A 40,426-nucleotide genomic window follows, 5' to 3' on the forward strand; every position below is an offset into this window, starting at 1 on the left:
TCAAGAGGACATGATCAAAGAGCTGAAAAAGGCGGCATACATGCCTTCTTCATTAGAAGAAACAGGCGAAGGCATTCAGACAGAACTAGACATTACCTCAGAAGAATACTCGTTTCAATTTTCATGGGATCGGCATGCGACGTTTTTGAATGCACAATCCCGTGCAATGGGTGAACTCAGACGTCTAATAAAACAGTTTGAAGAGCTCGCACATGCGAAGGATGAACGAAGATTAAGGCTGAAGCAAATTGAACTGACGATTGAAAAAACGAAAAAAGCAGTGCGTGAAGAAAAAGAGGAAGATCTTCAAATCATGATCAAGCGAAAAGAGGACGACTCATGACGCCATTGATTGAAAAAGAAGTCAATCCTCATTTTGAACACTTTCTATTCGATTGGAATCAAAAGTTTCAATTTTTAGTAGGGGGCTATGGCTCCTCTAAAAGCTATCACATTGCTTTAAAGCTTGTCTTAAAACTGCTGGAAGAAAAGCGGACAGCACTTGTCATTCGAGAGGTGTATGATACGCACCGCGAATCAACCTTTTCTTTATTACAAGAAATCGTCAGCGACCTCGGCATCGACCATGTGGTAAAGTGCCGAAGTTCGCCGCTTGCACTAACGTTTCGAAACGGCAGCAGCATCTTATTTAAAGGACTGGACAAGCCTGAAAAATTGAAATCGATCAACAACATCTCGATCATTTGGATTGAGGAATGTTCAGAGGTTTCTTATGAAGGTTTTAAAGAGCTGCTTGGAAGGCTGAGGCATCCATCTTTACCGCTTTATATGATGTTATCGACGAATCCTGTTGGTCAGGATAATTGGACGTACAGACATTTTTTTCGAGATGAACAGCTGAAGCGATTTGTTTTAGATGACGAAACATTATACAAAAAGCGAACCGTTGTCATCAAGGATACGTATTACCATCACTCCACGGCGGAAGATAACCTATTCCTTCCTAAAAGCTACGTGAAGCAGCTGGATGAGCTGAAAGAGTATGATCCAGATCTCTATCGCATTGCGAGGAAGGGGTATTTCGGCATTAATGGCACAAAGGTTTTTCCTCAATTTGAGGTGAGAAGCCATTCTGATGTATTAGAAGCCATTCAGCAGATTGACAGACCGCTGAAACGAGCAGGCATGGATTTTGGATTTGTTGAATCATACAATGCGCTCATTCGGTTAGCTGTCGATCATGAAAAAAAGTACTTATATATTTATTGGGAATATTACGACCGCGGGAAAACAGATGATGAAACAGCCCTTGACTTGAAAGAGTTCATTGAATCAAAGGAACTGATTAAAGCTGACGCAGCCGAACCTAAAACCATTCACTATTTTCGGCAGCGCGGCTTTCAAATGGTAGCGGCACATAAGTTCCAAGGCTCACGTTTGCAGTATACAAAAAAAATCAAACGGTTTAAGAAAATTATTTGTTCTGATGCTTGTCCATATACCATCTATGAACTTCAATCACTAACCTATAAGGCAGATAAGGATGGACGTCTAGAGGAAGATGAATTTCAAATCGATCCGCACACTTTATCAGCCATCTGGTATGCGCTGGATGATTATGAAGTGACAGATTTGAAACAGACCGCCTCGGAGCGTGTCCGTCCAAACAGAGAGAGGAGGTCCATACAATGAAACAATTGAAAGCTACCATTATGAAGGCAAACATGTCTGATCATACAAAACAAATGTATGCAGATGAATTTTCCTACGAAAAGGATGACATTGTTCCCCCGCCTTACAATATCAATGAATTAAAAAGCATGGCAGAATATTCAACCATTCTTCAGCAATGTATTGATGCGTATAAGACCAATATTTTAGGCTTTGGTTTTGGTGTTGAATACGCCTTTGACTTTAATGCAGAAGGTGTGAAACCGGCAAAAAAGAAGGCAGCAGAGAAGGAATGGACAAGACTTGAAGAGTTTACGAAATACATGAACTATGATGAGTCTGCTGATGTGGTTCTTGGCTATGTCATCGAAGACCGGGAGAAAACGGGGAATGGTTTTTTAGAGGTTCTCCGAGATGGTCAGGGAAAGCCGGCAGGAATCGAGTATTTAGATGCGCTCCATATCCGTATTTGCAAGCTTAGTGAGCCAGTTGACGTTGAATTCCGGTATACAGAAAACGGCGAAGTGAAAACAATGAATCGAAAGAAACGATTCCGTAAATATGTGCAGGTGATCAATGAAAAGAAAGTCTTCTTCAAGGAGTATGGTGATCCGCGCATTTTACATTGTGAAACAGGCAAATACGATGACACCACCCCAGAGCCGCTGCGCGCAACAGAAGTGATTCATTTTAAAATCGGCAGTGGAACGTATGGAATTCCCCGCTGGATTGGCAACATCGTCAATATGTATGGAGCACGCAAGGCAGAAGAGCTGAACTACCTTTATTTTAAACAAGGGCGGCATGTACCTGGAGCCATCATTGTCGAAAATGGAATGCTGTCTGAGTCTTCCTATCAGCAGCTTCAGGATTATATGGACGATATTGAAGGCTCTGATCATGCACATAAGTTTCTCTTGCTTGAAGTCGAAGGTCTCCCGACGGAAAAAGGGTTAACTGGAGAAGAAGATGTCTCAAATGTCAAAGTGAACTTCAAATCTCTGGCAGAGATCTTGCAAGAAGATGCACTCTTTTTAGAATACGATGAAAAAACAAGAAACAAGATCCGCTCTGCTTTTCGCCTGCCGCCTATTTACACAGGTGAGTCTCAAGACTATAACAAAGCGACAGCCGATACGGCGCGGAAAACAACAGAAGAACAGGTATTTCAGCCTGAACGGCATCTCATCACAGGAAAACTCAATACCCTTTTCCTGCCGGATCTTGATATTTGGCACGTTCGTTTCCTATTAAATGGACCTGACTTTAGAGATCCATTAGAGATTGCCAAGGTTCTGACACCGTTTATTCAGGCTGGGGCAGTGTCACCAAACGATTTGCGAGATCTAGCGGGACGTATCCTTGGGAAAACGTTAGAGGAATGGCCGGAGGATCTCTATCACAGACCTTTAGAAAGCCGCATGACATCAGCCGAGCAACAGCCTCAACGAGAGACGAATCAGCTGAAGAAATAAACCGAAGCGCATGCGCTTTTTTGAAAGGGGGTGAACATATGCCAAGAGAATTAAAAAACGCAAAAATTACGCATGTTTCCTATGTGGACAGAGCCGCAAACAAAAAGAAATTCTTTTTGATGAAGGCAAAGAAAAGCCAGCCTGACTTTCAAAAGGAGGTTAGTGTGCTGACAAAGGCAGAAGATGCTCATCGCCTTGTGTATGGTGTCGTGTATGAACCGAATACACCTGATGCACACCAAGACTTTATGTCTGCAACAGAAATTGAAAGAGCGGCACATGGTTTTATGAAGGATGCTCGTCACATTGACAAGCAGCATGATTTTCAACATGGTGTGGGCGAGGTTGTTGAATCATACATTGCCCCCGCTGATTTTGAGGTAGGCGGTGAGCTGATTCGAAAAGGATCTTGGGTACTTGTAACAAAGGCTTCCCAAGAGATTTGGGATCAAATTCAGAAAGGCCACATTACAGGGTATTCAATGGCTGGAACGGCGGACATCGTAGCAATAGAAGAACAAGATCAGCTCCTATCTCAAAGCACAAATGAGAGAGGGCTTTTTTCTTTGCTGAAAAATTTCTTTTTGAAAGAGGAAGGTGCAAACATGTCACAACAATTTTGGAGCGTTTTAGACCATCTGCTGGAAGCCTTACAGTCAAGTGATGGTGATGAGACGGTCGTAAGAGCAGCGCTTGAGCAATTGCTGCCAATCGTGCAGGACATTTTGAAGACAGAGGATGTGCTTCAAACGATTGGTGAAAGGCCAGCCTCCGTACAAAAACAAGATGCCGCTTTGACGACGGAGCAAGTACAAGAGCTTGAAAAAGCAAAAATGGCCATTGAAAACGTCTTACAGCAGGCAGAACAGCAGGAAACAGATCAAACAGAGGAAGAACCTGTCCAAAAGGTGCTTGAGCAAGTCGTTGCACCGATTCGTCATCAGCTTTCTTCCTTAGAGAAATCAGCCAGCAGAGAAAAAGCAGCGCTTGAGCAAGTGCTTCAGCAGCAGCTTTTGCCTATTTCAGAGCGGATTCACATGCTTGAAAAAGCGCGCGGTTTGTCAAAACAAACAATCCACGATACACAAAACGACAGTACAAAGCCCATATGGGATGGCTTACTATAAGCCTAAATAAGGAGGAAACAGTGTGAGAAATCAAGAGTTGATTCGCAAGGCCGAAATGACACTTGCCAGCTTAAAAACCGGCGGTCTCATGAACGCAACCCAATCCAACACATTCATTAGAATGATGCAAAATACACCAACCGTTTTAAATGATGCACGTATCATTCCAATGGAAAGTGATTCACAAAAAATCGAAAAAATCGGCTTTGGCCAGCGTATTTTGCGCCCAGCAGAAGAAGGCAAAGCACTTGATGCGAAAGACCGTGTTGTCCCAGCGACAAGCACTGTCCAGCTAAATGCGAAAGAGGTCATCGCAGAGATTCATATGACCTATGACAGCATTGAAAACAATATTGAGAAAGACGGAATTCAGCAGACAATTATGCAAATGCTCGCTGAACGAGCAGCCGTTGACATTGAAGAGCTCATCGTCAATGGCGATACGACTTCTGCAGATCCATTTTTAGCTCAAATGGATGGCGTGAGAAAACAAGCAGTCTCTCATATCGTAGATGCAAACGGAGCGGAAATCAGCCGCCAGATGTTTAAGCAAGCTTATAAAGCGATGCCATCAAAATATTTACGTGTACCTCAGGATTTCCGTTTCTACACATCCCCAAGCTTAGAAGTTGAATGGAAGGATCAAGTAGCAAACCGTCAGACAGGCCTTGGAGATGCGGCCATTCAAGGCGGACTTTCTTCTGCATTTGGTGTGCCGGTCAAAGGTCTTGCCAATATGCAGCCATATGACGAAGCGGGAACAGACGTATCAGATATTTTGCTGACACACCCTAAAAATATTATCGTAGGTTTCTCTCGTAATATTCGAATTGAAGTAGAAAAAGATATTCGCAGCCGTAAATTTATTATTGTCCTCACAGCGAAGCTAGACAGTAAATTTGAGGAAGAGGATGCTGTAGCAAAAGTGATGAAAGTGAAAGAGTAGGTGACGGCAGGCCATGATCATTTCTGCTGAAGAACTGCAAGCCTATTCTGTATTTGATCGTGTGAAAAATCGATCTGTGGAAAGACTGACAGCAGATATTATCGAAGCAGAAGCTGCGGTATTTCAGATCGTAGGTCACGATTTCTCAAACGAAAAATATCAGCCCCTCCCTGAAAAAGCAAGAATCGCATTATTAAAAATGGCCCAATATTTTGCCATGCTGAATGATGATGAATCTATGATGAAAGGCTTTACGTCAGAGAAAATGGGCGATTATTCATATGCGAAGGCAGCTGATCAAGTCAAAGTCAGACCCTATGTATATGCCCTGCTTGTAGATTACATTGAACCAACATTGACCGGCGGCAGTGCCAAGTTAAAGGTGAGGTCATTATGAGCTATCAATCTCTATTAACAGATCGCTGTGATCTTTTTCATCTTGAACAGCAGGATTCCGCCCGCGGAAAATTTGGAATTCCAGCTGATGATTTACAAATAACACTTTCCTATCCTGATACTCCCAGCTTGACCGATCTTGCTTGTTATGTCATAGAAAAGAACCAGTCACTTGTGCAAGAAGAGCCGAATACAGTCATTTATCAATCCTATCTTGTCCATTTTCCTTTAGCAAGTGATATTCGCTTGCATGACAAAATAGTGTGGAATGGCGTGTCACTCAAATTACAGCAGCCTAAAAAAGTGAAAAATCATCACATCGAAGTGATAGCAGTCAGGAAGGAAAATCTATGAAAATTGATGGACTTGACCGGTTGATTTCGCAGCTGCGGACAGCGTGTGATGGCGGCTTAAAGGCAGAATATCAAGATTGGCTGGAGGACATGGGCCTGCAGTTTTTAGACATCATTCAGGATGAATTAATCAAGGAGAATGCTGTTGATACAGGCCGGCTTCTTAGATCCTTTACACAAGGCGATAAGGAGAATCATTTTCTCATTTCAAAAGGCGGCCTCACACTTGAGGTGGGAACGCAGCTTGAATATGCCTCCTATGTCAATGACGGACATGCCACTTCTTCAAGTGGAGAGCGAAGATGGGTGCCTGGCAGATGGACTGGCAGCCGCTTTGAATATGATCCGAATGCAAGTACAGGAATGATGCTTGCCTCTCAATGGATTGATGGCAATGGCTACTGGGATCATGCTGTCATGCTCTATGAGCAAATGTTTGAACAGTCGCTGGATCGAAAGCTGCAAAGCTGGTTCGATCGACATTTTGGGAGGTGATGGAATGAATCAAGAAGTCGGGGCAATCATGCATTATATCTACACACACTTTCCTGTGACAATGTATGATCGTCTTTTGCCAGAACGCTTTCAAGTGCCATCCGTTTATGTGCCGCCTGTGACAGTGATCAGTGGTCCAGATACGGTCTCTACCTTTATGAAATCTTATTCGCTGCAAGTGAAAGTCTTTCATATTGATACAGAAAAAGCACATGATGCGGCAGAAACAATCGTTGATGCATTGCTTGCTGATCGTCAAATCATTCAGATGATGAGTGAAGACGGAGAGGTGCTTGATGATTATGTCCGCATAAAAAGAGTGGAAACAAGAATGATAGATCAAGGCGTAGCAGCGATTGTCCTGACATGGGATAGCAGCTATTGGTACAACCGTGACAAACAGGCAAGCCTTGAAGATATCAACTTTTCAGATGGGGTGATCAAACGTGAGCAAGACTAAACATGCACAGCCCGCTCAAACAGCCGGCGAAGAAAAAGAATTTGGCTTTTCATTTGAAGCCTTGAAGGAGCACAGTAAGGATCTTTTTGGGGTCAAACCAGAAATCCTTGAAGGGGCTCTTTTTTATATCAAACATCAACCAATTACAAAAACAGAAGCGAAAAAGCACATTGATGCTTTTTTGTCCAAGGAGGTTTAAAGGATGAACGGAGGCACTTTTACACCAGGTACAGAGAAAAAGCGTCCTGGCATTTACTTTAATTTTAAAACAACAGCAGAGCAGCGAATTACTTTAGGCGATCGAGGTACGGTGGCACTTCCCCTTGTGATGAGCTGGGGAGAACCAAAAACCTTTATTTCCGTTTCAAATAAGGAAGATTTAAATAAAAAGGTTGGACTCAACATTGATGATAAGTCACTTCTTCTTTTCCGTGAAGCAAAGAAAAAAGCGCAAACGGTCTTGCTTTACCGTCTCAATGAAGGAGAGCCGGCCAAAGCCGAAATTGCTGAAAATTTTGTAGTCACAGCAAATTATGGCGGCCAAAAAGGAAATGAGATCACAGTACAAGTCGCCGAAAATGTACTTGATAGCACAAAACGCGATGTGATCACTTATCTTGGAACAGACATTGTGGATAAACAGGTTGTCACTGATGTGAAAGATCTTGTGAAAAACAAATACGTTCAATTTTCTGGTGAAGGTGAAGCTGTCATCACAGCTGGTGTGGCACTAAGCGGCGGGAAAAATGGCGTGGCAAGTGTCGCAGATTATACAGCTTTCCTAGAAGCAGCAGAAACAGAATACTTTGATGTCATTGCCCTTCCAGTCGATAATAGTGAGCAATTAAAAGCAACCTTCGCTTCATTTATCGAACGTTTACGTGATAAGCAAGGACGTAAGGTGCAAGGAGTTGTGGCGAATTATGCAGCGGACCAAGAAGGAATCATCAATGTGACAAGCGGCGTTGTCCTCGAAGATGGAACAGAACTAACACCTGCTCAAACAACAGCATGGGTCGCAGGTGCAAGTGCCGGAGCAAATTTCAATCAGTCATTGACCTTTGTTGAATACGAAGGAGCGGTCGATACATTAGAACGCCTTGACAATGATCAAGTCGAATACCGATTATCTCAAGGGGAGTTCCTTTTCACCTTTGATGCGCGAGATCGCACGGTGAGTGTTGAAAAAGATATTAACTCCTTGACAAGCTTCACAGCTGAAAAGAACCAGCAAATGGCGAAAAACAAAATCATTCGTGTGCTTGATGCGATCAACAATGATTTAACATTCGAATTAAAAAATCTGATTAAATTACGTAAAGCCAATGGCAATGACATTCCAGCATCAGATGATGGTGTGCAGCTTGTGAAAACACTGATTACCCAGTATCTCACACAGCTTCAAGATGGCAGCGGTATTACAGGCTTTAATTCAGAAACAGATATCGTGATCGGTCTCAATGAAGATCGTGATGGATTTATCATCGATTTAGCGGTTCAGCCAGTAGATGCAGCAGAAAAATTCTATTTCAATGTGGAGGTGAAGTAAGATGGCTTTTAAAGCGCAAAATACAATTTCAGGTAAAGAAGGTCGTCTTTTCTTAGAAGGTGAGGAACTTGCATTTATCAAAACCTTCGAAGCAAACGTGGAGAAAAACAAATCAGAAGTCAACGTCATGGGCCGCCGAATGACTGGCCATAAAACAACGGGAGCAAATGGAACAGGAACGGCAACATTCTATAAAGTTACGTCCCGTTTCGTTCAATTAATGCTCAATTATGTGAAAAAAGGAGAAGATCCATATTTCACTCTTCAAGCGGTAATTGACGATAAATCATCAGGCCGTGGCACTGAGCGTGTGACATTATTTGATGTCAACTTTGATTCTGCTAAAATCGCTGGATTGGATGTTGATTCAGAGGCACTTGAAGAAGAAGTTCCTTTCACATTCGAGGACTTTGACCTGCCTGAAAAACTGAAGAATACATTCTAAGAAAAGTGGAGGAAATTAGCTAATTAATTAGCTAAATAACAGCTGAATATGCTATAATGCAGTTGTAATACAACCGTCTTGATGCCGTCTTCATTTCGTCTTGTAACGTCTTGTATTCGATTCATTAAAATATGTTTACTTGCAAAGCAATTTGCATAAAATAAAAAGAAGCCAGGATGCTCTAACATCCCGGCAATGTACAATGAGGCCCTTCAAGGGGCTGGCTTATCGAATAGGTTCTTTAGGTAGACTTCCCTTTAACCTTCCACAGCTCAAGGGGAGTCTATTTTTTGTCTATATACGTCAACAAAGTAAAGATAAACATCCCGAATAAAAGCATAAGGGAAATCGCTTCAAATGTTGACATTTGCATCACCCCCTTCCTATCGGGGATGAGTCAGACGCCCTTGAGCAAGCCGTTCAATTGTACAATTTAAATTATACATGAAAAGATTGGAAAGCACATTCAAAAATGGATGTGCTTTTTTGCATTCAAAAAAACATAACAAAGGGAGTTTTTAAACATGAGTGAAAAACAAACATTTGATCTTTCATTTTTTATGCCAGGACAAACAGTAGAAGCGGAAGAAGTCAAAGTACCGATTTCTAAGCGTTTTGTTGATAAAAAAGGAAATGTCATTCCTTTTGTCTTTAAAGCTATTACAACTGAACGTATTGATGAATTGGAAAAAGAAAACACAACCTTCAAAAATGTCAAAGGCAGAGGACGTGTGAAAGACTTAGACAGCCAGCGCTTCTACGCACGTATTGCGATTGAATCGACGATTTATCCAGATTTCCGCTCAAAGGAATTAAGAGAAGCCTACAGCACACAAGATCCAGTTGAAGTAGCAAAACGGGTCCTGTCAGTCGGCGGTGAATATGCGAACTGGTTAAACAAAGCGATCGAAATCAACGGATTCGAAGATGAAATTGAAGATTTAGAAGAAGCAGCAAAAAACTAATAAAAGATGGGGATAAAGAAGCAGTGTTTTTATATTACGCAATGCACGAGCTTCACTACTCCCCATCTGAACTCCTGGAATTATACGAATCACCAAGACCGTTCAAAGCATTCCTTTTCGGACTCATCAGCTACAAGCTAGACATGCTAGAAAAAGAAGCAAAGAAAGGAGGTAAATAATTGGCGAAACTTACAGCACGATTTGAATTAGAAGACCGGGTGTCGAAGAAGTTATTACGCATTCAAAAACGATTTCAAACGTTTGAGAAACAGCTCAAACCATTTAGAAAACCAGTGAAAATAAGTCTGGAAATGGATGAAAAGAAATTAAGAAACCTCACTTTATCATTGCGGAAAGTTTCAGTATTTTCAATGAGACTGGATCAGGGAATCTATCGGGATCTAAAAGCATTGAACAATCAGTTAAATATGATTGCAAATCATCTGGTCATATCCTTTCAAGCGAAGGGGCTGGATGTCATTAAATCCAACATAGATCGTTTGAAACAAATGGGGACAAGTCCCATTATGCTGACGTTTAAACTAAACGATCAATTGTCAGCGAAAATGTCATCGATCAAAAAATCAATCCTTCAGCTCATCAACAGAACGTACTATATGAGATTAAACATGGTTGACCAAGCCACCGCTGCAATTCAACGAATCAAAAAGACACTCAAAAGCTTGACGATGTCCAAACACGAAATCAGAGTGTCTGTTCAAGACAATGCAAAAAGTAAATTGAAAAAACGAGATCAGGCAGAGTCTGTTGTGAAAGAAAAAACCATAAAAAAAGAGCCTGAGGCTGCTAGTCCGTCAGCTAAAACGGATGAACCTAAACAGAGTTTGCTACAGAACTTTGCCAATAAAGGATTAAATGAAATTCAAAAATATGCAGGTGACGTTGCAGACAAAGTGAAGGAAAAATTGAGTCCTAGAAAGTTTTGGGATGAAAAAGCACTTCCTTGGGTTGAAAATAAAATAGAAGAGTACAAACAAGATGTGATCGGAAGAATTAAAGAGAAGATTAAATTTAATCCTGAAGAAAAACTAGATCAATGGGTGAAGACTGGATTAGATCGCCTCTTTGGTACAAGTGATCAATCAAGTGAAAACAACAGTACGACTCCGGCGCCAACAACAGCACCAACGACGGCACCAACAACAGTTCCAACGACGGCACCAACAACGGCACCATCTAATTCAGCTCCTAAAACGCAGCCTAAGCCGCGAGGTGGAAAAGGTTTGTTTCGCAGTAGTTGTTGCCCTTGTTGTGCAAGAGGTATAAGCAGCCGAGGATCTACTAAAGCGAAAAATGGCCGTTCACCGAGAGGATCAACAAATCCAAATGCCACATCAAGAACCGAAATGAATAGAAGGCCTCCAAGTAAATTAGGGAAACTGAAAACAAATGCAGGTAAATTATTTGGAAAAATCCCTAGTGGACTAAAGAAAGGTGCGGGTATCGCAGCTTCAGTTGGCGGGTTTACGGGTCTAATGAAAGGTGGCAAGGGGTTAAGTGGACTAGGGGATGCGATGAAAAATATCGGTAAAGGGAGCGGTAAATTATTAAAGAAAGTACCTATTCTAGGTGGTTTACTTAGTGCAACAAATTTAATCGGTATGAAAAAAGAGAATGCTGGTGAAAAGATCGGTACAACTGGAGGCGGTATCGCCGGCGGGATGGCAGGTGCAGCAGCAGGTGCAGCTATTGGAAGCGTAGTGCCAGGAGTAGGTACAGCCATCGGTGGTCTAGTAGGCGGCATCGCTGGAAGTATGGGCGGCGAATCTATCGGTGAAACGATCGGAAAATGGTTTGATGGCGGCGGATTTGAAAAGATTGGCCAAAAAGCCATTGAAATCAAAGACCAAATTGTTGAAGTTTGGTCAACAGTTGCGACTTGGTTCACAGAAAATGTCTGGACACCATTAAGCAGTACGGTTGTCACAGTAGCATCATCCATCTGGTCAAATCTAGTCAATGCCTGGACATGGATCCAAGAAACATTCAGTACAGTTGCAGGCTGGTTTATCGAAAACGTCTGGACACCGTTAAGCGGTACAGTCGTTACGGTAGCCACGACCATCTGGTCAAGCCTAGTCAACGCCTGGACATGGATCCAAGAAACATTCAGTACAGTCGCAGGCTGGTTTATCGAGAACGTCTGGACGCCGTTAAGCGGTACAGTCGTTACAGTAGCCACGACCATTTGGTCAAGTCTAGTCAATGCATGGACATGGATTCAAGAAACGTTCAGCGCAGTCGCAGGCTGGTTTATCGAGAACGTCTGGACGCCGCTAAGCAGCACAGTTGTTACAGTCGCTACAGGAATTTGGACAGCATTATCAAATGCATGGAAAAAGATACAATCAATCTTTGGAGTTGTATCGACATGGTTTATGGAAAATGTGTGGAATCCACTTGTAGATACGGTAGGAACCATTAAAGACAGTTTCGGTAAAAAGTTTGAAGAAGCGTATAAAGTTGTGACAGATATATGGGATGGATTATCCAAATGGTTTGAGGAAAACATTCAAAAGCCAATTGTAAAAGTAGCAGAAGCTATTGGTGATGGGTTTTCTAAAGCGTTTGGCTGGGTCAAAAAGATTTTTGATAAGGCTGGCGGTGGGGTTGATTTTGTATTGAAACATGTCTTTGGAGGTGCTGATAATAACGCCACAGGCGGTTATATCACCCAGCCAACCTTATCATGGGTCGGTGAAGCTGGTAACGAATTTGTTATTCCAACTCAAAATAACCGAGGACGCGGAAAAATGCTGCTGGCACAGGCAGCTTCTCAACTTGGAATGTCTGTTGTACCAAGCGGAGCGGCAGGAAATCCAGTGTCAAGCTCCCCAGCACCTACAACTCCATCATTTTCTGTAGGTTCAATGAGCGGAGGCGGATCAGTCTCATTGAATGCGAACATTCAAGCCTCTAGCATTGGCGAGCAATTTAATAACGATTTTGAACAAGGATTAAATCGTAAAGTCATCTCTCTTGATCAATGGAAACAAAAGAATATTCAGCAGCCTTTTGGTCAATTGACATCAGACTCAGGAAAGTATGGTCAGCAAACGGTTTCTGCCTTTGCAAACGGTCAGCAGATGACACCAACTGGAACAGATAGCTTTTTACAAAGTCGTGTAAAAGCACCCTACCAACAAGTGATGACAGCATCACCCACTTGGGGTTCTGGAACGGTTAGTGGTTTTGCAGCAGGCCAAAATGCCACATCAATTGGCACGAGCCAATACGTAGATCAAAACATCAAACAACCATTCCTGCAAGCAAAACAAGAATCACCAGGCTGGGGTTCTGGAATGATTGACGCCTTTAACAGCGGCATGCGTTCCAAAGGAAGCGAAGTCACGCAAGCGGCCAAAGAAATGGCGAAGAAAGTAGAACAGGCGTTTAGAGAGGAATTAGACATTCATTCCCCTTCACGCGTCATGATGAGTCTTGGGAAATTTGCATCAATCGGTGTTGTCAAAGGGCTCGACTCAGTTGATGTGAAAAAATTTGCTGAAAATCAGGCCGGTTCATTAATCGGTGCCTTCAGCGGTATGGGAGCTTCAGGTCTTAGTGTTCAGCAATGGCTGATGGCAGCTCTCATGGCAACTGGCACATCAATGAGCTGGCTTCCAGGTCTGATGACCATCGCGCAGCATGAGTCACGTGGAAATCCGAGAGCGATCAACTTATGGGATTCCAACGCCAAAAAGGGAACACCTTCTAAAGGCTTAATGCAAACCATAGGAACGACGTTTAATGCTAATAAAGGCAAGGGCATGAATGACATTTGGAATCCAATTCATAATGCCGTAGCAGCCATTAACTACATTAAGGGCAGATATGGAACAGTCTTCAACACGCCGGGATTACGAAGTATGAGAAGAGGCGGACCTTATAAAGGCTACGCAAATGGCGGATTGATTACTCAAGAGCAGGTTGCAAGAGTCGGTGAAGGAAATAAACGCGAATGGATTATTCCTGAAGAAAGAGGCATTCGCGGAAGGTATTTATTGACGCAGGCAGCCAAGGCACTTGGGATGCAAGTATATGATCCATCAAATGCATCTGCTCCTTTACCAGAAGCACAGATGCAGCAAGTCACCTCAGCTCAGACTACTGGCAGTACAACTTCGTCAGGTAATAAACAGATTACGATTCAGTTCAATGGAGATCAGCATTTCCATAATGGACAAGATCAGCAATCGCTAGTCGAAAAAATTAAACAAATGCTTGTAGATGAACTAGAAGTAGAGATTCATACAGGAACGAAGGGGGTCGTAATTGATGGGTAAATCAGTGTATCAATTGTGGATTTCCCAAGGAAAGGACAAGTTGCGATTCCCTGTCCTTCCATCCGAACTCGAAATCACAAATAACGTACAAAATGAAACGGTAAAGGTCGCCTCTTTTGGAGAACTGACCTTTATTGACGTACCATCGGCGAAACAAGTATCATTCACCTCATTATTTCCTAAGAAATATTCGCCGATTGCTGAATATAAAAGCATTCCATCACCAGAGAATGCGATCGCGAAAATTGAACGAATGATGCGTTCAAAGAAATCTGTTCGGTTGATTGTAACTGGGACAAAAATCAATATGACGTGCAGCATTGAAAGCTTTACCCACAAGGAAGGGTCATATGATATTGGAGATCGTGAATTTACGATCGAGTTAAAGGAATATAAAACCGCATCGCCTAGGAAAATCAAACGAAAGAAAAAAGCAAAACAAACGAAAAAGAAGCGGCCTTCAAAAACACCACCAAAAATGTACACCGTCAAAAAAGGGGATACGCTGTGGGCCATTTCAGGCCGATTTTATGGTGACAGTACAAAATGGCGGCGTATTTGGAATGCCAATAAAGCAGCGATGATTAAACGAAGTAAACGCAATATTAAGCAGCCAGGGCATTGGATTTTTCCTGGACAAAAATTAAAAATACCACAATAAGGGGGGCTGGCATTGATTGAGCTTTTTGCCATCAGAAGCGGCACCATGTATGAGCTTGTCACAGAGAGTGTGACACTTCAGGGGCAAAGGTATCAAGCCCCTCGCTCAATTCAGGCAAATATTATCACAAAGCAAGGCAGTCAAACATATTACCGTGTCTCAGAAGGGGACACGGTTCTTTTTAAATGGAAAGGGAAAGAGCTGTTCAGGGGTATCGTTTTTTCCCGGACGCCGGTTGAAGGAAAGCTGACCTTTACCGCATACGATATGCTTCAATATTTGGTGAAAAACCAAGATGTCTATGTTTTTTCAAATCAAAGAGCAGATCAAATCTTAAGGCGGATTGGAGCTGACTTTCAAATTCCAATGACCTCCATCTCCAATACAGGACATGTCATAAAATCACTAGTGTTTAAAAATGATACAAGCTTGTATGACATGATATTGAAAGCATTGAAAGAAACGAAGCGGCAAACAGGAAGAAACTATCAAATCTATTCTGCTAAAGGCAAGATGGGGCTGAGAGCCTGGCCTGATCCAGAGGACGTCTGGGTCATTGAATCAGGCGTCAATCTCATCAGCTATCAATACAGCACCTCGATTGAAGAAACAGCCACTCGTGTCAAAATGCGTACGTCTGCTGATGAACAGGGGAAGAATAAGAAAAAAGGCAGTAAATCCGAGATTGTGGTGATTGAACAGGATAAAGCCAGTCAGAATAAATACGGTATTTTACAGCATGTTGAGACAGTCACTGGGCAAATCAACCAGCCGCAATTGCAAAAAAGAGCCAAAGTACGGCTGGCAGAGAAAAAAGGCGTCAAACAAGAAGTCAAAAGTATACAAGCCCTAGGAATTCCTGAGCTGCAAAGCGGTCTCCCGATCTATTTGAAAATTCCTGAAATCAACGTAAAAAAAACTTACTGGATCGATCAAGACAAACATGAATTCAGTGGGGTGAAACACACCATGACCATTGATGTTGTTGAGAAAAATTCCATGCCAAAGGGTGATCAAGCGTGAGATTAAGTGAAGCGATTAAACGATTAGCAGTGAATGCAGTAGACGCAGAATCGCCAATTGATCTTGTTATCGGAGAAGTCACGGCAGTTTCCCCTCTGAGCATCCGATTAAATGAAAATCATAAGCTGATCATTCCAGAAGAATTACTGATTTGGCCGAAGCGCTTAAATAAGGGTGAGGATGATGAGCTGAAAAGGGGAGACAGTATTATGGTGCTTGCAATGGCAGGAGGCCAGTCCTTTTACATCATCGACAAATTGTAAGGGAGGTGATGAACATGGCACTTTCACCAGAGGAAGAAATCGAGGAAATAGAAGAAGATGAAGAGGTCGAAACCTCAACGACGTATCGAATAGATTTTGAAACTGGCAGACTGACAGGCGAAACCATTTCAGGTATTGAGGCAATCCGGCAATTTATTTATATGACACTTAGGACAGAGAGGTATGCACATCCTATCTACAGCCACGACATTGGCACTGAAATTCAGGAGCTGTTGACGGATACAGAAGCTACAGATGAATACAAAGAAATGGAGATTCCAAGGCTGCTAGAGGAAGCACTGCTCGTTGACGAACGGATTGATCATATTGAAGAGTTAGAGGTCACAAAACAAAATGACTCGTTTCATGTCAAACTAGCGATTGTTACAGATGAGGGCACATTAGAAATAGAGGAGGTGATGGAGGGCGATGTTTGAGGAACAGACGTACGAAGCATTAATGGAAAGAATGCTGGATAGACTGCCAGATGATATAGATAAAAGAGAAAACAGCGTCATTTGGAATGCCTTGGCACCTGCTGCCGCTGAACTGGCCCAGTCCTATATTTGGCTTGACCAAGTGTTTGAGCTGGTCTTTGCAGACACAGCACAAGGAGAGTTTCTAGATCGGCGGGCTGCTGAAGTAGGGATCGAAAGAAAACCAGCCACTAAAGCGGTTTGGTCTGCGGCCATTCAGCCAGAAAATATCAACATTCCAGCTGGCTCACGTTTTTTTATTGAAGACGTTTATTTCCAATATTCGAAGGATGGCACGCTAGAATGCGAGACACCTGGTAAAGCTGGCAATGTTCAATTAACAGATCAGCCGCTGCTGTCACTTGATACAATTCCAGGACTTGAATCGATTAAGATGAAAGAACTGGTGATACCAGGTCAAGAGGAGGAAGATGACGCTTCTTTATATGATCGATATTTAATACGTGCGAGGCGGGAGGCTGTCAGTGCCAACAGGGCGCATTATAAAAAATGGGCTGAGGAAGTGCCCGGTGTTGGCAGAGCGAAAGTGTTCCCGCTTTGGAACGGAGAAGGGACAGTCAAAATTGTCATCACAGATGGCAATCTAGATGTTGCATCAGACCTTCTTGTCAAAAGAGTACAGGAATATATCGACCCAGTGCCAGGTGAAGGAGAAGGACAAGCGCCTATAGGCTCGAAAGCAACCGTTGAAAGCGCCAAATGGCTGGATATCGACATAGAAGTGGCTGTCGAACTTCAAATGGACTGGACCCTTGAAGGCGCTCAGAAAGAAATAGAAGAAAAGGTCAAGACACTGTTGAAATCAATCGCATTTGAAAAGAGTACCATTCGAATGTCCGCCTTAAATGATATTCTGTACCATTCAGAAAGTGTGTCAGATTATGCAGATGTGTTATTGAATGGGGAGTCGAAAAACTTAGTATTACAGGACATTGAGATTCCGCGTCTTAGGCAGGTGAAGGTTATTGAGCAAACAGGATGAAATGAAAAACTACCTGCCGCCATATTTTACAGAGATTTATGAAGTTGATCACCTGCTCAAGACAGAGGCACCGGAATTTGAGGGATTGGACGAATCTATTTTTGACTTAACGGATCAGTTCTTTCCTTTAACAGCGACATGGGGATTGAATAGATGGGAAAGAATGCTGAAGGTGCAGCGGGAATCAGATGATTCAATTGAACTGCGCAGGGCACGCTTACTCAATATGATGTCAAATATTCCCCCAATCACGTACCTTTCATTAGAGAAATCAGTCAATCGCTTTCTCAAGAATCCAAGTGCTGTCATCCGTCTCACAACCAATCGCTATCACTTCGCTTTACGTGTGAACCTAGATGATTTGCAAAACACGAGATATATTGTCGAAATACTTGAAACGTTAAAACCCGCACACTTGGCTTATATGTTCACGGCTTTTCATCATACTGATGTACATGAAAAAAATGATCATCACGGGAGGCTCACACTGCGCAGCAGAGTGGGTTTTTTCGATCATATCCCCATTTTACTCAATGGTGAATTTGTCTTAAATGGTACGTTTTATCTCAGCGGAACGAGAGGGACAACGGATGTGCCTGCTCGTTTTCGGCACTCATTAAACATGAGAATGCCGCTTCAACATCAGTCAGAAACAGCATATCGCATGAACTATGTCATGACTGGAGCGGTACATGAAACGAAGCAAGGAGCGGCATTGACTTTACGCACAAAAAATCATCTCCAGCATCAAACCAAGAAGAAGATGACGTTCCGTCTGCCAGTACATGTCCAAACTGAGCAGGGTGGAAGCTTACTGATCAAGGATCATTACTGGATTCTCGATGGATCTGTTCCGCTGGACGGATCAAAAATGCTAGCAGCAACTTCTAAAAAAATAGATTTATAAGGAGGATCACAATGGCTGATCAATTAACTGTAACAACACTGTATGCACGTCAACAAATGGCAAAGGCAAGAGCTGAAGGAACAAAACTCACAAAAGTCGTCAAAATGGCCTTTGGAAATGGGGGAACGAAGGATGGAAAACCGATCTCACTAGACGGCACTGAACAAAAACTCAAAAAAGAACTAGTTCAAAAAAATATTGATTCGTTTACTTTCATGGAACCAGCAAAAATCCGCTACACCTGCACGATCGCGGAAGGAGAACTGGCAGGAGAAGTGATCAACGAACTAGCACTTGTCGACGAAGACGGTAAATTCACCGCCATCCGCACCATGACAGACAAACAAAAAGATGGCGACATCGAATTTGTTTTTGAGATTGATGATATTTATTAATGGAGGGATTTTAATGGAAATAAATTCACCGAAAACATTTGAAACTAGTGACAAAGCTCATGCTGATTTATTCAACGAAATGGTCCAAACCTTGCTTGAAAACGACAATGGACTGTTAGAACAGCTTACAAGTCACACTCAAGATATGAACTTACATGCATCTGAAGAAGAAAAGAAAAAATGGAATGACTCGCAAATCTATAAAATAACTGCAGATAATGGTATGCAGCTTATCAATGTCTCAGCAGATTCAAAAATATTTGATGCAATTAAGGATAAAGGAACATGTACATTTTACGCAGCTTCTGGAGTAGAAGATTCTCCATCATCGTCAAATATATCACTGAGAGGCATGCAAATAGTAGGCCAAAATAACATAGGGGCAGGCTTTGCAGTAGACATAGCAGGGAAGGCATACAGCTTTTATTACAATCATGGGCATACGACTATTACTTGGACACCTCTTCCGAGTATAAACGATTTAAATAAATGGAATGGAAGTCAATTAATTAAAATTACTAATGACACAGGAGGTGTTCGTGTATCTGTAGATGCAGCAGATAGTCTTCTTGATAAAATATCTGAAACTGGTAAAACATTCGGCACCTTTTATTCTGTGGCTGGTGCAAAAGATAATCCCTCTGAGTCATCTGCCAGAGGGTTTTATCATTTCACTTCGTCTGATAGTAATAATAAAGGAACTTATGGATGGGTTATTGCCATTGATAACAAAAACAACATGTTTACGAATTATCTCGATCTAAATTTAGGCTGGCAAGGTTGGAGACGTAATTTGAGTGAAGCTGATCAACAAATTACATGGATCACACCTAGACTGTTAAATGGATGGAAACAATATAGTTCAAGTGCGCTGCCTATACGTTTCGGTAAAAATGCTTTGGGAGAAGTGGAGATAAACGGTGCTGTTAGAGATGGTGCCTTAGGTGAAGTCCCTGTTTTTGTCCTTCCAGAGGGATACCGCCCGAAACAGTCTGTTTATTATGTGGGGGTTGCTTCTAGTCTTGGTACATCTGGAATACCTCAATATCATCGGACATTTATTACAAACGACGGAAGAGTATGTGTACAATTATCCTCTAACTCTGCGAATCCTACAGAATTCATTACGTTTTTAATCAAATTCAGTACATTATAGGAGGTACTAAAATGTGGATTTATAAATATAATGATCAATTAATTTATGTTCCTGGTGAAGAGAAACTCATCAATGAACATGAAAAAATTCCTGAGGGTTTTACCGATGTACCTCCTCCTGTTGAATCGTATATTGCAAAATTTGACCCCAAAAGACGGAAATGGGAGGAAACAGCTACGCAAGAGTATATAAATAGCCTAAAAACAAAACCATTACCTAATGACCTTGAAATATTAAAGGAGCAAAATGCCTTTTTAACCAAACAAATGACACAGATATTACTTGATATAAAAGAGTTGAAATCACTTTAAAACTTTATAAGGGGGAGAAAGATGGTTTTAAAAACACCGCGTTCTTTTGAGATAAGTGACAAAGCGCATGCAGATTTATTTAATAAGATGATACAGATCTTGATTGAAAATGATACAGAACTATTAGCTCAAATTTATCATCATGCAGAAGATACAAACCCTCACGTCTCTGATTCAGAAAAGAAGAAATGGAATGAATCGCAGCTATATAAAATGACAAATGATAACGGGTCCCATTTGATCAATATCCCTGCCGGCGGCAGTATTTATGAAGGAATTAAAGCGCTAGGTTCCTGCTCATTCTATGCCCCAGGAGGATCTGGAGTAGTTGATTCTCCTGCTGTTGGGAACGCTGCATTAAGAGGCTTCCAGCTTGTAGGCCAAAACAATATTGGTGTAGGAATCGCAATTGACACATTAGGCAATGCATTTTATTTTTCCTATTATGTAAAAGACATTGGAATCAACTGGGTGCAGATGCCGACTCAAAATGAAAAAAACAAATGGGATGCAGGACAATTGTCTAAAATCACTGCTGATGATGGAAAGGCTTTTGAAAGAATTAATGCAGATGATCCTAGCATTTTAGATAAGCTGATAAAATTGCCGGGAGTTCACTCATGGTACATCCATGAAGCACATCCAGATCTTCCGACAAGAAGTTCCATGAGGGCTTTGTCTGTTTTTAGTGAAAATACCTACGGCTGGGTCATCGGTGCAAACAATACAGGAGATGTCTATATTAACCGTTCAACAACTGATGTAACTGGTACCCAACAAGAGTGGAGCGGTTGGAAACGTCTCAATGACCATAACCTATTAAACTCAAAGGGATTAAGACTTTCAATGCCAATAGGTACTGATATTTTAACGCTGCCATCCGGATTTTACTTTGCTGTTGGATCTAATGTTTTAAATATGCCTGTCGATAATGATTCTTCTTGGTTTAATATCGATATTTTAGAAACTGTAAATGGTAGAAAGACCATTCATATTATTAGAAGTTATGACAACACTCATTGGTTTGGTACTGTTCATACTGACGGTGTTTTCAAAGGGTGGAAAAAAATAGTAACTGATGCCGATTTTGAAAGTGTCAAGTGGCTAGATGTCACATTAGCCAATGGTTCCTCTATTGGAGACAGACCGGTTCAATATGTTAAATGGGGAAACTTATTATTGTTGAGGGGCCATCTGATAGCAAATAGAGAAGTGATCTGTGGAAGTATTCCAAATACAGGCCTACCCGATAAAGGCATAGTAGTATCAGTCCCAGTATCAGGCACAACGGGTCATAGTAAACTATATATATATAAGACAGGAGAGCTAAAACTAACTGGTTTACATGCAGTGAATAACAGTGGGGTAACTGGCTACTATTTAGACACAGTCGTCCCATTAAATTAAGGAAGTGATAGTATGATACAAGTTTATGAGTACAACCATCAAAATGAATTGGTCAGACCTATCGAAGTGTTCGAAAGGGATGAGGAAGGTAATTATGTCATTCCAGATCAATGCACAACAATTGCTCCACCCAATAATCCCTCTTTTTATAAAGCAGCTTTTGATGTGGAAAAACAACAATGGTATGAATCAGCGACACAGGAGTATATAGATAGCCTAAAACCAGCCCCTCTCCCGCCAAGTGATATAGAACTTTTAAAGAAACAAAATGCTTTATTATCTAAACAATTAACGCAGCTATTGGCTATGCAGACAGGGGGGACTTTAGAATGATGTTTCCAACTGTAGCAGATATCAAACAATTTTGGGACTGGCAATGTTACGGCCCAGAGGACATTGCATTTTATGTAAGCATCGGCTGGATCTCGGCAGATGACTATCAAGACATAACAGGAGACAAATACGAAGCCTAATGGCTTTATTTTTTTACCGTAAAAAGGTGATTACGGCGGCTTAGGTTAATCAACCATTAAATCATAAATTATCCTCAATCTCATTGAAACAATTTATGGAGTTGTAGAAAGGAGAGAACACATTGGATATAAAAACTCCTCGTTCTTTTGAAACGAGTGATAAAGCTCATGCTGATCTATTCAACGATATGTTGAAAATACTGATTCATAACGACACTGGTATATCAGAACAATTAACTAATCATATCAATGATTCGAGACAGCACTCTTCAGAAGTAGAAAAAAAGAAATGGAATGAGTCGCAGCTGTATAAAATTACAGGTGATGACGGAGTACATCTTATAAATATTCCTGTCGGTTCAAAAATTTATGACTCAATTAAAGACAAAGGGACATGTACATTTTATGCGCCCAGTGGAATAGAGGATAGCCCTTCACAATTTGCCATTAGAGGGATACAGACAGTGGGACAAAATAACATTGGAACAGGTTTTGCGATAGATACATCAGGCAATGCATATTACTTCTACTATAATTCTAGCCATTTATCTATCACTTGGACTCAGATTCCGACAGTAGCTGAAAAAGATAAATGGAACGATGGGCAGCTCCATAAAATAACAAGGGATAACGGTCAACCCTTTTACAAAAGCATAAGTGAAACCACCGACTATAACGAAATGACAGAAACAGGAATGTATCTCGTTTATAATGCTGGTCTTAATGGTCCAAAAGAAATCAAAAGGGCATTTATGATCGTGATCAGTTATGGGAATACTCTGCTGCAAGCTATATATGATGCAGTCAATGGTCTGAACTCTTTTTATAGAATTAGGAAGACTGACTATAAATGGACTGAATGGGAAAGGCAGCTCACATCTACAGATTTAAATGCTATTCAAACATTCCCTATTACTGATAATAATGGACAGGGGAAGGTTTATATCAGTAATACGGACGATTTCCATGAAATATTACCAAAGTATCGAGGTTTAGTTCATTTTGTGTCTGCAAATGCACCGGTCAATGGACCTGGTACTGCGTTAAGGGGGATCTGGACTTGTAATAGCACAAGTACGTACGGGCAGGCAATTGGCTTTGACAACTTAAACCGTACGTGGCGTAAGACAATAGCGAATGGTGTATGGTCAAAATGGGAACGTTTGTTAACCAGCGCAGAGCAAATAGAATGGAAGTCCCCGACAAAAATAATAAACGGATGGAAAGAATACGGGACTCAAAAAGTGCAATTTTATAAGAATGCATTTGGAGAGGTAGAGTTAATTGGTTCAATTACAGGGGGTACTATCGGTTTTGAGGTACCTGCTTTTACATTACCAAGTGGTTATCGCCCTATACAGGGTATGCATTTTATAGGGGTAGCATCTAGTATCGGTGCTGGTTCAACACCACAAACACACAGAACACATATTGATACTGATGGTAATGTGTATATACAAAGTGTCTCCAATTCAACAAACCCAAATGAATTTATCACTTTCGGCTTTAAATTCATGGCTGCACAGGAGGGATGAAAGTGAAATGGATATATAAATACGACGAAAAATTCAATTACCTTCCAGGAGAAGAAATAGAAATTGAAGAGGACGCAGACATCCCAAAAGGATATACAGATGTAAGACCTCAAGATGGTTTGTACAAAGGTAAATACAATGAAGCGAAAAGGGCATGGTATGAGTCGGCAACACAAGAATACATTGATAGTTTACAGCCAAAACCGCTGCCACCATCAGAAATTGATCTATTAAAACAGCAAAATGCTGATCTGCTTCAGCAGCTGGCAGAGTCAGAAAAGAGAGTAGAAGAACAATCAAAAACAATATCAGAACTTATTATGTTGCTGAATGAAAAGGAGGTCATTTAATTGGATTGGTTCCGTAGTATTTCATTGTTCTATCAATGGAAGTGTTATGAAAATGAAGACGTAGCAAAATTTGTTCGGTTCGAGAAGATTACGCCAAAACAATACAAAGAAATAACAAAAGAAGAATATCCAACAAACGCTGAATAGGCGTTTTTATTTTGCCTCCTTTAAGGATGCGCAAAGTGAGGGAGTAGGTGAGTGCAGTGGAAATGGATTTGACTCAATATTTAATGACACAAGGACCGTTTGCGGTGTTGTTTTGTTGGGTGCTGTTTTACGTATTAAACACAACAAAGGAAAGAGAAAACAAACTCAATGAGCAAATCGAGGCGCAAAATGATGTGTTAGCAAAGTTTAGTGAGAAGTATGATGTCGTGATCGACAAGCTTGACAAAATTGAACGGAATTTAAAATAGGAGGTAAATATCATGAAAACATTCGACAAAGGCACTGTGATTCGCACAGTGCTTCTTTTTATTGCTCTTATCAATCAAACGCTTGTCATGTTTGGACAGACGGTGCTTCCGATTAGTGAGGAGCAAGTACAAACCGCAGGTGAGACACTATATGTGGCAGGTTCTACGATTTTCACTATGGTCACAGCGGTTATCGCTTGGTTTAAAAACAATTATGTGACCTACAAAGGCCAATTACAAAAAGATGCTCTGAAACAAAGAGGGCTAACAAAATAATACTTGAAGGAGAAACGACATGGTAAAAATCATTCAAGCATTGATTCCAAAACAACATCGCAACAGACCAGGAAACACGATGAAGCCGCTCTATATTACAGTGCATAATACATCTAACAGTGCAAAAGGTGCTAATGCGGCCAGTCATGCAGCATTTGTTGCACGTTCAAGTACCGGGGTGAGCTGGCATTACACCGTTGATGATCAGGTGATTTATCAGCATTTACCGTTAAACGAAAACGGCTGGCACGCAGGGGATGGCAGAGGCACCGGCAATATGAAATCAATTGGAATTGAAATTTGTGAAAATGCAGACGGCAATTTTGAACAAGCAGTTGAAAATGCCCAATGGCTCATTCGAAAGCTGATAGAAGATTTGGGGATTCCTTTATCAAATGTAGTGCCTCATAAACATTGGAGCGGGAAAGAATGTCCAAGGAAACTTCTCGGACGGTGGGATCAGTTTAAAGCTGGAATAGCCACAACGCATACCGGCAGCAAAAGTACAAGAAAACCAGTTCAAGCAGAAAGTTTGAGCCACAAAACACCCGTTTCCAAACAGAAATCGTCAAATCTGCCATCAGGCATTTTAAAAGTCACCAAGCCCTTAACAAAAGGCCCTCAAGTCACTGCCGTGCAAAAAGCCTTATCATCCCTCTATTATTACCCAGACAAAGGGGCAAAAAACAACGGGATTGACGGCTATTATGGACCGAAAACGGCGAATGCGGTCAAGCGGTTCCAGCTCATGAACGGCTTAGCTGCAGACGGAATTTACGGACCGAAGACGAAGAACAAAATCGAACAACTACAGAAGAAGTGATGATCTATAAAAAAAGCTATCAGCAAGTGAGGAAATGCTTCCTTGCTGATAGCTAACTAAAATTGACTTCATTTGTGATATAATCGGCCAAATCCCTATCATGAGAGGAGAGAAAATGAAAAAAGAACTGTTCCAGATCATCATGCTGTCAGTGCTGCTCATCTATTTCATTTATCACGGAATGACGAGCGATTTCCCTGTGTCCTACACAATCTTCTCATTCTAACTTATCTTTCTGTGATTACATATCGCATCATAAGGTTATTAAGAAAAAACAAAGAACAAACAGAACTGTAAGAGATATGTACATAAAAAAACCATCCTTGATTTTACAAGAATGGTTTTTCGTATGGAGCATAGCGGGATCGAACCGCTGACCTCTACGCTGCCAGCGTAGCGCTCTCCCAGCTGAGCTAATGCCCCGAAGTATGACGACATAATTTATTATAATCAATCCTCCTGTGAAATTCAAGCTGTAAAACGTAAACACATCGTCTATTTTTCTTTCTGTTCAATCGGAATATAGTCAAAAATTTCACCAGAATGAACAGAATGGGCTAATCGTCTCAGCCAGTCATAATAGGCTTTTGAGCTTTCAAGCTGCTCAATGAGCTGCTGCGCTTCTTCTCTTACATGTTCCTCCAGCTGATCATCACGCGACACCTCTTGAAGCCGCTCTTGCGCTTCTTCAATTGCCGCTAAATTGACCTCGACCTCACGTTCCCATTTTTGCGGAAAGAAGTTCGTGAAAAACTTAAAAAAGTCTTTTTCCGCAACAAAGCTGTGCTTTCTTCGGCCACGGTGAAACGTCTTTTTGACAATATTCATGTCTTGAAGCTTTTTCACACCCGTGCTCATACTCGGCTTACTCATTTGCAGCTCTTCACGCATTTCATCCAGTGTCATTTCCTCATTTAAATACATCGTTCCATATAGAATACCTGCACTTCGTGTAATGCCATAGAGATCCATCGTTTCAGCTATGGAATCAATGACTAGATCTTTAGCAGCTAAAATACGATCTTCTGCTTGCGGTTTTTCCTGCTTTTTCATTTTGTCCCTGCTTTCTATTAAGAAAATTCAATCCGTTCAAAAAAATCTTTATGGACTATATGTTAACGAAAGAATACAAAATGTCAAAATAAATGAAGCATATCTCCCTTTGACAGAAAAATTCGAACATGATAAGTTAATTATATTCAAAACGTTAAATTTTTATTTAACAAACTTACCAAAGAGAATCAGAGGAGGTTCCTTCTATGAGTCAAACACTATTTATAGACGGACAATGGGTTGGCGCTAAAAGTACCGACACACGGGATATCATCAATCCGTTCAATCAAGAAGTGATCGCGACAGTCAGCGAAGGATCTAGAAATGACGCGCAGCTAGCCATTAAAGCAGCGAGAAAAGCCTTCGATCAAGGGGACTGGGCAAACCTGCCTGGACTTGAAAGAGGAAATATTGTGTTTAAGATAGCTGAATTGATTAGACGTGATCTTGATGAACTAGCCAAATTGGAATCGCTTGATACAGGCAAAACATTAGAGGAAAGCAAAGCAGATATGGACGATATTGCGAACGTGTTCCAATATTACGCAGGTCTGGCTGATAAAGATGGCGGGGAAATCATTGCATCACCAATTTCAAACTCGAAAAGTGAATTAGTCAGAGAGCCTGTCGGTGTATGCGGACAAATCACTCCTTGGAACTATCCATTGCTTCAAGCAAGCTGGAAAATCGCTCCTGCACTTGCGGCGGGAAATACAATCGTTCTAAAGCCAAGTGAAATCACACCACTCACCACAATAAAAGTATTTAAACTCATGAAAGAAGCGGGCGTTCCAGCAGGCGTTGCAAACCTAGTGCTTGGACCTGGGGCAACCGTTGGGGATGAGCTTGCTGTGAATGATCAAGTAGATTTGATTTCATTTACAGGCGGTATTGAAACAGGTAAGAAAATTATGCAGGGAGCCAGCGGGAATGTGAAAAAAATAGCCCTTGAGCTTGGCGGAAAGAATCCGAATATTGTGTTTCAAGATGCTGATTTAGACGTAGCGGTTGACCAGGCGATGAATGCTGTATTTTTCCATGCAGGGCAAGTGTGTTCAGCAGGTTCACGTTTGCTGGTGGAAGAATCTATTCATGATGAATTTTTAGAAGAACTGGTGAAGCGTACGAAAAAAATCAAGCTAGGCAACGGCTTTGATGAAGACACCCAGAGCGGGCCGCTCATCTCAGCTGAGCATCGAGAAAAAGTAGAAAAATACGTCAGCATCGGTTTAGAAGAAGGCGCTAAGTTAGAGACAGGCGGAAAAAGACCTGACGCAGAGGAGCTGCAAAATGGGTTCTTCTACTTGCCGACCATATTCTCAGGCTGCACGTCAGATATGCGGATTGTGCAGGAAGAAGTCTTTGGACCTGTCCTGACAGTCGAATCCTTCCGTACAGAGGAAGAAGTCATCAAGCTGGCAAATGATACGATTTATGGATTAGCAGGAGCTGTGTGGTCTTCTGATATCAGCAAGGCCGAAAGAGTGGCTCGACAATTAAGATTGGGCACGGTTTGGATCAATGACTTCCATCCTTATTTCGCTCAAGCACCTTGGGGTGGCTACAAGCAATCAGGCATTGGGCGCGAATTAGGACGCACGGGACTTGAAGAATATACGGAACTGAAGCATTTATATCGAAATACAAAACCTGAAGCGGTTCATTGGTTTAAATAAAAATTAAGCATTTGGAGGAGATTCTTTATGACACTAAATATGAAAATTGAAAGCATGCAGAAATTCCACACATTTGAAATTCCGACTGTTATCAAACACGGCAACGGTGCAGTAAAACATGTTGGGGAAGAAGTGAAAGCGTACGGCGTTTCAAAAGTATTGCTTGTAACAGACCCTGGTATTTATCAAGCCGGCGTGGTGGACCCAGTCATTGCTTCATTAAAAGAAGCGCAAATCGATGTCGTACTATTTGATAAAGTAGAACCAAATCCGCCAGTCCGTCTAGTGAACGAAGGATCTGCTTTATATGAAAAAGAAAGCTGTAATGGATTAGTCGCAGTAGGCGGCGGCAGCTCAATGGATACAGCAAAGGCAATTGGAGTAGAGGCAACTCATGAAGGCTCAGTCCTTGATTACGAAGCGGCAGAGGGGAAAAAACCGCTTGAAAATAGAATCCCGCCTTTAACCACTATTCCGACAACAGCTGGTACAGGTTCAGAGGTAACGCAGTGGGCGGTCATTACTGATGAAGAAAGAGAATTCAAATTCAATACTGGTGGACCTCTCATTGCAGCTCATCTAACAGTAATTGATCCAGAGCTTCATGTGTCCATGCCGCCTCATGTGACAGCAATGACTGGAATTGACGCGCTTGCTCACGCGATTGAATGCTATACGATGAAATTTGCTCAGCCGATTACAGATGCGGTAGCGCTCATGGCAATTGAATATGCTGCTCATTATATTCGCCGTGCCTTTGCTGATGGCGAGGACTTAGAAGCCAGATATGGAATGGCACAAGCTGCGATGCTTGCCGGGCTTTCTTATGGAAGTGAATCAGCTGGAGCTGCACATGCGATGAGTCAAACACTCGGAGGTATTATTCCTGTCGCTCACGGTCAGTGTGTTGCAGCGATGATGGGACCAGTGATGGAGTATAACTGGAAAGGGTATCCGGAAAAATTCGCTCGAATTGCGCAAGCGTTTGGGATTGATACAAGCAGAATGACAACAGAGGAAGCAGCCAAAGCAGCTGTGAACTGGATGTATGATTTAGTGGAGGATTTAGAAGTTCCTTCATTAGAAGAACAAGGTGTATCAAAAGATATGATTGATCGTTTATCTAAAGAAGCGATGAAAGATCCGCAAACAGTTGGAAACCCAAGAGATTTAAACGAAAAAGCGTACAAATGGATTTATGCTCGCTGCTTTGAGTTAACACCTAAAACGGTGTAACAATGAAAAAAGGCTCCCAAAAGGGAGTCTTTTTTATGTCTATAGTTGTTCTTTAACTTCTTTGATTTGATGAATATGGCGTTTTTCGTGTGCACCGATAAAATCAAGGTATTGCTTAAGGGATAGCTCTTTAAACACAGGGTGTGCAATGACGCGTTTGAAATCTTCCTCAGTAAATGTTGATAAAATTTGATTGAGCTGCTCACGTGCAGTATCGAGCTCATCCTTTAAATGTGTAGGTGTTACATGCTTGCGCTCAGGCTCAACAATACTAGGCGCAGTGGCTTTTTTCGAACGGTCCTCTGCCATTTCTACCGGCTTTGGTTCATATTCTTTAATTGGTGCTTTTTTACCCTCAGCTGCTAGATGTTTTGCTGCAACTAGGTCCATTTTCTTTAAATGATCTGCTACCTCTTGAATACTCCAAGTATCATCAGATAATTTTTGGTTCAATTGTTCTTCGCTCAAACCTTGCAGCTCGTGCCACAATTCTTGTCTCGCTTCATGTAATAAACTCATTTTCTTCATCACCTCAAGATCAAATTTTAACATAATGGTACATGACAATCATTCTTGAGCTATCCGAAAATCCCTTTGAAGAATTGTGATGAAATATGAAACCTTTACAAAAGTGGTTCGTATTACCTGTTAGAAGGAATACATTGGAGGTGGGTGAGGTCTAAATGAAACAAAAGATGTTCATTTCATGAAGAAAGGGTGAGGAAGATGGATGTGTTCGGGCTGCCTCTTCAGACGCTGTATTTATACATATTAATGATATCAGGAATCCTGACACTTGTTTTCGTCTTTTTCGGCGATGTATTTGATGGATTGTTTGAAGCGATCCCTGTTCCATTCCTTCAACCAACATTGATCCTCGCATTTCTTACCTTTTTCTCGGCTGGAGGGTTTATCTCTGAAAAAACAGCAATTGTAGGAAGTGGACTTGGCGCAGTATTATCTGCCATCCTCGCAGTGATCCTTGTGACCTGTTTGAATGTATTTGTATTAGTCCCGCTTTCCTCTGCTGAAGAATCTCTCTCTTATACGGAGGCCGATTTAAAAGGAAGAACTGGGGAGATCATTGTATCTGTTCCAAAAGACGGATTTGGAGAAGTGCTGTTAATCAGTAATAGCGGGAAAATCTCAAAGCCAGCTGTCAGTTTCGACCAAGAGGAGATTCCATATGGAACCCGTGTGCTAGTTGTCGAAGTAAACAAAGGCGTCTTATCTGTTATACCAAATAAAGAAATCTAGGAGGGAATGCTATGCCAGGAACAACGATTTTAGTGATCATTGGAATTGTGCTTGTGATTCTTATTGCACTTATTGGTGTATTTGTTTCTAAATACCGGACAGCAGGTCCAGATGAAGCATTAATCGTCACAGGAAGTTACCTAGGAAGTAAAAATGTCCACGTGGATGAAGGTGGAAACAAGATTAAGATTGTGAGAGGCGGCGGTACTTTTGTACTTCCAGTCTTTCAACAAGCAGAGCCGCTCAGCTTACTATCTAGCAAGCTAGACGTTTCAACACCTGAAGTCTATACCGAACAAGGTGTACCGGTCATGGCGGATGGAACAGCCATCATTAAAATTGGCGGATCGATTGAAGAAATCGCGACTGCTGCAGAGCAATTTTTAGGGAAAACAAAAGAAGACCGCGAAAACGAAGCAAGAGAAGTATTAGAAGGCCACCTTCGATCCATCTTAGGATCAATGACAGTTGAAGAGATTTATAAAAACAGAGAGAAATTCTCTCAAGAAGTACAACGTGTCGCTTCTCAAGATCTAGCGAAAATGGGTCTTGTCATTGTATCGTTTACGATCAAAGATGTTCGTGATAAAAATGGCTATTTAGAATCTCTAGGTAAACCAAGAATTGCCCAAGTAAAACGCGATGCAGATATTGCAACAGCTGAAGCAGATAAAGAAACACGTATCAAACGTGCGGAAGCAGATAAAGATGCGAAGAAATCTGAGCTTGAGCGTGCTACTGAAATCGCTGAAGCAGAAAAGATCAATGAGCTGAAAAGAGCAGAATTCAGACGTGAACAGGATACGGCAAAAGCAAGTGCTGACCAAGCGTACGATCTAGAAACAGCTCGTAACCGACAGCACGTAACTGAACAAGAAATGCAAGTCAAAATCATTGAGCGTCAGAAACAAATTGAATTAGAAGAAAAAGAGATTCAGCGTCGTGAACGTCAATACGATTCTGAAGTGAAAAAGAAAGCAGATGCGGACCGTTATGCTGTTGAGCAGTCAGCTGCGGCGGAAAAAGCGAAACGCCTCGCTGAAGCAGATGCGAAGAAATACAGCATCGAAGCAATGGCAAAAGCAGAAGCTGAGAAAGTCCGAATTGATGGGCTTGCTAAAGCGGAAGCGGATCGTGCGAAAGGGGAAACAGAAGCGGAAGTCATTAGACTAAAAGGACTTGCAGAAGCCGAAGCGAAAGAGAAAATCGCTGAAGCATTCGAACAGTATGGTCAGGCAGCCATTCTTGATATGATTGTGAAAATGCTACCTGAATATGCGAAGCAAGTATCTGCACCACTTTCTAACATTGATAAAATTACTGTTGTGGATACGGGCGGTAACGGGGAAGGCAGCGGTGCTAATAAAGTCACTGGCTATGCCACAAACCTCATGTCTAGTCTGCAAGAAAGCCTGAAAGCATCCTCTGGAATAGATGTGAAAGAAATTATTGAGAACTTTTCTGGTAAAGGCAATGTGAAGCAAAGCATTCAAGAGCTGACAAATGAAATCAAACAACCAAGAAAAAAAGAGATCGCTGATACTCAAATAGAAGAATAAAATCAATAGACACCTTCCATCAGAAGGTGTCTATTTGGCATGCGCCCGATATGGATTCTTTTTTACATATGAAGAAAGATTCACGAGAATACCTGCTGATATCATCATGAACACCAATGAAGACCCGCCGTAGCTAATAAAGGGAAGAGGTATGCCTGTAATGGGGAGAAGCCCGAAGACAGCTCCTAGATTAAAGACTGCTTGGATCATGATTTGAAACGTGAGCCCGATCGTTAACAGTTTTCCAAATGGGTCGTGTAAAGCTTGCACAATTCGCATGGCTCGATACATGATGATGAGATATGCACCAATCACAAGCAAAATTCCCATGATTCCCAGTTCTTCACTGATGATGGCCATGATAAAATCCGTATGGGCTTCAGGAAGAAAGCCCAGTTTTTGAATGCTTCCGCCTAAGCCATTTCCCGTCAGCCCGCCTGAATTCATCGCGAAATACGAATGAATCAGCTGATATCCATCCCCATTTTCATACTGAAAAGGATTACGAAAAGAAGTCAGCCGTTTTAAACGGTAAGGAGCTGTCACAGCAAAAAAAGTGATTCCCGCTGCGGCAGTCCATCCCAGCAAAATAAGATGGCGCGTTTTCAGTCCAGCGCATAATAAAATAATGCCGCAGCTTAATAAAATAGACACAGCTGTGCCTAAATCCGGCTGCTTTAAGATCAATAAAAAAACAATCCCTAAAAGAATGAGTGGCGGCATTACACCTTTTTTAAAAGATGTAATATACGCTTGTTTTTTCGCATACACATAGGCAAAATAGATCACCATCACTAGTTTCACAGCTTCAGAAGGCTGGAGCATGAGAGAACCTAGATGAATCCACCGCTGTGAATTATTTTTGACAACACCAATTCCAGGAAGCAGGACAAGGATGAGACATAGCAATGACAGTAAGACAAGCCACTTCATCCATTTGCGATAAATCTGATAAGAGAGAAGAGCGGCAATGAAGAAAAAGAATCCCCCCATCACGAGCCATTGCCATTGTTTGGTAAAGAAATAGCTGCCCTGTTCATACTTCACTTCTCCTAAAGGATAACTTGCACTGTAGACCATCAGTAAACCAAATAAGCAGAGAAATACAATCGTACCAACAAGAATGCGGTCGATTCTTTTGAGATGGGATAAAAGGAATGTCATCATCTTCAACCCCAATTGCGACCAAACATATAGGATGATGATCTAAGATTGACACTAAACACGAGACCAATGGCGATCATGTTGGTCAATAGCGCACTGCCTCCATAGCTGATAAAAGGAAGTGCAAGTCCCGTCACAGGCATTAAACCGATTGTCATCCCTACGTTTTGGAAAACTTGAAACATGATCAGCCCAACGACACCTGCACATATGTATAATCCATAGAGTGTATTAGCGTGCATAGCCACGTGAATGATTCGGTAAATCATCATTAAGTACAGACACATCAAAAGAGAGGCGCCAATAAAACCAAACTCCTCACCAATGACGGCAAATATAAAATCCGTATGGGCTTCAGGGATATTGCCACCTTGTACTTGTTGCCCCTTTGTAAAACCGCTTCCTGATAATTGACCTGATCCAATGCCGAGTATCGATTGTTTCAGCTGATACCCGTATGTTGAATCAAGTTCATCAGGAGAGAGCCACCCATAAATGCGATCAAGCTGATGAGGCTTAATGATTTTCGTAAAATGCTCAAAATGATGATTGTGCAGATAGATCAAAAAGGCAAGAAGTGCAAGAAAAGCAGCCATTAATGCAGCCGTCATCTTGCTCGAAATCCCTGATACAAGCATCAGTGTAAAGGCAATGGATAAAATCACGAGCGCTGTTCCTAAATCAGGCTGAATTAAGATGAGGAAAAAAGGGACGATCGTCCAGCAAATGACTTTAGTTGTAGGAATGATGCTTTCTTGAAAAGAAAATCGCTGATGCTTGTATTGGTTCAAGACAGCCGCAAGCAGCAGGATCACAAAAATTTTCATGAACTCTGATGGCTGAATTTTGATTGAACCGAAGCTGATCCACCTTTGGGAACCATTTTGACTCGTTCCGAAAAAATGCACAAGAATAATGAGAAAAATACCACCTGCAAATAACCGAAAAGATAAACGCTCAAGCAGCTCATAATCAAAGTAGGCAACTGCTCCCATGAGACCGAAACCGACGATATACCAGAAAATTTGCCTTTTGACGAAATAAAGCATATCTTGCGTTTCATACTGTCCCGATCCGCTATAAACAGCTAGTAGGCTGATGACAAATAAACAAATAACAGTGAGTAAAAGTGCGAAGTCAATGCTGTACTGTTTTTTCATGGCTTCTTTTCCTGCTATGCCCTATTTGTCAGTTGGTTTAATATGACTTGCACGGCGGCAGCGTCATCAATATAGCCAATCGGAAAAATATAATCTGGTATTAAATCAACAGGCATAATGAAATAAAGGAGTGCGCCTCCCATCAGCATCAATTCTCGAGGAGTCCCCCGTCCATTTATGAATAAACTGTACATGTTTTTCAACTGCTCAAGAAATGGTCCGACGCCGCTTAGCGTCTTCATCTTTTTTTCAAACTTTGCCGTAATCGTTTCTTTTCCTTCAGCTGTTTGGCTGTAGACTTCGTATTCGTTTAACTTTTGTTCCAATTTGGTCTGACTAAACGTACCGTCGTAGACCTCTTGATCTTTTAGGGTTTTTTCAATCTCTTCTACCGCTTGAATGAACGTATCACCGTGCGCCTTTTCGTTTTTAATTGGATACCCTGAAGCAGTCAATAGTTGATCTAATGATATGTTCAGAGATTCTGAAAGCCGCTGCAGATGATTCAAAGTGGGTTTTCTTTTTCCATTCATGATTCTGGACAGTGTCGCTTTATCGATTCCTGTGTATGTGCTGAGCTCTCTTAAAGATAGAGAGCGTTGCTGCAATTTTTCCTTTAAAATTTGCCCAAGCTCTGTTGTCTTAATATCCATTTTCTACGCCATCCTTTTCATTATGTATCAACTCTTCTATAGAAGAAGTCGTACCCAATATAAAGGTGTGTTGACAAAATGTCAACGGATATCCTTTATTGATTGAATTTTAAAAAATAAGAATTTATCATAATATAAATAGGATAAAAACAGTGAGTAGGAGTGGCGCGGATGAAGGTGAGACATGCGGTACATCAGGATATTCCAAAAATCGCTGAGATTCATGTGAAAAGCTGGCAGACGACTTATCAGGGGATTATTTCGCAGGAGTATTTAGATGGTTTAAACATTGAAGATCGGAAAGAGAGCTGGAGAAGAAGGTCACTTGAAGGGACGTTTGTCGCAGAAGATGCAGATGGCGTATTTGGTTTTGCTTCTTTCGGAAAACAACGTGACGAACGTTATTCTACATATGATGGAGAGCTATATGCCATCTATTTATTACAACAGAAACAGAAATCAGGTGCGGGTATTGCCTTAATTGCTAAAGGTGTCGATTATTTAATAGAAAAAGGGTATCAGAAGTTGATGCTATGGGTGTTTGAACAAAATTCGGCAAAACAATTTTATCAAAAACTTCAACCTAGTTTTGTCGTTACCAGCCAGTTCGAGCTGGCTGGCGAGAACCATAATGAAATAGGGTATGGATGGGAGCTGTCTATATTGAATAACCATGTACAGCGAATTAAATCGTCAGCTTCCAGTAATAATGAGAGAAAAAAGTGAAGAGCACAGCAAGCAACATGTAAGAAATAAACGGTGAAGCTTCTACTTTTCCTTTCACGCCTGCTATTTTTAAAGCTTCATAGAAACCTGCCAAAAAATAAGCAAGACTGAGAATATAACAGCACAGCATAATGGAGTAAGGGCTCATTGTCGTACCTCCAGCATGAAATCTTCTACTATTAATAGATTCCATGGAGCAGCAAATTATGCATAAAAAAATAACCAGCTGAAATCAGCCGGTTATTTTTGATGAGGAAAAACCAAACGGGATGCACTTGGGATAAGTATACAAAGAACAATACTGCAAATAATAAATGAAGGAACCATATATGTGCTGTTATAAATTAAAGAGTAGACCCATCCTGGTGTTCCTTTCGGTGCATATTGAGAAAAGAAAACGACGCCAGAAATAAAGAACGTCAGCAGCCTGAAGAAACTAGCAATAAAAACAGCTAGGGTAATATAGAAGAATTGCTGTTTTCGCTTTTGATCCTGAATGGCTTTTTTGATCAGTCCAGAAAACAGGCCGCTTAAAGAAATGACAACAGATGCAACGAAGTAATCGAGGAATCCTTGAACAGGTGTAGCGATAATCGGGCTATTCATCAGCTGAAGACCTGCGATTAACACACCGATGATAAATCCGGTAGATATTCCCCATCTAATAGACATGAGAATGACGGGAATCATAATCAGCGCAAGAGAACCGCCATTGGGCATTCTTAAAAAGAGACCTGATAAGTAATCTAATACAAGTGCAAGTGAAGTCATAATCGCGATTTCCATCAGTCGTACCAATTGATTTGATTGCTGCATAAAAAAATCTCCTTTTTCATGAATTGAGCAAGGAGAGACCGTGTAAGGATGAGTATGTTATTCATAGAAAAACATATCGATTTGAATACACCGTATGTATTCAAGTGATTCCACATTCCTACTTCAGTATTAACTGACAGGTTCAAAGGGTCAGAACAACGAATGTTCACTCTCAGCACAAAGCTCCCCCTGCGGTTATTTAGTTTCAATCTATTATAAATATACTAAAGACCTGCAGGATCAACAATAGACAATTCCCGAGATAAGCAGCATTTGTATCAATATATAGGAAGAGATAAGGAAAAATAAATTATTTAGAAAAAATACTTGTTTCTTCTTTCAAAAGGTGTTATATTTGTATTCGCCGCTGAAACAGCGCGGTTGATAAATAACATTAAGAAAAAAGTTGTTGACTTTATCTTGATAGAATGTTATATTAATAAAGTCGCCTCTGAGAGACGGCGGAGATGATCTTTGAAAACTAAACAAGACAAAACGTACCTGTTAATTCGAGTTTTTATAAAAATCCTATGATACTTCATAGGTAGTCAGTCAAACTGGCGAGGCAGGAARTGATCACATGCTAAGTTCGCTACATCGTGTAGCAACGCATGTGTGATATGCTCGGAGAGTTTGATCCTGGCTCAGGACGAACGCTGGCGGCGTGCCTAATACATGCAAGTCGAGCGGACAGAAGGGAGCTTGCTCCCGGATGTTAGCGGCGGACGGGTGAGTAACACGTGGGTAACCTGCCTGTAAGACTGGGATAACTCCGGGAAACCGGAGCTAATACCGGATAGTTCCTTGAACCGCATGGTTCAAGGATGAAAGACGGTTTCGGCTGTCACTTACAGATGGACCCGCGGCGCATTAGCTAGTTGGTGGGGTAATGGCTCACCAAGGCGACGATGCGTAGCCGACCTGAGAGGGTGATCGGCCACACTGGGACTGAGACACGGCCCAGACTCCTACGGGAGGCAGCAGTAGGGAATCTTCCGCAATGGACGAAAGTCTGACGGAGCAACGCCGCGTGAGTGATGAAGGTTTTCGGATCGTAAAGCTCTGTTGTTAGGGAAGAACAAGTGCGAGAGTAACTGCTCGCACCTTGACGGTACCTAACCAGAAAGCCACGGCTAACTACGTGCCAGCAGCCGCGGTAATACGTAGGTGGCAAGCGTTGTCCGGAATTATTGGGCGTAAAGGGCTCGCAGGCGGTTTCTTAAGTCTGATGTGAAAGCCCCCGGCTCAACCGGGGAGGGTCATTGGAAACTGGGAAACTTGAGTGCAGAAGAGGAGAGTGGAATTCCACGTGTAGCGGTGAAATGCGTAGAGATGTGGAGGAACACCAGTGGCGAAGGCGACTCTCTGGTCTGTAACTGACGCTGAGGAGCGAAAGCGTGGGGAGCGAACAGGATTAGATACCCTGGTAGTCCACGCCGTAAACGATGAGTGCTAAGTGTTAGGGGGTTTCCGCCCCTTAGTGCTGCAGCTAACGCATTAAGCACTCCGCCTGGGGAGTACGGTCGCAAGACTGAAACTCAAAGGAATTGACGGGGGCCCGCACAAGCGGTGGAGCATGTGGTTTAATTCGAAGCAACGCGAAGAACCTTACCAGGTCTTGACATCCTCTGACAACCCTAGAGATAGGGCTTTCCCTTCGGGGACAGAGTGACAGGTGGTGCATGGTTGTCGTCAGCTCGTGTCGTGAGATGTTGGGTTAAGTCCCGCAACGAGCGCAACCCTTGATCTTAGTTGCCAGCATTYAGTTGGGCACTCTAAGGTGACTGCCGGTGACAAACCGGAGGAAGGTGGGGATGACGTCAAATCATCATGCCCCTTATGACCTGGGCTACACACGTGCTACAATGGACAGAACAAAGGGCTGCAAGACCGCAAGGTTTAGCCAATCCCATAAATCTGTTCTCAGTTCGGATCGCAGTCTGCAACTCGACTGCGTGAAGCTGGAATCGCTAGTAATCGCGGATCAGCATGCCGCGGTGAATACGTTCCCGGGCCTTGTACACACCGCCCGTCACACCACGAGAGTTTGCAACACCCGAAGTCGGTGAGGTAACCTTTATGGAGCCAGCCGCCGAAGGTGGGGCAGATGATTGGGGTGAAGTCGTAACAAGGTAGCCGTATCGGAAGGTGCGGCTGGATCACCTCCTTTCTAAGGATATATGGACCGCCGAAGGTGGGGCAGATGATTGGGGTGAAGTCGTAACAAGGTAGCCGTATCGGAAGGTGCGGCTGGATCACCTCCTTTCTAAGGATATATGGAGCAGCGTRCGTTTTCGTCTTGTTTAGTTTTGAAGGATCATTCCTTCAAAACATGTCTCTAGMGAGACAGGATTGTTCTTTGAAAACTAGATAACAATAAGTAATACATTCACATTGAATGCAATGCAAAGTTCATCACACATAGTGATTCTTTCTAAAGTAAGAAATGGTTATGGGGCCTTAGCTCAGCTGGGAGAGCGCCTGCCTTGCACGCAGGAGGTCAGCGGTTCGATCCCGCTAGGCTCCACCAACGTGTTCTTTGAAAACTAGATAACAATAAGTAATACATTCACATTGAATGCAATGCAAAGTTCATCACACATAGTGATTCTTTCTAAAGTAAGAAATGGTCACTAGGAGCCGATGAAGGACGGGACGAACACCGATATGCTTCGGGGAGCTGTAAGCAAGCTTTGATCCGGAGATTTCCGAATGGGGAAACCCACTGCTCGTAATGGAGTAGTATCCATACTTGAATACATAGAGTATGAGAAGGCATACCCGGGGAACTGAAACATCTAAGTACCCGGAGGAAGAGAAAGCAAATGCGATTCCCTGAGTAGCGGCGAGCGAAACGGGAACAGCCCAAACCAAGAGGCTTGCCTCTTGGGGTTGTAGGACACTCTATACGGAGTTACAAAGGAATGATATAAGCGAAGAGGTCTGGAAAGGCCCGCCAAAGAAGGTAACAGCCCTGTAACTGAAATGTYRTTCTCTCCAGAGTGGATCCTGAGTACGGCGGAACACGTGAAATTCCGTCGGAATCCGGGAGGACCATCTCCCAAGGCTAAATACTCCCTAGTGACCGATAGTGAACCAGTACCGTGAGGGAAAGGTGAAAAGCACCCCGGAAGGGGAGTGAAATAGATCCTGAAACCGTGTGCCTACAAGTAGTCAGAGCCCGTTAACGGGTGATGGCGTGCCTTTTGTAGAATGAACCGGCGAGTTACGATCCCGTGCAAGGTTAAGCAGAAGATGCGGAGCCGCAGCGAAAGCGAGTCTGAATAGGGCGCATGAGTACGTGGTCGTAGACCCGAAACCAGGTGATCTACCCATGTCCAGGGTGAAGTTCAGGTAACACTGAATGGAGGCCCGAACCCACGCACGTTGAAAAGTGCGGGGATGAGGTGTGGGTAGGGGTGAAATGCCAATCGAACCTGGAGATAGCTGGTTCTCTCCGAAATAGCTTTAGGGCTAGCCTCAAGGTAAGAGTCTCGGAGG

General features: G+C 42.1%; 45 protein-coding genes, 2 tRNA genes, 2 rRNA genes and 1 riboswitch (2 of these 50 running past the window's edge). Of the genes, 41 read left to right on the plus strand and 8 right to left on the minus strand.

Going from position 1 to position 40,426, the window contains the following annotated elements; all coding sequences use genetic code 11:
• The 12 genes in view from terS to ASE42_RS05210 are tightly spaced (at most 38 nt apart) and all read left to right on the plus strand, a layout consistent with a single transcriptional unit that may run on beyond the window.
• Nucleotides 1-343, plus strand: partial view of a phage terminase small subunit gene (gene terS, locus ASE42_RS05155; RefSeq protein WP_024425907.1) — the 3' portion only. The gene continues 302 nt to the left of window position 1, outside the view; the window shows 343 of its 645 coding nt (coding positions 303-645); its start codon lies off the left edge, out of view; the stop codon is at nucleotides 341-343.
• 8 nt (nucleotides 344-351) lie between these two features.
• Nucleotides 352-1,653: a PBSX family phage terminase large subunit gene (locus tag ASE42_RS05160; RefSeq protein WP_162253746.1), complete on the plus strand. Its 1,302-nt coding sequence runs from the start codon at nucleotides 352-354 to the stop codon at nucleotides 1,651-1,653.
• A complete protein-coding gene (locus tag ASE42_RS05165) occupies nucleotides 1,650-3,107 on the plus strand; it encodes a phage portal protein (protein WP_041107594.1) in 1,458 nt (485 codons plus the stop codon). The genes ASE42_RS05160 and ASE42_RS05165 overlap by 4 nt, the downstream gene beginning before the upstream one ends.
• Before the next feature lie 38 nt (nucleotides 3,108-3,145).
• Nucleotides 3,146-4,234 carry an XkdF-like putative serine protease domain-containing protein gene (locus ASE42_RS05170; RefSeq protein ID WP_041107592.1) on the plus strand — a complete coding sequence of 363 codons (1,089 nt, stop codon included), beginning with the start codon at nucleotides 3,146-3,148 and terminating at the stop codon, nucleotides 4,232-4,234.
• 22 nt (nucleotides 4,235-4,256) lie between these two features.
• Nucleotides 4,257-5,180, plus strand: a complete 924-nt coding sequence (locus ASE42_RS05175; RefSeq protein WP_024425904.1) for a phage major capsid protein — start codon at nucleotides 4,257-4,259, stop codon at nucleotides 5,178-5,180.
• A 13-nt stretch (nucleotides 5,181-5,193) separates the two neighbouring features.
• Nucleotides 5,194-5,577: a DUF3199 family protein gene (locus ASE42_RS05180; protein WP_041107590.1), complete on the plus strand. Its 384-nt coding sequence runs from the start codon at nucleotides 5,194-5,196 to the stop codon at nucleotides 5,575-5,577.
• Entirely contained in the window at nucleotides 5,574-5,930 is a 357-nt protein-coding gene (locus tag ASE42_RS05185) for a YqbH/XkdH family protein (protein WP_041107588.1), read from the plus strand. The genes ASE42_RS05180 and ASE42_RS05185 overlap by 4 nt, the downstream gene beginning before the upstream one ends.
• Nucleotides 5,927-6,424: an HK97 gp10 family phage protein gene (locus tag ASE42_RS05190; RefSeq protein ID WP_041107586.1), complete on the plus strand. Its 498-nt coding sequence runs from the start codon at nucleotides 5,927-5,929 to the stop codon at nucleotides 6,422-6,424. The genes ASE42_RS05185 and ASE42_RS05190 overlap by 4 nt, the downstream gene beginning before the upstream one ends.
• Before the next feature lie 4 nt (nucleotides 6,425-6,428).
• Nucleotides 6,429-6,884 carry a phage tail terminator family protein gene (locus ASE42_RS05195; protein WP_039180991.1) on the plus strand — a complete coding sequence of 152 codons (456 nt, stop codon included), beginning with the start codon at nucleotides 6,429-6,431 and terminating at the stop codon, nucleotides 6,882-6,884.
• The gene (locus ASE42_RS05200) at nucleotides 6,871-7,083 is read left to right on the plus strand and encodes a hypothetical protein (RefSeq protein WP_034282476.1); all 213 of its coding nucleotides are present in this window, start codon (nucleotides 6,871-6,873) and stop codon (nucleotides 7,081-7,083) included. Before ASE42_RS05195 ends, ASE42_RS05200 begins: the two co-directional genes overlap by 14 nt.
• A 3-nt stretch (nucleotides 7,084-7,086) precedes the next feature.
• Entirely contained in the window at nucleotides 7,087-8,433 is a 1,347-nt protein-coding gene (locus tag ASE42_RS05205; protein ID WP_056765944.1) for a phage tail sheath family protein, read from the plus strand.
• Nucleotide 8,434: 1 nt separating this feature from the next.
• Nucleotides 8,435-8,878, plus strand: a complete 444-nt coding sequence (locus ASE42_RS05210; RefSeq protein ID WP_024423257.1) for a phage tail tube protein — start codon at nucleotides 8,435-8,437, stop codon at nucleotides 8,876-8,878.
• Nucleotides 8,879-9,161: 283 nt separating this feature from the next.
• Here ASE42_RS05210 and ASE42_RS19470 read toward each other — a convergent pair whose 3' ends face one another.
• Nucleotides 9,162-9,251, minus strand: coding sequence for a putative holin-like toxin (locus tag ASE42_RS19470; protein WP_156403013.1), 90 nt, complete (start codon nucleotides 9,249-9,251; stop codon nucleotides 9,162-9,164).
• A gap of 151 nt (nucleotides 9,252-9,402) precedes the next feature.
• On the opposite strand from ASE42_RS19470, the gene ASE42_RS05215 reads away from it, so the two are divergent.
• From ASE42_RS05215 to ASE42_RS05305, 21 genes are all read left to right on the plus strand, one after another.
• Nucleotides 9,403-9,843, plus strand: coding sequence for a phage tail assembly chaperone (locus ASE42_RS05215; RefSeq protein ID WP_012011040.1), 441 nt, complete (start codon nucleotides 9,403-9,405; stop codon nucleotides 9,841-9,843).
• A 41-nt stretch (nucleotides 9,844-9,884) separates the two neighbouring features.
• A complete protein-coding gene (locus ASE42_RS18910) occupies nucleotides 9,885-10,022 on the plus strand; it encodes a hypothetical protein (RefSeq protein WP_095357030.1) in 138 nt (45 codons plus the stop codon).
• Entirely contained in the window at nucleotides 10,023-14,150 is a 4,128-nt protein-coding gene (locus ASE42_RS05220; RefSeq protein WP_056765947.1) for a transglycosylase SLT domain-containing protein, read from the plus strand.
• A complete protein-coding gene (locus tag ASE42_RS05225; protein WP_024425897.1) occupies nucleotides 14,143-14,811 on the plus strand; it encodes a LysM peptidoglycan-binding domain-containing protein in 669 nt (222 codons plus the stop codon). Before ASE42_RS05220 ends, ASE42_RS05225 begins: the two co-directional genes overlap by 8 nt.
• A 12-nt stretch (nucleotides 14,812-14,823) precedes the next feature.
• Nucleotides 14,824-15,834: a hypothetical protein gene (locus tag ASE42_RS05230; RefSeq protein WP_025094223.1), complete on the plus strand. Its 1,011-nt coding sequence runs from the start codon at nucleotides 14,824-14,826 to the stop codon at nucleotides 15,832-15,834.
• A complete protein-coding gene (locus ASE42_RS05235) occupies nucleotides 15,831-16,097 on the plus strand; it encodes a DUF2577 family protein (RefSeq protein ID WP_024423253.1) in 267 nt (88 codons plus the stop codon). The genes ASE42_RS05230 and ASE42_RS05235 overlap by 4 nt, the downstream gene beginning before the upstream one ends.
• A gap of 14 nt (nucleotides 16,098-16,111) precedes the next feature.
• Nucleotides 16,112-16,534 carry a DUF2634 domain-containing protein gene (locus ASE42_RS05240; RefSeq protein ID WP_024423252.1) on the plus strand — a complete coding sequence of 141 codons (423 nt, stop codon included), beginning with the start codon at nucleotides 16,112-16,114 and terminating at the stop codon, nucleotides 16,532-16,534.
• Nucleotides 16,527-17,576 carry a baseplate J/gp47 family protein gene (locus ASE42_RS05245; protein ID WP_024425895.1) on the plus strand — a complete coding sequence of 350 codons (1,050 nt, stop codon included), beginning with the start codon at nucleotides 16,527-16,529 and terminating at the stop codon, nucleotides 17,574-17,576. The genes ASE42_RS05240 and ASE42_RS05245 overlap by 8 nt, the downstream gene beginning before the upstream one ends.
• Nucleotides 17,560-18,483, plus strand: coding sequence for a YmfQ family protein (locus ASE42_RS05250; protein ID WP_056765950.1), 924 nt, complete (start codon nucleotides 17,560-17,562; stop codon nucleotides 18,481-18,483). Before ASE42_RS05245 ends, ASE42_RS05250 begins: the two co-directional genes overlap by 17 nt.
• Before the next feature lie 11 nt (nucleotides 18,484-18,494).
• Nucleotides 18,495-18,878 (plus strand): phage tail protein, encoded by a 384-nt coding sequence (locus ASE42_RS05255; RefSeq protein WP_024423249.1) that lies wholly within the window; start codon nucleotides 18,495-18,497, stop codon nucleotides 18,876-18,878.
• A 13-nt stretch (nucleotides 18,879-18,891) separates the two neighbouring features.
• Nucleotides 18,892-20,034: a hypothetical protein gene (locus ASE42_RS05260; RefSeq protein WP_056765952.1), complete on the plus strand. Its 1,143-nt coding sequence runs from the start codon at nucleotides 18,892-18,894 to the stop codon at nucleotides 20,032-20,034.
• 11 nt (nucleotides 20,035-20,045) lie between these two features.
• Nucleotides 20,046-20,345: a hypothetical protein gene (locus ASE42_RS05265; protein WP_024423247.1), complete on the plus strand. Its 300-nt coding sequence runs from the start codon at nucleotides 20,046-20,048 to the stop codon at nucleotides 20,343-20,345.
• 21 nt (nucleotides 20,346-20,366) lie between these two features.
• Nucleotides 20,367-21,752: a hypothetical protein gene (locus tag ASE42_RS05270; RefSeq protein ID WP_056765954.1), complete on the plus strand. Its 1,386-nt coding sequence runs from the start codon at nucleotides 20,367-20,369 to the stop codon at nucleotides 21,750-21,752.
• 12 nt (nucleotides 21,753-21,764) lie between these two features.
• Nucleotides 21,765-22,085 (plus strand): hypothetical protein, encoded by a 321-nt coding sequence (locus ASE42_RS05275; RefSeq protein ID WP_034624531.1) that lies wholly within the window; start codon nucleotides 21,765-21,767, stop codon nucleotides 22,083-22,085.
• Nucleotides 22,082-22,225, plus strand: coding sequence for an XkdX family protein (locus ASE42_RS05280; protein WP_034624530.1), 144 nt, complete (start codon nucleotides 22,082-22,084; stop codon nucleotides 22,223-22,225). The genes ASE42_RS05275 and ASE42_RS05280 overlap by 4 nt, the downstream gene beginning before the upstream one ends.
• 122 nt (nucleotides 22,226-22,347) lie before the next feature.
• Entirely contained in the window at nucleotides 22,348-23,760 is a 1,413-nt protein-coding gene (locus ASE42_RS05285; protein ID WP_056765957.1) for a pyocin knob domain-containing protein, read from the plus strand.
• A complete protein-coding gene (locus ASE42_RS05290) occupies nucleotides 23,757-24,110 on the plus strand; it encodes a hypothetical protein (RefSeq protein ID WP_235566680.1) in 354 nt (117 codons plus the stop codon). The genes ASE42_RS05285 and ASE42_RS05290 overlap by 4 nt, the downstream gene beginning before the upstream one ends.
• On the plus strand, nucleotides 24,111-24,257 hold the full coding sequence (locus tag ASE42_RS18495; RefSeq protein ID WP_075621941.1) for an XkdX family protein: 147 nt from the start codon (nucleotides 24,111-24,113) through the stop codon (nucleotides 24,255-24,257).
• A gap of 56 nt (nucleotides 24,258-24,313) precedes the next feature.
• Complete coding sequence (locus ASE42_RS05295) at nucleotides 24,314-24,526, plus strand: BhlA/UviB family holin-like peptide (RefSeq protein ID WP_008344062.1); 213 nt, start codon at nucleotides 24,314-24,316, stop codon at nucleotides 24,524-24,526.
• Between the two features lie 12 nt (nucleotides 24,527-24,538).
• Nucleotides 24,539-24,802 (plus strand): phage holin, encoded by a 264-nt coding sequence (locus ASE42_RS05300; RefSeq protein ID WP_056765963.1) that lies wholly within the window; start codon nucleotides 24,539-24,541, stop codon nucleotides 24,800-24,802.
• A gap of 19 nt (nucleotides 24,803-24,821) precedes the next feature.
• Nucleotides 24,822-25,625, plus strand: a complete 804-nt coding sequence (locus ASE42_RS05305; protein WP_056765965.1) for an N-acetylmuramoyl-L-alanine amidase — start codon at nucleotides 24,822-24,824, stop codon at nucleotides 25,623-25,625.
• A gap of 350 nt (nucleotides 25,626-25,975) precedes the next feature.
• Here the strand turns inward: ASE42_RS05305 and ASE42_RS05315 are convergent.
• Nucleotides 25,976-26,048, minus strand: a tRNA-Ala gene (locus ASE42_RS05315).
• 72 nt (nucleotides 26,049-26,120) lie between these two features.
• The gene (cudC, locus tag ASE42_RS05320; protein WP_034284303.1) at nucleotides 26,121-26,678 is read right to left on the minus strand and encodes a choline uptake/conversion transcriptional regulator CudC; all 558 of its coding nucleotides are present in this window, start codon (nucleotides 26,676-26,678) and stop codon (nucleotides 26,121-26,123) included.
• A gap of 206 nt (nucleotides 26,679-26,884) precedes the next feature.
• On the opposite strand from cudC, the gene betB reads away from it, so the two are divergent.
• Nucleotides 26,885-28,354: a betaine-aldehyde dehydrogenase gene (gene betB, locus ASE42_RS05325; protein ID WP_056765967.1), complete on the plus strand. Its 1,470-nt coding sequence runs from the start codon at nucleotides 26,885-26,887 to the stop codon at nucleotides 28,352-28,354.
• A 27-nt stretch (nucleotides 28,355-28,381) separates the two neighbouring features.
• Nucleotides 28,382-29,590 (plus strand): iron-containing alcohol dehydrogenase, encoded by a 1,209-nt coding sequence (locus ASE42_RS05330; protein WP_056765969.1) that lies wholly within the window; start codon nucleotides 28,382-28,384, stop codon nucleotides 29,588-29,590.
• A 39-nt stretch (nucleotides 29,591-29,629) separates the two neighbouring features.
• Here ASE42_RS05330 and ASE42_RS05335 read toward each other — a convergent pair whose 3' ends face one another.
• Complete coding sequence (locus tag ASE42_RS05335; RefSeq protein WP_056765971.1) at nucleotides 29,630-30,109, minus strand: DinB family protein; 480 nt, start codon at nucleotides 30,107-30,109, stop codon at nucleotides 29,630-29,632.
• A 207-nt stretch (nucleotides 30,110-30,316) separates the two neighbouring features.
• Here ASE42_RS05335 and ASE42_RS05340 point away from each other — a divergent pair, with 207 nt between their 5' ends.
• Both ASE42_RS05340 and ASE42_RS05345 read left to right on the plus strand, forming a co-directional pair.
• Complete coding sequence (locus tag ASE42_RS05340) at nucleotides 30,317-30,847, plus strand: hypothetical protein (protein WP_056765972.1); 531 nt, start codon at nucleotides 30,317-30,319, stop codon at nucleotides 30,845-30,847.
• Between the two features lie 11 nt (nucleotides 30,848-30,858).
• Complete coding sequence (locus tag ASE42_RS05345) at nucleotides 30,859-32,406, plus strand: flotillin family protein (protein WP_034284308.1); 1,548 nt, start codon at nucleotides 30,859-30,861, stop codon at nucleotides 32,404-32,406.
• A 30-nt stretch (nucleotides 32,407-32,436) separates the two neighbouring features.
• On the opposite strand, the gene ftsW is transcribed toward ASE42_RS05345, so the two are convergent.
• From ftsW to ASE42_RS05360, 3 genes are read right to left on the minus strand one after another with little or no spacing between them, the layout of a single operon-like run.
• Nucleotides 32,437-33,570 carry a putative lipid II flippase FtsW gene (gene ftsW, locus ASE42_RS05350; protein WP_156403014.1) on the minus strand — a complete coding sequence of 378 codons (1,134 nt, stop codon included), beginning with the start codon at nucleotides 33,568-33,570 and terminating at the stop codon, nucleotides 32,437-32,439.
• 5 nt (nucleotides 33,571-33,575) lie between these two features.
• Nucleotides 33,576-34,730, minus strand: coding sequence for a rod shape-determining protein RodA (rodA, locus tag ASE42_RS05355; RefSeq protein WP_056765976.1), 1,155 nt, complete (start codon nucleotides 34,728-34,730; stop codon nucleotides 33,576-33,578).
• Nucleotides 34,731-34,744: 14 nt separating this feature from the next.
• Nucleotides 34,745-35,383, minus strand: coding sequence for a helix-turn-helix domain-containing protein (locus ASE42_RS05360; RefSeq protein WP_056765979.1), 639 nt, complete (start codon nucleotides 35,381-35,383; stop codon nucleotides 34,745-34,747).
• Nucleotides 35,384-35,554: 171 nt separating this feature from the next.
• Here ASE42_RS05360 and ASE42_RS05365 point away from each other — a divergent pair, with 171 nt between their 5' ends.
• Nucleotides 35,555-36,109: a GNAT family N-acetyltransferase gene (locus ASE42_RS05365; RefSeq protein ID WP_024423230.1), complete on the plus strand. Its 555-nt coding sequence runs from the start codon at nucleotides 35,555-35,557 to the stop codon at nucleotides 36,107-36,109.
• 240 nt (nucleotides 36,110-36,349) lie between these two features.
• On the opposite strand, the gene thiT is transcribed toward ASE42_RS05365, so the two are convergent.
• Nucleotides 36,350-36,925, minus strand: a complete 576-nt coding sequence (gene thiT / locus ASE42_RS05375; protein ID WP_056765981.1) for an energy-coupled thiamine transporter ThiT — start codon at nucleotides 36,923-36,925, stop codon at nucleotides 36,350-36,352.
• Nucleotides 36,926-37,023: 98 nt separating this feature from the next.
• Nucleotides 37,024-37,125: riboswitch (TPP riboswitch) on the minus strand.
• 421 nt (nucleotides 37,126-37,546) lie between these two features.
• On the opposite strand from thiT, the gene ASE42_RS05380 reads away from it, so the two are divergent.
• From ASE42_RS05380 to ASE42_RS05390, 3 genes are all read left to right on the plus strand, one after another.
• A 16S ribosomal RNA gene (locus tag ASE42_RS05380) occupies nucleotides 37,547-39,095 on the plus strand.
• Between the two features lie 284 nt (nucleotides 39,096-39,379).
• Nucleotides 39,380-39,455: transfer RNA gene (locus tag ASE42_RS05385), tRNA-Ala, on the plus strand.
• A gap of 73 nt (nucleotides 39,456-39,528) precedes the next feature.
• Nucleotides 39,529-40,426 (plus strand): 23S ribosomal RNA (locus ASE42_RS05390) (it continues 2,025 nt past the right edge of the window).
• Together the 16S and 23S rRNA genes with 1 tRNA gene alongside form the textbook arrangement of a ribosomal RNA operon.

It is taken from the genome of Bacillus sp. Root920, from assembly GCF_001429445.1.
Lineage (GTDB): Bacteria > Bacillota > Bacilli > Bacillales > Bacillaceae > Bacillus > Bacillus safensis.

Bases quoted from the DNA above. Each gene is read 5' to 3' on its own strand.
- ASE42_RS05165 (WP_041107594.1), top strand. From the start codon at position 1,650: ATGAAACAATTGAAAGCTACCATTATGAAGGCAAACATGTCTGATCAT.
- ASE42_RS05170 (WP_041107592.1), top strand. From the start codon at position 3,146: ATGCCAAGAGAATTAAAAAACGCAAAAATTACGCATGTTTCCTATGTG.
- ASE42_RS05180 (WP_041107590.1), top strand. From the start codon at position 5,194: ATGATCATTTCTGCTGAAGAACTGCAAGCCTATTCTGTATTTGATCGT.
- ASE42_RS05185 (WP_041107588.1), top strand. From the start codon at position 5,574: ATGAGCTATCAATCTCTATTAACAGATCGCTGTGATCTTTTTCATCTT.
- ASE42_RS05190 (WP_041107586.1), top strand. From the start codon at position 5,927: ATGAAAATTGATGGACTTGACCGGTTGATTTCGCAGCTGCGGACAGCG.
- ASE42_RS05195 (WP_039180991.1), top strand. From the start codon at position 6,429: ATGAATCAAGAAGTCGGGGCAATCATGCATTATATCTACACACACTTT.
- ASE42_RS05205 (WP_056765944.1), top strand. From the start codon at position 7,087: ATGAACGGAGGCACTTTTACACCAGGTACAGAGAAAAAGCGTCCTGGC.
- ASE42_RS05210 (WP_024423257.1), top strand. From the start codon at position 8,435: ATGGCTTTTAAAGCGCAAAATACAATTTCAGGTAAAGAAGGTCGTCTT.
- ASE42_RS19470 (WP_156403013.1), bottom strand. From the start codon at position 9,251: ATGCAAATGTCAACATTTGAAGCGATTTCCCTTATGCTTTTATTCGGG.
- ASE42_RS05215 (WP_012011040.1), top strand. From the start codon at position 9,403: ATGAGTGAAAAACAAACATTTGATCTTTCATTTTTTATGCCAGGACAA.
- ASE42_RS18910 (WP_095357030.1), top strand. From the start codon at position 9,885: ATGCACGAGCTTCACTACTCCCCATCTGAACTCCTGGAATTATACGAA.
- ASE42_RS05225 (WP_024425897.1), top strand. From the start codon at position 14,143: ATGGGTAAATCAGTGTATCAATTGTGGATTTCCCAAGGAAAGGACAAG.
- ASE42_RS05240 (WP_024423252.1), top strand. From the start codon at position 16,112: ATGGCACTTTCACCAGAGGAAGAAATCGAGGAAATAGAAGAAGATGAA.
- ASE42_RS05245 (WP_024425895.1), top strand. From the start codon at position 16,527: ATGTTTGAGGAACAGACGTACGAAGCATTAATGGAAAGAATGCTGGAT.
- ASE42_RS05255 (WP_024423249.1), top strand. From the start codon at position 18,495: ATGGCTGATCAATTAACTGTAACAACACTGTATGCACGTCAACAAATG.
- ASE42_RS05260 (WP_056765952.1), top strand. From the start codon at position 18,892: ATGGAAATAAATTCACCGAAAACATTTGAAACTAGTGACAAAGCTCAT.
- ASE42_RS05265 (WP_024423247.1), top strand. From the start codon at position 20,046: ATGTGGATTTATAAATATAATGATCAATTAATTTATGTTCCTGGTGAA.
- ASE42_RS05270 (WP_056765954.1), top strand. From the start codon at position 20,367: ATGGTTTTAAAAACACCGCGTTCTTTTGAGATAAGTGACAAAGCGCAT.
- ASE42_RS05275 (WP_034624531.1), top strand. From the start codon at position 21,765: ATGATACAAGTTTATGAGTACAACCATCAAAATGAATTGGTCAGACCT.
- ASE42_RS05280 (WP_034624530.1), top strand. From the start codon at position 22,082: ATGATGTTTCCAACTGTAGCAGATATCAAACAATTTTGGGACTGGCAA.
- ASE42_RS05290 (WP_235566680.1), top strand. From the start codon at position 23,757: ATGAAAGTGAAATGGATATATAAATACGACGAAAAATTCAATTACCTT.
- ASE42_RS05300 (WP_056765963.1), top strand. From the start codon at position 24,539: ATGAAAACATTCGACAAAGGCACTGTGATTCGCACAGTGCTTCTTTTT.
- ASE42_RS05305 (WP_056765965.1), top strand. From the start codon at position 24,822: ATGGTAAAAATCATTCAAGCATTGATTCCAAAACAACATCGCAACAGA.
- cudC (WP_034284303.1), bottom strand. From the start codon at position 26,678: ATGAAAAAGCAGGAAAAACCGCAAGCAGAAGATCGTATTTTAGCTGCT.
- betB (WP_056765967.1), top strand. From the start codon at position 26,885: ATGAGTCAAACACTATTTATAGACGGACAATGGGTTGGCGCTAAAAGT.
- ASE42_RS05330 (WP_056765969.1), top strand. From the start codon at position 28,382: ATGACACTAAATATGAAAATTGAAAGCATGCAGAAATTCCACACATTT.
- ASE42_RS05335 (WP_056765971.1), bottom strand. From the start codon at position 30,109: ATGAGTTTATTACATGAAGCGAGACAAGAATTGTGGCACGAGCTGCAA.
- ASE42_RS05340 (WP_056765972.1), top strand. From the start codon at position 30,317: ATGGATGTGTTCGGGCTGCCTCTTCAGACGCTGTATTTATACATATTA.
- ASE42_RS05345 (WP_034284308.1), top strand. From the start codon at position 30,859: ATGCCAGGAACAACGATTTTAGTGATCATTGGAATTGTGCTTGTGATT.
- ftsW (WP_156403014.1), bottom strand. From the start codon at position 33,570: ATGACATTCCTTTTATCCCATCTCAAAAGAATCGACCGCATTCTTGTT.
- rodA (WP_056765976.1), bottom strand. From the start codon at position 34,730: ATGAAAAAACAGTACAGCATTGACTTCGCACTTTTACTCACTGTTATT.
- ASE42_RS05360 (WP_056765979.1), bottom strand. From the start codon at position 35,383: ATGGATATTAAGACAACAGAGCTTGGGCAAATTTTAAAGGAAAAATTG.
- ASE42_RS05365 (WP_024423230.1), top strand. From the start codon at position 35,555: ATGAAGGTGAGACATGCGGTACATCAGGATATTCCAAAAATCGCTGAG.
- thiT (WP_056765981.1), bottom strand. From the start codon at position 36,925: ATGCAGCAATCAAATCAATTGGTACGACTGATGGAAATCGCGATTATG.